The sequence below is a fragment of the Spiroplasma endosymbiont of Cantharis lateralis genome (genome assembly GCF_964030855.1).
In the GTDB taxonomy this organism is placed as follows: domain Bacteria; phylum Bacillota_I; class Bacilli_A; order Mycoplasmatales; family Mycoplasmataceae; genus Spiroplasma_A.
This window is the reverse complement of record NZ_CAXIQF010000008.1, coordinates 1-57,671: the sequence shown is the minus strand read 5'-3', so window position 1 is coordinate 57,671 and position 57,671 is coordinate 1. Positions and strand designations below refer to the sequence as shown.

Below are 57,671 nucleotides of genomic sequence, written 5' to 3'. Positions count from 1 at the left end.
CCTGTACCACCTAATAAAGTGATGGAGTGACGGAGAAGGATAGTGGATGCCGGCTGTTGGTTATGCCGGTCTAAGCACAAAGAGGTGTACGTTGGCAAATCCGCGTACTATAACCTTGAAGTGTTATGGGGAGTGAACGCTTCGGCAAGTAGCGAAGTCCATGACTCCACGCTTCCAAGAAAAGCTTCTAGCGTTAATTTATTAGGTGCCTGTACCTAGAACGAACACACGTGGTCAAGGAGAGAATCCTAAGGCAAGCGAGATAACTATAGCTAAGGAACTCTGCAAAATCACCCCGTAAGTTAGCGAGAAGGGGTGCTCACTTTACGTGAGCCGCAGTGAAGAGGAAGGGGCAACTGTTTAGCAAAAACACAGCTCTCTGCAAAGTCGTAAGACGAAGTATAGGGGGTGACGCCTGCCCAGTGCCGGAAGGTTAAGAGGAGATGTTAGCTTCGGTGAAGCATCGAATTGAAGCCCCGGTGAACGGCGGCCGTAACTATAACGGTCCTAAGGTAGCGAAATTCCTTGTCAGGTAAGTTCTGACCCGCACGAAAGGCGTAATGATCCCTTCGCTGTCTCGGCTATAGACTCGGTGAAATTTTAGTACCAGTGAAGATGCTGGTTACCCGCAACTAGACGGAAAGACCCCGTGGAGCTTTACTATAACTTAATATTGAATTTTGGTGTAACATGTAGAGGATAGGTGGGAGACTTTGAAGCGGTCACGCTAGTGATCGTGGAGTCATCCTTGGAATACCACCCTTGTTACATTGAGGTTCTAACCTAGACCCGTTATCCGGGCCAGGGACAGTGTTTGGTGGGTAGTTTGACTGGGGCGGTCGCCTCCTAAAATGTAACGGAGGCGCTCAAAGGTACCCTCAGTACGGTTGGAAATCGTACGAAGAGCGCAAAGGTATAAGGGTGCTTAACTGCGAGACTTACAAGTCGAACAGATGCGAAAGCAGGACTTAGTGATCCGGCGGTCCCGTGTGGAAGGGCCGTCGCTCAACGGATAAAAGTTACCCCGGGGATAACAGGCTGATCTCCCCCAAGAGTTCACATCGACGGGGAGGTTTGGCACCTCGATGTCGGCTCATCGCATCCTGGAGCTGTAGTCGGTTCCAAGGGTTGGGCTGTTCGCCCATTAAAGCGGTACGCGAGCTGGGTTCAGAACGTCGTGAGACAGTTTGGTCCCTATCTGTTGTGGGCGTAGGAAAATTGAGAAGAGCTGTTCCTAGTACGAGAGGACCGGAATGGACGCACCCCTGGTGCTCCTGTTGTCACGCCAGTGGCACAGCAGGGTAGCTATGTGCGGAAAGGATAATCGCTGAAGGCATCTAAGCGAGAAGCCTCCTTCAAGATGAGTTTTCCCATTCTTCGGAAGTAAGATCCCATGTAGACCACATGGTTGATAGGTTGGGTGTGTAAGCACGGTGACGTGTTTAGCTTACCAATACTAATAGATCGAGGACTTTCAAAGAAAAACCTAACAAAATTGCTTGTATAGATATATAAAATCATCTAGTATTCAGTTTTGAGAGTACGATTTAGTTTTTGAAAAAAAACTTTGTCTCTCAGACACAATAAAACTTAAGATCTGGTGGTCATAGCGCTGAGGTCACACCTGTTCCCATGTCGAACACAGAAGTTAAGATCAGCAACGCCGACGATAGTATAATGCAAAAATAGGAAGCTGCCAGTTTAAAGTTTAAAACCCACTCAAAAGAGTGGGTTTTTTTTGTAAAATATAGTTATAAGAGGTAATTATGATAGTTGAACAAATTTCTAAAAGATTTAAAAAGAAAATTATGCAAACAACTTTAGAAGAAATTAATTTTAAGTGAGAATTTGAGGACTTTTTTCAAATTCTAAATATTAATAACTTTCTAACAATGATGCAACATCAGCTGAAAGTTGAGTATAACTTTCAACAAGAAGAAGATATCAAGCAAAAAATAATGAGTATTAGAGAATTTCTTACAAAAATGGTTGAAGAAATTAAAGATTATAAAATAAACTTAAATCAAATAACAATATTGGACAATCTTATTCATATGATTTATATGGAAATTAAAAATATTATTAATGAAGGCTTAATTAAATATCTCTTTTATGAAAAAATTCATTGCTCTATTGAATATAATCAAAAAGTCTATGATACAGATGACTACTTTAAACTAAAATTTTTGGAGTTTATGGAAAACACTGATAATCATTTTGAAATTTTTACTATATCATTCAAAAATAGAGTAAATAGGGATAATTTTTCTTTTTAGTTATATTATTTTTGCAAATAATTATTAAAAATAGGAATATCTTAAACAAAAATTTTATCAAATAATAATTTAATTAATTTATTTAGTATAATTAAATTGCTTTAAATTTAGAAAAGGTGTATTTATGTTAAAAAAAATAGATGAAATATTAAATAGTTTTAATAAGCAATTTAATAAAATTAAAACAAAAGAAGAATTGGAAATTTTGAAGAAAGAATTTGCAGGTAAAGAATCTCCATTAACAGATATTCTTAAGAACTTGAAATCAGCTTCACCTGAAGAAAAAAAAGAAGCAGGAATGAAAGCTAACGAAATTAAGATTTTAATTTTTGACAAATTAAATAATCTAAGCGAAAAATTTGAAAATGAAAAATTAAAAAAAACATTACAGAATGAAAAAATAGATTTATCTTTATCTGGAGTTAATTTAAAAATTGGAACAAAACACCCACTTAATTTAGTTATAGATGAGGTATCTTCAATTTTTACTGAGTTAGGTTATGAAATGATTGATGGAACAGAGTTTGAAACAGATGAATATTGTTTTCAAAAACTAAATATGCCTATTGGTCATCCAGCAAGAGATATGCAAGATACATTTTATATTGATAAGCATACTGTTTTAAGAACTCATGCAACTAATATGACAGCTAGAATGCTTACACAAGCGTCTAAAACAGGAAATATTAATATGGCAGCTGTAAGTTATGGTAATGTTTATCGTCGTGATGATGATGATGCTACACATTCACATCAATTTATGCAAATGGACGTATTTGCAATTGGAGAAAAAATTAGTTTTGCTAATTTAAAATGAGTTCTAGAATATATGTGTAAACGTTTATTTTCTGAAGATACCATAATTAGAATGCGACCAAGTTTTTTTCCTTTTACCGAACCTTCTGCTGAAGTAGATGTTAGATGTATTAATTGTAGTGGTAAAGGTTGTGCAATTTGTAAATATACTGGCTTTATTGAAATTTTGGGCTCAGGTATGTTAGCACCAGAAGTATTAGAATCAAATGGATTAGATCCAGAAAAAGTTACTGGCTTAGCTTTTGGAGTAGGAATTGAAAGATTGGCAATGTTAAAATATGGTTTAAAAAACATTAGAGATTTATATGAAAATGATATTAGATTTTTAGATCAATTTAAATTTTTTGGAGATTAGAAAGTGAGATTAATATGTATTTAACAAGAAAATGATTAGAAAAGTTAATTGATTTAAAAGGTGTTAAAAATGAACAAATAACAGTTGCATTAAACTCACTTGGATTTGAAGTGGATTCATTTAAAGATTATTCAAATTTGAATGACAAACTAAAAATAGCACATTTAGGAAATGTAGCACCTATTGAAGGAACCCATTTAAATTTTTGTTTTGTAGACAAGGGTGAGGATTTAGTCTCTCCAATTGTTTGTGGTGCAAGTAACGTTAAAGAAGGTCAATATGTTATTTTAGCTGAAGCTGGTAAAAAACTGGCAAATGGAATAACATTAACAAATAAAGAAATTAAAGGCAAAATGTCTGAAGGAATGCTGTGTGCATTGCCAGAGATAGGTTTAAACCCTAAAGCTCTTTCAGATAAGGAAAAAGATTGAATTTATCCAATTGTTACAAAAGAAGACACTTATTCAATGATAGGTAGTGAAAATGCATTACATGAAATAGGTTTTTTAGATGCTGTATGAGAAGTTGATTTAACTCTTAATCGAAGTGATGCACTTGGTGCAATGCAATTAGCTAAGGAAATAGCTAATTATTTTGATAAGAAATTAGAAGATATATCAAAAGAATATAAATTAAAAATAAATAGTTTAAAAGCACCTGTATCAATAAAAATTCATAAAGAAGTAGATAAATTTGTGAGAAGTGCTGTAGTACAAACAGTAAAAGTAAAAGATGTTATTAGTATTGGTGATAAAGAATATAAAATTTATTCTAATCAAGACTTATGACTTAAATTTAATGATTCAAAAACAACTCATAATTTTTGATTAGATTTAGCAAATGCCATCGCTATTGAAACAGGTCAACCAGTGATGTTCTTGGATCCAAAAAAATTGAATTCACAATTAGAAATTAAAAATAATAAGAATAGCGAACATGAAGTTAATTTACAGTTATTATGTGATAAAAAAGTTATTTCAACTCTTGGAGTAGAAACTAATTTAGATTTTTTACCAACTGTTGATTCAAAAGAAATCTTAGTAGTGTATTTATCTTTAGACCCAATTTTTATGAGAAAACAACAAAAGGAATTTAATACTTCAACTGTTGATTTACAAAGATATATGAAACCTGTAAGTTCTAAGTTATATACTTTGGCTCAAAATAGAGTAATGTATTGATTAGACCAATATAATATTTATGAATCAAATAGTCAATTTGAAATTATAAAAGAATCAAATGAAAAACAAACTCAAGTTAGTGTTAAATTGGAATATATTCATAAGTTAATGGGTATTAAATTATCTATAAAAGAAATCAAAGCCTTATTTAAGGTTTTAGATTTTGAAGTAATTGATAATAAAGATGAAATATTATTTATAATTGATCAGTTTAGAACAGATATTGTCCACAAAGCAGATATAGTTGAAGAAATTACAAGAATTTATGGTTACAATAATGTAACTTCAATTGCTCCTAAAATTCTTTCAGATAATAAATCTAAAAAATTGGATCTACGTTTACAAAAGCAAAGTGAAAACTATTTATTAGGTTTAGGATTTACAAATATTAAGACTTATTCATTATTATCTAATGAAGAAGTAAAAAAATGAAATTTATTTAATATCGAAAATCCAATAAACCTAATGAGTCCTTTAAGTAAGCTAAGAGAGACATTTAGATTAAGTTTATCAAGATCAATTATAGAAACTGCAGCATTTAACTATTCAAAAGGTAATAAAAATGTCAAATTATATGAATTTAGTGATATTTACAATATGAATAATTTAAGACAAAGACACTTATCTGTTCTTATTAGTGGAGATATTTTAAATCAAAAATGTTATGACATTTCAATAAAAGCAAGTTATGCATATATTAAAGGTATTTGTGACTCAATTATAGAAGCATATAACATTGATTTAAATGATGTATCATTTGACTTAAATGAAGATATTATTAATGAGATTCATCCTTACATTAATGCCAAAATTAGTTTAAAAGGCAAAACATTAGGTTTTATTTATAAACTAAACCCTAGATTTGAACAATCTCAAAAACTAGATGCAACTTTCATTTTAGAATTGAATCTTAGTGAAATACAAAATACTAAAAACTCTATAATTAGAGCTCAAGAAATATCAAAGTTTCAAAAAACTACAAGAGATGTTTCAATTATATTAAAGGCATCAGATAAATACTCAGAAGTTATTAATAAAATTATTAAAAAAGTCAATTATTTAGTAAAAATTGAACTGATTGATATTTATCAAGACAATAAAATGAAAGAAAATAACTCTAAATCAGTTTCAATTTCGTTTGAATTTAATAGTGCCTCAAATCAATTAACAGATCAAGAAGTTCAAAATGAATGGAATAAAGTGCTAAATAATCTCTCAAAACTTAAAATAGAGGTAAGATAATGCTTAAAAAAGACATTGAACTAAAGGGAATTGTAAATTTAGATAAGGAATTTGAAATTAACAATGAATTAAAGTTAAGTCATGACTTAATAAAATCAATTGATAAAGTTCATATTAAGGGTATTTTAAACTATCAAGATGCAATGAAATCTGTAATAGTTTATGCCAAAATCACAGCATCATTGACAGCAATCGATGCAAGGGATGGAACAATAATTAAGCTGGAAGATCAAATTTATGATTGAAGTGAAGAATATTACTTTGAAGACATAAATGATGACCAACATAACATTGTTTTTGGTGATAAATTTAATATATTGGAATATGCAATAGAGCAAATTGTTTTAAATATTCCTATGAATTTAAGTAATAATTATGATAAAATTTCATTTGTCGGTAAAGATTACATACTTATGTCTGAAGATGAATACCAACAAGAACAAGAAAATCAAGTAGATTCAAGATGAGATAAACTAAAAGAATTTAACTTTGAAAAATAAAACAACGGAGGTGTCAACATGGCTGTACCATTTAGAAAGACCAGTAAAGCTGCTAAAAACAAAAGAAGAAGTCACTTGGCTTTAGTTAGCTCAGCAATTATTTCATGTACAAACTGTGGAAGTATGATTAAACCACATAGAGTTTGTCGTGAATGTGGTTTTTACAAAAATAAAGAAGTTAAAAGAGTTGATTAATAAATAGGTGCTTTATAAGCACTTTTTTTTTGTATTTTTTTTGTATTTTTGTAAAAAAAATAAAAAAAGTATCGATTAATGTATGTATGGAGGAACTTTTATGTTAAATAATATTAATGAAATTTCAAAGAATATAATACCTTTATCGGCTTTAAATTCCTTAAATGAAAATGGTTATCACTTTTTTATCAATGAAGTCGATGAAAAGACTTTTTATGAAATTGTAGAAAAATCAGACCCTTTAACTTCAGTGAATTTATTAAGAAGCTTTTATATGTATTATAGAATATACTTAAATAAATACTTTATAAGACCTTTAAAACTAAGCAATAGTCCGTCTTTAAATGAAGTTTTAACAAACGAAATAAACTTAAAACAAAAACTTGATCGAATTATTAAGTCTTTGGAAAGAAAAATAACTCATTAAAGGTGCTTTTATAGGCATTTTTTTGTTATAAAAAAGTGGATAAAAAAACTTAAAAAATAGTTGATTATGTAGGAAAGTGGTATATAATTGTTTATGTGTGGGAGAAAGTGGGTGACTTTGTGTTATTTGGGACATTTGAACATAATTTGGATGATAAATTTAGATTAACAATCCCTTCAAAATTACGTAACAAATTGGGCGAATTAGTTTATGTAACAAGAAGTATTGATGGTTTATGTTTAGAAATAAGAACTCCAGAGAACTTTAAAGAATGATATAACGAGTTAAAGTCACAAAGTGCACTTTCCTCATCTACACGTACTGTTGTTAGAACCATTTTTTCAAATACAGATGAAATTTCAATTGATGGATCAGGAAGAATTAAACTACCTTCAAATTTATTAGAAGAAGTAGGAATTTCTAAAACTGTGCAAATCACCGGGGCTGGTGAATGAGTTGAAATTTGAGATAAAAATAAACATCAAGTATATGATAAAGATGCAAAAAATAAGCTTGTAGAAGCTGCAGAAAAATTGGGCGGAGTAAATTAAAATGGCACATGAACATACATCTGTTTTGCTTAATGAATCAATAGATTTATTAAATATAAAAGGCAACGGAATATATGTTGACTGTACTCTTGGGCGAGCAGGTCATAGTGTTGAAATTTTAAAAAAAATTGATAACGGACATTTATATGCAATTGACCAAGATCAAGAAGCAATTGCTATAAGTAGAAAAAAACTTGAAGATATTTCAAGTAATTTTACTATTTTAGAAGGTAATTTTGCAAATATAAAAGTTCTACTTTCATTAAATAATATTAAAAAAGTGGATGGCATCTTATATGATTTAGGAGTTTCAAGTCCACAATTTGATAAAGCAGATAGGGGATTTAGTTATCGTTTTGATTCTGAATTAGATATGAGAATGGATCAAAAAAATAATAAAATCACTGCAAAAGAAGTTATAAATACATTTAATGAAAAACAATTGGCAGATATTTTTTATCAATATGGAGATGAAAAATTTTCATGAGAAATTGCTAAAAAAATAATTGCAAAAAGACAAATAAAAAGTATTTCTACGACTTTTGAGTTAGTAGATATTATCAAAGAATGTTTACCACAAAAAATTTTAAAGCAAAAAAAACACCCAGCAAAGAAAGTATTTCAGGCTTTAAGAATATATGTAAACAATGAACTTGAAGTTTTAAAAAGGTCTTTAAGTAACTCACTTGACCTATTAAATATTGGGGGAGTTATTGTAGTTATATCTTTTCATTCATTAGAAGAAAGGATAATTAAAGATATTTTTAAATCTAAAACTACATCAAAAGAAGATAAATTTTTAAGTAAATTACCTATTTTAGTTGAAAATAAAAAAGATTATGAATTGGTAGTTAAAAGACCTGTAGTAGCAGGTGAAGAAGAACTTGAAAAAAATAGAAGAGCTCATAGTGCAAAACTATGAGCTATTAGAAAGGTTGGTGGTTAAATGCAAAATGAAACATATGCAGTTATTGAAATAACTAAAAAGTATATAAAATTTGCTGTTGGAAAATATAAGAAAAGTATTGGTTTAAAAGTTGTCTTTAAAGAAAGAGAAAAATCTAAAAGTAACTGATTAACTGATAAGAATGATATTGTTGATACAAATATTGTTGCTCATCGATTAATAAAAATGATTAATCGATACGAATCAATTTTTAAAGAAAAAATTAGAAGAGCATCAATTGTCTATCCAACAGCAACACTTCAAATAAAAGATGCTAATCCAAGTATTTTTATTGACAGTTCTGACAAAATTGTTAGAGAAGAACATATAAAAAATTTATATAAAGATGCAAAAAGAGTTGTTTATGAAGATAACTTAATTGTTACAAATATAAAACCGTATGCTTTTAAATTAAACGGTATTCAAAGTTTTGCAAAACCACCAATAAACTCTAAGGCAAATATGGTAGCAATGAGTGCTAAGGTATATACTGCTGAAAAACATGTTGTCGATTCTTTTGAAGGTGTATTAAAAATACTAAAAATTGAGAGATTATCAGCAACAAGTCAATTATTCTCATTGGCAAAACAATGCAGTGAAGGATTGAATTTTAGAGAAACATTTGCTCTAATTAACTGAGATTGAGAAAGTATTGATATCGGTTACTTTTCACGTGAGACACTTGTAAAAAAAGATGTAATTAAATTTGGTTTAAAAGATATTATTGAAAATTTAGCTAAAAAAATGAGTGCTAAATTTGATATAGCTAATAAATATATATTTAAACTATTAGATTTTTCATCTAATACATTAGATAACACTGTGATGTATAGAAAATATATTGCATCTGAAAAAAGATCTTATCAGCTAAAAGCAATTGATATTAAATATATGTTACTGGAAGAAATAAATGGTGTAATTGATAAGGCAGATCTTTTAATTTCAAGAGAAATGGGAAGTATAAAAAACTTTAAAATTTATCACACCGGAAAAAGTACTGAGATTGCAGGTTTTGAAAAACTATTGCTAAGAAGTACTTATAAAAATATTTCAGAAATATATTATTCATTAATTACTGGAGCAAGTGAAATTTGAACTAATTCATTATGCGGAATGATGAGACAGTCTCATCTAACAAATAAAAATTTAAGAGAAGTAAAAACAAGTACAGAAACTTATGAAAATCCAAATATGTTGGCTTTAGCTCAAATGCAACATGCACAACAAGTTTTGGGTCAAAAAGCATTCGACCAGCATTTACGTGCTCAACAAGCTCAAATGCAAGCACAACAAGCACAACAAGCTCAGTTGGCACTTACTCAACAGTTACGTGCTCAACAGTTACGAACAGAGCAATTGCGTTCACAACATGGAGATTTCATTCCACCTTTGATGAATACGCAATTAGTTCAACAAAATAATCAAATTCCACAAAATTTTGTGGGACAACAAAATTATCAAAATAATGAAAACTATTTAAAAAATGGTATTATAAATACGCAAAGAAATAAATATTAAAAGTGAGGGAAATAATATGTCTACAAAATTAGATTTAAATCAAAATGCCAAAATTAAGGTAATTGGAGTTGGTGGAGGTGGCTGTAACGCTGTAAACAGGATGGTTGACGATAATGTTCAAGGAGTTGAATTTATTGTTGCAAATACTGATGCACAAGTTTTAGCTGCAAGTTCTGCTACAACAAAAATTGTTTTAGGGCAAGAAGTATCAAAAGGGCTGGGAGCTGGAGCAAATCCAGAAATAGGTAAACAAGCAGCCATAGAATCAGAAGAAGAAATTAGAAAATCATTAAAAGGATCAGATTTAATTTTTGTTGCTGCTGGAATGGGTGGAGGAACAGGAACAGGAGCTGCTCCAGAAATAGCTAGAATTGCTATGGAAACTGGAGCATTGGTAATTGCAATTGTTACTAAACCATTCAGATTTGAAGGAAGATTAAGAAATTCTTATGCTGTTCAAGGATTAAATGAATTAAGAAAATTTGTTGATTCAATTATTATAATTTCAAATGATAGATTGTTAGAAATTATTGGTGGAATTCCAGTAAAAGATTCATTTAGAGAAGCTGACAACATTCTAAAACAAGGAGTACAAACAATTACTGATTTAATTGCAGTTCCAGCAGTAATTAACCTAGATTTTGCTGATGTTAGAACTGTAATGAAAGGTAAAGGTAATGCTTTATTTGGAATTGGAATTGGTTCTGGAGAAGATAAAGCAATTGAAGCTGCAAATAAAGCTATAACTTCTTCATTATTAGAAACTTCAATTCGTGGTGCAAAGGATGCAATTATTAACGTTACTGGTGGAAAAACTGTTTCTTTAAATGACGCATATGATGCTGTTGATATTGTTCAACAAGCAAGTGGAGAAGATGTAAATATTATTTTTGGTATAGCAATTAATGAACATTTAGATGATGATCTAATAGTTACAGTTATTGCTACTGGATTTGATGACGATTATAAAGCTCCAAATATATCTCATAAGAAACCTTCATTATCAAATGAACAATATTCTTCTATGCAACAAGAATTATATTCAAATTATGAACCAGAACCTCAGCCTGTAGAAACTGCTTATGATCAAAGAACTTCATTTATGACAAATCATGATAAAAGACCTGATTTTGTAAAACAAACTGAAGAAGAAAGAAGAATAGCACAAGAAAGAGCTGGGCAATGAAGTCAAAATAATAATTACGAAAATCGTGATGAAAGAGTTGCTCAAAAAATTGAAGAAACTGGGGATGAAGAAGATGGAGATTTCCCAACATTTTTAAGAAAAAAATGATAATTTAATTAAAATTTTCTAATAAATAAATTTAAAATTAATTAATTTTAATAAACTCACTTTTAAATTATTTTTTTAAAAAATTTAAATATAATTAAAATCTAAATAATTAATTACTAATAGATATTTAAATATCTATTTTTTTTAATTTAATAGCCCATACAGTTGCATTTTTAAAGACACTTTGCTACTATGTAAATAGGCGATGAAGGAGATCAAAAAATGCATCAATTATTGACTTATAAAAAATTCAATAAACCAACTGCCTTTTTTGCGTTTTCTACATTGTCATTTAAAAATATGTTTTTTAAAGACAATGCGAATCTAATTATTAAAATGGCTATGTATAATATTACAAAACAAAACATGGCAGAGTGATCGTAAAGGTTTATAGAATTAAACAGATTTTAAATGATATTGTTAGATAAAAATTCAATTTTATTAAGAGCATTTAATATTTAAAAGAGTGATTTTATTTTATAAACAGTTAGGATGAAGATTAAATCTAAACTATTTATTTAATAAAACACTCTTTTTTTTATGGAATATAAAAAAAATTACACTCAAAGTGTAATAGCCAATATTATTGAAGTTATAGACAATACCAAGCAGATTAAAAGGAATATTTTAGAAAGTCTTCTTAAAAATCCTTCATCTTCTGATAAAGTAGTTTGATATCTTCTTGTAATATCATTATAGTATCTTGCAACTTTTCTATTTTTTATTCAATTAGTAATTAAAAAAGCTAAAAGACTAATTAAAGCAAAAGCGGTTATTACTCATTCTGATTTCTCTGTACTTTTTAGTGCAAAAATACCAAGAATGAAACTTAATCCGATTAAAGCAGAACTTATAATTAATACTATAAGGTAGTCATATCATTTAAGTTTCTTAGAATCAATGTATCTGGTTTGAGTACCAATTGGTTCTATAGAAATTTGACTAATTTTATCTTGTACTTGTTGTTTGTGAGCGATTTTTTCTTGCTCACGTAAATCTTTTAGTTTTTTAAAATTACTTGTTTTATTTTTATCTCTCATATTTAACACCTTTATAAACATTATATAGGTTTTAAATAGTAAAAATTTAGAAAGGATAATATAAATTTATGGAAAAAAAAGCAAATGGCTCTGAAAAAGTTAACTCCTCAATTCTTGAACTACTTGATGAAATTAGTTTAACTGAGGAAGTAAAGTTAACAAAAACAAGCCATAAAGAGAAAATTATAAATGGATTTAGACGTTCAAATTCTACATTTAGTGAATTCATGCAAAGAAATCCATTATTCACATATTCTCTTAAAAGAATTTTATATGCCTTCATTACATTGTATGTAGCAGTAGCTGTTGTATTTGTAATGTTAAGACTTGTTACAACTGATGGTGTTTATTTATCAGATGTAAACCTTGATAAACTGGGACCAGATTTTCAATATGGAACACCAGGTTATGAAAAATTATTAAATAATAGAATGAAACTATTTGGAGTTGCTGGACCAATGTTAAATCAAATGTTTATTTATTTGAGAAACATAACTCCGTTTATTCCAAAAACAATCATAATTAATCCAATTGTTCAAGATAATGGAGATATTGCAGGAACTCCAACAGTAATGTGATTTTATTTAGGTGTATTTATGAATAAAGCTAGTGGGGGACAAGTTTTATCACTAGTTCAAGATGCATTTAAAAGATCAATTCCAACTTCTTTTAAAATAGGAAGTATAGCAGTTACATTATCTTACTTAATTGGAGTACCTTTGGGTATTCTTGCTGCTAAAAATAAAGAAAAAGCAGCAGATAATGCAATTAATGGTTCGAGTTTATTAATTAGTGCTATTCCAGCATTAGTAGTAATTTCGCTTTTATATAAAATGTCGATTTATGTCTTTGGAGCAAATGGAACTTATGAAGGCTCATCGTTTGGAACAAAAATATGGCCAATAATTGGAATAATGTTACTGATTATGCCAATGATTATTGTAAACACAAGGCGATTCGTTTTAGATGAAATGACAGCAGATTATGCAAAATTTGCACTTTCAAAAGGATTAAGTGAAAAATATGTATTTTATGTTCACATCTTTAGAAATGCAGGAATTAGATTAATCAAAACATTACCAGAAGTATTTGTATTAACATTGTTTGGTTCAAGTATTTTGGTTGAAAGACACTGGTCAATTGATGGTATGAGTAAATTTATTTTAAATGGTGTAGCTAATAAAGATACATTCGTTGTTTTAGGATATATTTTCGTATCAGCATCAGCTGGAGTATTTTCGAGTTTAATTGGAGATTTATTACTTGCGACATTAGATCCAAGAATTAAATTAACAAAATAGAGAGGAATTTTTTATGGAACAAAAACAATATACTATTGAAGAAATGAAATCTATAGATAATTCTCTCTTCAAAGTAATCGGTGCTAAGCACGAAGAATCAGAAAGAATCACAAATAAACCTTACAGTTACTGAAAATCAGTATTTGCAAGAGTTTTTAAATCAAAAACTTTTATCATATCATTATTTTTATTAGTAGCAATTATTTTACTGGCTTTTTCAATTGGAATAGGAAAAGACCCAGTTCCAACTGAAAGACCAGGAATTGATATTGAAGCGCCAAGCTGACAGCATGTATTTGGATTAGGAAAATTTGGTGAAGATTTATGAACTAAAATGTGAATTGGTACACGTACAACATTAATATTTACATTCTTTGTTGCATCAATTCAAATCTTATTAGGAATTTTATTAGGATCAATTTGAGGATTCTTTTCAAAATTAGATTTAGTATTTATTGAAGTCACTAGATTTTTAACACTAATACCATCATTAATTTTATGACTAATTGTTATCTTCTTATTTGGAGGAACTACAACAATTCCAGTTTTAATATTTGGTATTTCAATAACTAGTTGAATTGCTTTGGCTTCAGTTATTAGAGTACAAATTATGCTTGTAAGAAATGCTGAATATAATATAGCTTCAAGAGTTTTAGGAACACCTAGTTCAAAAATTATTAGAAAAAATGTAATGCCAAAAATTTTACCAATAGTTATTCAAACATCAACATTTGCAATTCCATCAGCAATTGCCATTGATTCATTGTTGGCATATTATAACTTTGGATTTGTAACAAATACATTAGATCAAGCATCTTTAGGGTCAATTCTAAATGAATTATTATCTGGTTCAGATTGGGAAGTGTTTCCTCACTTATTAATTATTCCAGTAGCTTTTGTTGGGGGAATATCATTATTATTCTTCTTAGCTGGAAAAGTATTTGCCGATTCATTAGATCCTAAAACACATAGATAGGAAAAAAATTATGAATAAAGAAAATAGAATTATATCTGTTCGTGACATGGAAGTTAAATTTCAAGTTAGAGGTAATTTTTTAACTGCTATCAGAACTGTTGATTTAGATGTTTATGACCAAGAAATTTTGGCAATTGTTGGTGAATCTGGAAGTGGTAAATCAGTTATTACAAAAACTTTTACAGGAATGTTAGAAGCTAATGGATGAGTAAGTAATGGTTCAATTGTTTATCGACCAACTCAAGGATCAATTGATGATCAAGGAGCATATTTTAAAGAGCCAATTGATATTGTTAACTTACAAAGTCCTTTAATATCAAAAGATGTAATTAAAAATGTTACAAAAATAAATAATGAAAAAATAAAAGAATTGTTTAAAGAAATTAAACATTTATACAAATTAAATCCTAAATATAGAGAAAATTTAGAAAAACAAGAATTAAAAAAACTAAGATTAGAAAATAAAATTGAATCAGAACAAAATGAATTAGTCTTATTAAGAACTAAACAAGAATTACAAGAATTAACAGAGGATTTAAATTCTCGCTTGTTAGAAGATAATGAAATTTTACTAATCAAGCAAAATAATATCACTAAACAAAATGAACTGTTAAAAACTTTAAAAACTCAGTTAAATGTAGTTCAAGAAAATATTGGTTTTAGTGGAAATAATAGAACAGCTAATAAAATAATAAAATTAGAATTAAAAATTAAAGCTGCAGAAGAAACATTAAAAATTATTAATGATAATTTAGTAAGAGATGAGTTAATAAATTCAAAACTTGAATCTATTTTAAAATTAGAAATTGATATTAATAAGGTAAAACCACTTAATATGAAAAGTAGACATCAAGTCTCAAAAATAGCTTCAATGATAGAAAGTTTTATTGAAAATAATACTGAATGAGATGAAGTAGAAAAACAATTTATTTTAAACTACTTCCACTCAAAAGATCATTTAAAAAGATTTGAAAATGAATTAAGAGATATTTGTTTATCAATTATTGAAACAAAAACTTTGGATAAAGATCATTTTCATAATATTTTAGTTGACTGAAAAAGAATTAAAAATTCTGATTTAGTTAATAAAGTAAAAGCATTGAAAGAGATTAGACAATTAAGAGGAAAAACAATTTCTACAATTTTTCAAGATCCAATGACTTCATTAAACCCATTATTACCAGTAGGTTTTCAAATTACTGAGGTTTTAAGAAAACAAGTTGGTTTAAGTAGAAGGGATGCAAAAGCTGAGGCTATAGAACTTTTACGAAAAGTAGGAATTCCAAATCCAGAAAAACGTTTTAAAGATATTCCAGGTAGATATTCTGGTGGAATGCGTCAAAGAGTTGTTATAGCAATTGCTCTTGCATCAAGACCAAAAATATTAATTTGTGATGAACCAACAACTGCACTTGATGTAACAATTCAAGCTCAGATATTAGATTTAATTAAAGAATTACAACAAGAATATAAATTCTCAGTTGTATTCATTACTCATGACTTAGGAGTAGTTGCTAAAATTGCCGATAGAGTTGCTGTTATGTATGCTGGACAAATTGTGGAAGTTGGAACAACAAAAGAAATTTTTGAAGATTCAAAACATCCATATACTTGAGCATTATTATCTTCATTACCTCAATTAGGTAAAAAGGGAGATGATTTATTCTCAATTGAAGGAACTCCACCATCATTATTCAATGAAATAGTTGGAGATGCATTTGCTCCAAGGAATAAATTTGCATTAGAACTTGATTATATTAAGCAACCTCCAATGTTTAAAGTTAGTGAAACTCACTTTGCAAAAACTTGATTATTAGATCCACGTTCTCCAAAAGTTAAAAAACCAAATGTCTTAAACAACTTACGCAAAACAATAAAAGAATCAGAAAAGGTAGGCTAAAACTATGTCAACAAATAAAGAAGTACTTTTAAATATTAGGGATTTAGTAATTGAATTCCGTGTTAAAGGTAAAAAATTTAGAGCTGTTAAAGAAACTAGTTTTGATATCTATAAAGGTGAAATATTTGGTTTAGTAGGAGAATCAGGAAGTGGTAAAACCACAATTGGTAGAGCTATTGTTGGAGTGCAACCATTAAAAGATGGTGCAATCTATATGGAAGATAATATTGTTGCTGGTAGCCCAACAAGGTTATATAAATTAAATAAAGAAATTTTTAAAAAACTTGAAAATATGTCATATAAAATGGATATTACAACAAGAGAAATTCAAGCTAGAATTGATGGATTGAAAGGATTGTATGAAAACTATACTAATAATCCAAGAGTGCTAACTCAAGAAGATCTTGAATTACAAACTAAAACCTCTAAGTTAGCTTATTTAAAAGCAATTATTTTAGAGAATTTAAAATATATAAATTCAATTATTAAAAATGAAGATAGAATGATTAAGTTTGTTGATAATTTACACTCTTATATTCCAGAAATTTCAAAGGAACTTGAAAGATCTGTTTTATCAAAGTTAAAAGAAACTAAAGAAGCTATTATATCAATTAAAGAAAATGCTGATGAAATTTATTTAAAGGTTCAAGAAATTTCTGATTATAGAGATGAAATTGATAACGTTCCACCAGAAAAATTGGAATTAGTATTTAAAAAATTAATAAGTTTATGAAAGGTTATTACTGATAATCATAAAGAATTTTTATCAAAACTTTCATGAGCTAAATCATTACAATTTCAATTACATGCACTCTCATCTCCAATGAGAAAAAGAGAAGAGTTTATTAATTATTATAATAAATTGATTTATGTGAATAGAAATGAATTCTTTGAAGAGTGTAAAAAACAATTTGAAATTATGAAGGCAAATGGTGTACCTTCAAATGATAAGGAATATAAGAAATTAGAATACTTTATTACAGATTTTTGATCTCGTAAAAACTTAAATGTAGCTGCATGTAAAGAGATTTTAAATTCACTTTCAGAACAGAAAGTAATAACACCTAAAATAAATTCATTAGTTTCAAAATTAAAAAATACTGATTTTGAAAATGAATTAAAAAATTTAGCTACAGATGAATCAAAAATAACTGATGTTAAATTAAAAGAACTGAAAAAAGAATTTAGTTATATTACAAAAATAATTGAAAAAAATATAATTAAGGATAGAGAACTTATCGAAAACTTTTATGCTTGAAAAGGAATTGAAAATACTTACACACCAGAAGAAATTGAATCATTTGTTGAATTAACAGATTTTCTAGATTTACCTTCAATTGATGAAATTATTAAAGATTCTTATTTCTTTGAAAGTCAATCAAAAAAACAAAGAAGAATTAATAGAAAAAACATTCAAATGATTTTTCAAGATCCAAGTTCTTCATTAAATGATAGAATGGCTATTGAAGAAATTATTGCTGAAGGAATGGAAAACTTTCCCGAACTTTACAAAGGTGAAGAGGCAAAGGAATTATATGTAACAGAATATAATCAAGAAAATCCAAATGAAAAAATTACTTTAGATCAAGCAACTCCAGCTTTAGTTAAAAAACATATTATCTTAAAACTTGTTAATTCAGTAGGATTATTACCTGAACATTTATCAAGATATCCTCATGAATTTTCAGGAGGGCAAAGACAACGTGTTGGAATTGCAAGAAGTTTAGCAATGCAACCAAAAATTATTGTTGCAGATGAGCCAATTTCAGCTCTTGACGTTTCAATAAGAGCTCAAGTATTAAATTTATTTAAAAAATTCCAAGAAGAATTGGGAATAACATATGTATTTGTGGCTCATGACTTATCTGTTGTTCGCCATATTGCTGATAGAATTGCTGTTATTTATCATGGGCAAATAATTGAAATTGCACCAGCAGAGGAATTATTTAAAAATCCTCTTCATCCTTATACAAGGGCTTTACTTTCTGCAATTCCAATACCAGAACCTGAACTTGCAAAAAGTACTAAACTGGTTGTTTATGATCCAGAAAAAGAACACAGTGACTACATATTTGACTTACCATATTTTAAAGAGATTACAAAAGACCATTTTGTATGAGCAAATAAAAGAGAAATTAAAGAAATTAAAAAATTAGTAAAAAAATAGAACAACGAAAGGAAGAATAAAATGTCAATATTATTTAAAAAAACATTAGGGCTTTTAGGTTTAGGCTTAACAACAACATTGGTTTCATCTTCTGTTGTTTCTTGTGCAACTTCTTTAAATTATTTAATGGACAGAGCTGTAAGCACAGATGTATTCAAATCAATTTATACATCAAATGTAACAAGTTGAAATACTGCATATTCAATGCAAGCAGAAGATTCAAGAATTTGAGCTAACTCATTTGATACATTTTTATCAACAGATCAATATGGTAGAATCTATGGTTCACTTGTTGAAAGTGAATATGGAGAAGAGCAAAATCAATCAGATACACATTATTCTTATGTAGGTGATATGAAAAAGGAAGGTCAACAATGGACTTATAAAACAAGACCTATGACTTGAGTTAATTATCAAGGAAAAATAGTTGATGAAAATGGTAAAGTATCTTCTGATCAAACTAAAACTGGAGAGGGAAAAGCTTCAGTTATTGAAGGAGTTAGACAAGCAGCTTGATTTGCTTTAAATCCAAAAAATGGTTCAGATGTTGCTTCATTGTGAACATCATTTATTAAAGGCGCTGCTGAAATTCAAAAGGGGATTACAAATGCTCAAAGAGAATATGATAATAGTAAAAAAACTCCTGAAGATACTGCAAAATTAAATGCAGCCATAAAAGTTGAAAGAGATAAAATATGAAGTAATGATCCTGAAAAATTTGGAATTACTGTAAGCATTGACAATGAAGAATTGCTTACTTTTGACTTAACTAAAAAGGCACCATATTTTGAAAGTTTATTAACATATTCAGTGTTCTCACCAATTTTTACAGCAGAAAAGGGAGATGTTAAAGATTTTAAAGAAGCAATGTATAATGCTTCTTACTATCCAACTCAAGCTAATCCAAATGGAAAAATTATTTTACAAAAAAATGAACACTATGTATTAAAAGAAAGTACTAATATTAAAACTTTAGAATATAACTATGTTGATGATGCATCTGCTACTAAAGAAAGAATTTTATTTGAATCAGGTTCAACAACAGGATTTGAATTAAAATCAGATGATTTAAAAGGTTGAAATAATTATATTGGTCAAGGTAAAGAGTCATATGAAAATCCTAAATTTGAAGGTGCATATCCAGTCTCTTCTCCAGATGCTTCTGGTTCATTTCTATTAGTATACAACTACTATAATTCAGAAATTGATGATAATTCATTAAAACCTGAGGAAAGAGAAAAAGCACTAGATGCTTCAAAATTGCTTCAATCAATTGATGCAAGAACATTTATATCAACAGCTTTAGACAGAACTGACTTTGTTAGGTTTTTTTCAAAAACAATTGATGAAGTTGGAGAACCATCACAAATGTTAAGAAATACATATACAGGTTATGGTGTTGCAAGTAATGGTGCAAAAGATTATACACAATATGTATCTGATAGTTATGATGAACTAATTAGTGAAAATGGTGCAACTGTAACTTCTACTGATGCTGATTGAAGTTTAAAAGATGGTAAAGATTCTTACTTCAATAAATCAGAAGAGTTAGCAGGAAAAACTAATGAAGAATTAATTAAAAATATAAATGAATATATTACTTTGAACAATATTAAAAAAAGAAAAGTAAAAGGAAAATCAGAGGACAAAGTTATTTTAAAACTTATATTAAGTCCATCAAATAACAACTCATTAAATCCATATTTAAATATGATGTTTAAAAAATTTAATGAAATTAAAAATAATCCAATCTTTGTACAAACTAAAGTTCTTTCATCAACAGATGAATATAGAACAAATGGTTCAAGAGGGGCAACTGATTTATTTATAAGTGGTTGATCACCTGACTATAAAGACCCATCAAGCTTTTTAGAAACAATGACACTATGAGGACCTTATGGTGCTTATACTGGAACTTCAAGATTATTTAAATCAAAAGCAGCAGCAAGTGAAGATAATGCAAATGATGATTCAGAATATAATATAACAACTGAAAAACTTTATGCAAGATCTTTAGAAAAGCCAAATGAAGAAAATAGTGCTACAAAGGCATTATTAAAATCATATGAAACATATTCAAATAGTTTTGAATCTACAGATTTAAATGTTGCTGAAACTGAACAAAGATTTAAAGAATTTGCTGAAACAGAAACACAATTATTATATAAAGATTTTTTAACATTAACTTTATATACAAAGGGAATGCCAACTGTTTGAACAGTTAATCATCTAGCACCCTATACAAAATCATATGAAGCATTTGGTACAGGTCAATTTAAGTATTATAATGCTAAAATTAACTCAAAACTTTTATCAAAAGAAGATTGACAAGCTGCTTATCAACAATATTTAAATGATAAAATAGCTATTGCAGACAATTGAACTTTAAAAAGACAAGGTGCTCATTGAAAAGAGCAAAGTAAATAATTAATAAAAGTTTTAAAAAATCTACAAATTTGTAGATTTTTTTTATACTATTTAGTAAGTGAGGAAAAATTATGAATAATATACTAATTGAAAAAGTTATAAGTTTAATAAATAATCGTAATCGTCAAAATCATGATTTATATAAAAATAACGGTTATTTAAACTTATTGAGTTTATATCAACAGGCCATTTTTGAACAAACACATGATCAGGAAATTTTAAATCTTGATATTAAGGAATTTAAAAAAGTCGAGTTCAAATCTTTTGACTCAAAAAATATTGTTGGGATATATCATTTAAATAAGAAAAAAACTAAAAAATGAATTATTGCTTGTCATGGTTTTTCGTCTTCAAAAGAATCATCTGCAATTGCAAGTTACTATTTTAATAAGTTTGGCTATAATATTTTTGCATTTGATTTTAGAAATCATGGTGAATCTGATGATGCACTTATTACAATGGGTATTAATGAGGAAAAAGATTTATTAAGTGCTTTAAATTTTGTTAAAAAAAATTTTTCAACAAAAGAAATATCTTTAATTGGTTTTTCAATGGGAGCTCATACAGTTAATAGAATTGCAATTTCAAACAATATTAAAAAATATAATATTAAATTTGCTGTTGCTGACTCTCCATATTTTGAAGCAGCAAAAGTTTTGGAAAGAGTGATAAATACAATTGGTGGAGCACTTATTGGTAATTTTTTAGATAAAATTTTACAAGGGGTTTATAAAGTATATAATGATAAATATAAAATAAATATTGAAGCAGACACCATATCATATAAAATTCCATTGTGTAAAACTTCTTTTCCAATACTCTATTTACATTCTAAAAAAGATAAGGTAACAGATTATCAAGACAGTGAAAAATTTTATAATCTAAGAAAAGTTTTAAAAATAAAAGATGCTTTACATATTTTTTTAACAGGAGAACATATAAGAACTCAAGTTTTACATACTGAAATGTATTGGAAGCTTGTTGAAAATTTTGTAAATAAAAAATAGAAGGGATAAAAAGATGAAAAATAGTGAAGTAACTGTTTCTTTGGAAAATGTTTCAAAAATATTTAATAAAAAAAATTGAGTTATTAAAAAAATTAATTTGAAAATCAATAAAGGTGAAGGATTAGCAATCATTGGACCCAATCAATCTGGAAAAAGTGTTTTGGGTAGATTAATAGCTAGTCAAATAAAACAATCTGGGGGAATTATTCAATATAATTTTAATAATGAAAATGTTATGGCAAATATTGGATTTCAGTTTAGACAAACAACTTGACCTGAAGGTTTTCTTGTAAAAGAAGTTTTTAATTTATATAAGCATATTAATGATATACAAGATAAAGAATGAATAGATAATCTTGTAGAAGTATTTGGTATTGATTTGAGATGAGAAAAAACATTGACATCATGTAATACCTCTTGATTACAATTATTTTCGATTGCTTTAGCTATTATTAATAGACCAAGATTAGTTGTTCTAGATGAAGTTTCATCTTCAATTGGTCTAGATTTTAAAATTAAGATTTTAAAATTCTTAAAAGAATATAAGGAAAAATATGAAGCCTCATTTGTTGTTATTTCACCAGATGATTCAACTTTTGAATTGCTTTGTGAAAGGGTAATCGTTTTAGATAATGGTTTCATAATTTCTGATGATCATATTACAGATTGAAAGAAAAATTTAACTTTCGAAAAGTACTCACTAAATATAATGGATGCTATTAGTCAACAAGAAATTAAGGTTAAACCAGATCCGTTATTTAAACCTATTTTAAAAAAATTTGAAGAAAATAGAAAATTATTTAAAGAACAATATGATTATTTTTTAGAGAAAAATATAGGCAATGAGCATGAATCAAATATAGTTTATATCAGAAATATTAACTATCATTTAAACGAGTTGGAAAGTGTTTTAGTTAGTTTATTATCAACAGCTATTAATAGAAGAAATATTGAAGAAGTTTTATTACATACAAAAATGGCTATTAAGATATTTAAAAGAACTAGAAAAAAAGTTACTAAGTTAGATATCAAAGTAAAGTATAAAAAATCTGCATTAGCTTTTTTTAAGAAAACAGAAAAATTCTTTAATTTTCTAGAAGAAGATCTTTATAATAGTTTTAAATCAAATAAGTATATTGTTTACGCAACTGAACTTACAGCTCAATTATCAAAAAAAGAATTGGAACAACTTTCTTCATTAAAGAAAAAATATATTCAAGAAGAAATTAAATCAATGAAATTAGAGAGTAAATGAGTAAAAAAACAACAAAGACTAGAAAAGAAACAAAAAATAAAGAGGGGGTAAAATATGAATAAGAGTAATTGAAGTGCTTTTAAAATAATTTTTGCAATGCAATTATCAAATTATAAAAAGGACTTATTTGTAGTTTTTTCAGGTTGAATAATTACAACAATTACTCTTGTTGTATGATTGGCTTTTAAAAATGCAGGAACAGGAACAGGCAATAAGGATTTAGTAGTTGATAATTTCATTGTTGCAAGTGCTATTGGTATTAGTGTTATTAGAAACTGTTTATTTAATCTTGTAAAAACTATTTATGATTTTAAATCCTCTATGTTTCTTGAACGTCTCTTTTCTACTAAAGTTTCAAAGACATTTGTATTCTCCATTATTATTTTATTTAGTCAAATAGTTAATATCTTAGTGGCAATATTTATGTTTGCAATTAGCATGTTATTTCCAGACCAAAGACGAGAAATAGTTAATGTTAATTGACCAGTTCTATTTTTAGGTTTCTTTCTTCTAGCAATTTCGTCAAATCTAATTGCTTTAATAATAGTTTTTCATGCAAAAAGTTATGAATGAGCATCTGTAATAGCTAATCTTTTCTACTTTTTACCAATGTTTTTACTAGGATTAGGAATACCTTGAACTTTATTAGAGCAAAATAAACCGATTATAATAATAGGTTTCTTTCTTCCTCAAAGATATTTTTTAAATATTATGGCCTCTGGTTGAGCAGATGATATTGGTATGAAAACAAATCAGTTTGGTTACAATGGTAACTTTTGAATTCCTTATCTAGTCTCATTGATTATATTAATATTATTGACAATTTGATTGGTCTTATTATTGAAAAAGACATTCGGATATAAAAAGAAATTACTTAAAAAGTATCCAACTAATTTAAAACATATCTCAATTATTTATAGTATTAAAAAAGCTAATTCAATTGAAGAATTAAATCAAATTATTGAAGTTAAAAATTTAATAATAGAAGCGAAAAAAAGAGAAAATAAAGTAAAGGAAAAAAATAGGAATGATGACTCAAAAAAAATATAAAAAAGTAAATAATAATTTTAAGAGTTTTAAAGACCTTTATATTTTATCTTTAAAGACTTTTGTTTATTCTCCATTAAATATGTTTCTTGGAGTTTTTCTTGTTATTTTTACTTTATTTATATGATTACTTTTTAAAGGTAATAACCCATTCTTGTTCTCCTCAGCTATTGGAGCATTAATTGTAAGAAATGGCATACATACTTTTCATAGAGCACTTTCAAATAACAAGAATACAGGGTTTGACCAAAGAATTAATAATACAGGATTAAATGGTTTTATAAAACCAGGAGCAAATATATTAGCAAATTTTACAATTAACTTCTGTATTATAGTTTTATTAATGGGTTTAACATTAATATTTTTTAAAGATCAAAGAACGTTATTCTCTTCAGTTAATTGAGCTATGTTTATTACAGGAACCATTAGTTTATGATTGCTTTGTGTTTTAATTAGTTACGCAATATTTATGTTTGTAAAATCAACAGTAGTTGGCTCAATTTATGTTTCTTTAATTTATATATTCTCTTATAATTTGTTAGGATGTGCTTTTCCTTATGAAGTTGTTGCAAAAATAACTTGGCTAAATTTTATTTTATATTTTTTACCTCAAAGATATATGCTTAATGTTATGCAAGCAGGGTGAGTAAATGCAAAGGATTTAGTATATGAAGGTTTAGGAGAAGAACAACTATATAAAGTAGATTTTAGGTTGGGAGGAAATTTAGCTATTCCTTTTATTATTACTTATAGTTTAATTTTAATCTTATCTTTTTGTTTAATAACATTTATAATATTAAAAGTGAAGCAAAAAAAAGTTGATGTTTATGGAACAAGTGTTGTTTTAAAATTATCAACTGATTATATTAAAGAAATTAAAAAATGCTCTAGTATAATACAATTAAACCAGTTAAGAGATCAACATATTAAAGAATTAAAAAATAATTCTATTCATGTTAAAAAATTCTCTCTAACAAAAATAAAAAAAAGAGGTAATTAAGGGATGAAAATAATTGATTCAAAAGACAAAAAGCTAAACTCAACAGAAAGCTCAATATTAAATTTGGTTAATAATGATCCAGAATTTTTTTGTAGTAACTCAATACAAGAGGTTTCAAGAAAGAGTAACGTAAGTCCATCAACTATGACAAGAGTATGTCAGAAACTAGGATTTAAATCATTTAAAGCAATACAGATGTTTGTTTATGAAAAGTCAAGAATGCAAGGAGGTTATTATAAATTAGGAGAAGACAATACAATTGAAGAAATTATTCATAATGTAAGAGGTGCAGCAATTTATACAATTAATGAAACTTTAAACAGTATTGATAATGAAGAAATTGATTTGGTCTCTAAAAAAATTTACTCTTCAAAAAGAGTAATGATTTTTGGAATAGAACAACAACAAATAAGTGCAAGTTCTTTTGTATTAAATTTATCAAGAATTAATATAATGGCACAAGCTGTTTCAAATATTCACAATTATGTTCAAAGAGCAATCTTTTTTGATGAAAATGATTTTGTAATTTTTATTACAAGAACAGGATGAACAAAAGAAATTATTGAATCAATCAAGTGAACATGTAATAAAAATATTCCAATTTTAGTTTTAACTTCTGATAAAGAAATAACATTTAAACAATTGGAAAAAGATATAGATGTTAATAAAATCCACATAATAGAAACACAAACAATTAGCAATGATAAAATAAAATATCCTTCAATTTCATCTGTTCCAGGAGAGATGATTATTTTTGACTTAATTATTAATATAATTGTTAGCAAAAATGAAGAATATCGTGAGAAATTCAAAAAAACAGCAGAGATATCATTAAATTGAAATTTTGAGGGAAAATTATAATGGAAAATTCAGAATTATTGTTAAAAATCAAGTTACTAGAAAAAGAACTAGAAAGCTATAAAAACAAGGAAGAATATACAAAAATTGGATTGCAAAGAACCAAAAATGTTTATGAAATTGCAAGAAAAAATTCAGAGATAATAATATCTAAATCAATTAATTTAGCATATGAGTTTAAAAAAGAAATAGAGTTAACATTGCAAAAGATTAATAAAAATCCATTGGAATTTAGTCAATATTTACAAGACTTTTTAGCTAAACATGAATATTTTATTAATAATAAAGATCAAAAAATTGATCAGTATTTAGAAGAAATTATTAATAAACTAAATAAAAAATAGTAAGTAATAGAAAAAAGAGTTTACTAATTTTTATTGTATAATCATAAAAAGGAGAGTTCTTTATGAAAAAGTTATTAGCTTTATTGGCTTCTGGTTCATTTCTTGTTTCAACTACATCAACAACTGTTGTAGCTTGTTCTTTTAGTTTGAAAGATATAGAATCTTTCCAATATAATTTTAATCTGGGTGAAATGTCAGAAGTAAATCAAAGGGAAGTTATTAAAAGAATTGCTAAAATTAATAATATAACTGTTAATAGCAAAAAAGATATTGAAAGAATTGCAAATTTTCAATTTGATGTTAATTCAATTAGAGAAGAATCATATACAATTATAAACTCTAATTTTAACTTAAAATCTGAAAATGAAAACGAAGAAGAACTGAAAAACTATGTTGCAACTATTAGAGTATCAGAATACTCTTGAATTGCAAAAGGAACAGCAACAATTCATTTTCAAGCAACAGATAAAACTGTCAAAAAAGCTCAAAATCCTATAGAACAATCAGAATCTTCATTAATGGGTTATTGATGAAATTGAGGAAATGATATTGAAGGAGTAGGTAGTTTATCTTGAAGGCAACCAAAATTAGCATCAGTAATTGAGTCTGAAAATAATCCTTATGATATTATAAATATCTCTTCATTATATACAAAAGAAAAAGAAGGCGATATTAATAGTTTAAATATTAATGATTTTATTACCGAGCCTGAAGGTGCTGATTCTGGAGTTTATGATGTTGATAATTCTAAGTATTTAATAGATAGAAAACAAAAACAGATTGATGGTAGTTGAGAAGATGACACTAAAATTATTACAAATTGAGGTGGAGCTACTGCAGATAGGATGATTTGAAAGTGGAAACAAAAAGATAAGCTTAGAGATAGAATGTATTTTTTACTAGATAGTTATGGTTTAGATGGAATCAGTTTGGCTATTGCAGGAAAGACTCTTTACAATAGAGAAAGTCAAGCAACTATTTCTCAAGTAATAAAAGAAATAATGATTATTTATTGATTAAATGATAAAGATTTTTATTTATCATTGTCAACTAAAATTCAATGATTATTTAAAGATGGAGTTTCTACAAACAAACCAACTTCAATTCCCTTCATTGAAGATTTAGCTGGTTGATATGAATGTATTGATTTACTAATGTATAATGTATATAGAGATGTTAATTTTGTAACTGCAAAAGAAGATATTTCAATTAGTTACAAAGATAATACAACAGTAATTAAAAAAGGGGAAAAAATAAAATCCACATATGGAAATGGAAAAGAAGAAGATCCTGCTTATTTCTATGGAACACTTAAAAATTTAATTGATAAGAAATGAAATGAGCAAGCAGAAGTTTATTATTTAGGTGATAAACCTGTAAAAATTGGAGTTGCAAGTACATATTCTTCATCTGCAAGTGGGTTTAGTATGAAAAATGATGATGAACCAGAAAATGGAGAAAGTAATTTAGCTGCTGCATTAACTAAATTACATGAAGATAAAAATGAATGAGGGAATTCAATAACAAATAATTTATTAGGGCTTGGATTCTTTGGGGTAAATATTGATCAAATTTTGTCTAATCCAATTCCAAAGCTACCTATAAAAGAAGAATTATTTGAAAATCAAGGTGAAAGTACCAGTAAAGGACCTACAAATCCAAAAAACTGAAATAATGGATTAAACTTAAAAAAATTTATAGAATATAGTGAAAAATATAAAAATAGTAAGACAAGATTTTAATAAGTTCTTTTGACAGAGAGTTAACATTTGCTGAGAGTTAATATAGAATTATTAAAATTATCACTTATGAAGATTAGAAGAGGAAAAGTATTTTACTTAGTAGAACTTCTCGCAAGAAAAGCGTTAACATTTCAATTGAGATAAATAAATATCTATTTTTAGTATTTATTTAAATTAGGATGGTACCGCGTTAAAACGCTCCTATTATAGGAGCGTTTTTATTTTGAAAGGAAAAAAATATGGAAAAAAATTATAAAGATACATTACTTATTAATCAAACAAGTTTTGATATGAAAGCAGATTTAAAAGTTAAAGAACCAAATATTCAAGAAAAATGGGATAGTCAAAAAATTTATAAGAAAAAAATTGAAGCTAATAAACAAAAGCCTAGTTTTGTTTTACATGATGGTCCTCCATATGCTAATGGAAATATTCACGTTGGACATGCTTTAAATAAAATATTAAAAGATATTATAGTAAGATGAAAAAATCAATCTGGCTATTGTTCACCTTATATTATGGGTTGAGATACACATGGTCTTCCAATTGAAACTGCAGTTACAAAAACTGGAGTTGATAGAAAAAGTTTAAAACCTGTAGAATTTAGAAATCTTTGTAAGCAATACGCTTTAACTCAAGTAAAAAACCAATCTGAACAGTTTAGTAGATTAGGAATTTTTACAGACTATGAAAAAAAATATATTACATTAACTGATGATTTTGAGTTAAGTGAACTAAGATTATTTGCAAAAATGGTTGAAAAGAAATTAATATATAGAGATTTAAAACCAATCTATTGATCTCCTTCGAGTGAGTCTGCATTAGCAGAGGCTGAAATTGAATATGCTGAAGTAAAATCACCAACAATATTTGTAGCTTGCAAAATAATAGATAATGAAAAATTTAAAGATACAAATTTTATTATATGAACAACTACTCCTTGAACAATTCCTTCAAATCAATTAATTGCAGTTGGAGAAGAGTTGGAGTATGTATTAGTTAAACCAGAAAATGATCAAAGAAAATTTATTATAGCGAAAGATTTAATTAATTCAGTATCAGAACAAATTGGATGAGAGAATGTAAAAGTTTTAGATACTTTTATGGGTTCACAATTAATTAAAATTAATTATCAACATCCATGATATGAAAATAAAACAGGATTCATAGTTTTAGGTCATCATGTTACAAGCGAAGCTGGAACAGGATTGGTTCATATTGCTGGAGGTTTTGGAGAAGATGACTTTGAAATTGTTAGCAAAAATAATATTAAAGCTTTTGCTCCAATTGATAATCAAGGTAAATTTGATGTAACAATAAATGATTCAAGATTGGAAGGAATTTTTTATGAGGATGCAAATAAAATAATTGGTACAACTTTACAAGAAAAAAATCTATTATTAAAACTTAAGTTTGTAAAACACTCATATCCTCATGATTGAAGAACTAAAAAACCAGTAATTTATCGTGCAACACATCAATGATTTGTAAGTTTAGAAAGTGTAAAAAAAGATATTGATAAAGTTATTGTTAAAGATGTACAAACAAATCCAGAGTGGTCAAAAGAAAGATTAAGAAACATTATTAAAGATAGAAATGACTGAACAATTTCTCGTCAAAGACTTTGAGGAGTACCAATAATTGCATTTTTTGATAAAAATAAACAACCTCAATTAAATAAAGAAATTGTTGATTATGCAATAAATGTTATTGCCCAAAAGGGTACTAATGCTTGATTTGATTTACCAGCAGATACTTTTTTACCTGAAAAATTTAAAGGTTTAGGTTGAGAAAAAGAAACTGATATTTTAGACGTTTGATTTGATTCAGGAAGTTCTAATTTAGCAATGGAACAAAATTTTGGTTTAAAAAGACCTTTTGATATTTATTTAGAGGGAAATGATCAATATCGAGGTTGATTTAACTCTTCTATGATTAACTCTGTTATTTATGATGGTAAACCTGCTTATAAACAATTAATTACTCATGGGATGACAAATGATGAAAAAGGTAAAAAAATGTCAAAATCAATTGGTAATACAATTGACCCCTTAGAAATAGCCAATGATTTAGGAGCAGATATCTTAAGGCTTTGAGTATTCTCAACAGATTTTACAGATGACCAAAGAATTGGAAAAGACATTTTAAAACAAGTATCTGAATCATATAGAAAAATTAGAAACACAATTAGATTTATTTTATCCAATTTAGTTGATTTTGACCCTAAAAAGGATTATCAAAAAGAATTGGAAGAAGTTGATAAATTTGCTTTAAATAATTTAACTGTTACAAAAAACAAGTTCTTTAATGCAATGGAAAATTACGCTTTTAATAGTGGTTTCAAATTAATTAATAACTATGTTACTAATGATTTATCTTCTTTTTACTTGGATTTTATTAAAGATATTATTTATGTAGAAGCTGTTAACTCAAAAAGAAGAAGGCAAGTTCAAACTGTAATTTATGAGCAACTTTGAGCATTACTTGATATGTTGAAACCAGTCTTAATTCATACAGGTGAAGAGGCATATCAAAGTATTGAAAAAATTAAAAAGGAAGAATCAATTCATTTATTAGATTTAAAAGAACAAAAATTCTTACAAGAAAAAGATTTTGTTTCTAAATGAAATAAAGTTTTAGAATTACGTGATGTTGTTAATGAAGCATTAGAAAAAGCAAGAAGTGAAAAAATAATAAAAAAAGGTTTTGAAGCAGTTATTAATTTAGAAATTACTAAGGAATTTAGTTTCTTTAAAGAAATAAAGGATTTAAACCAAATTTTAATAGTTAATTCAATAAATTTTTTACAGTTAAAAGACAAAATTAACTCTAAGCTAGCAAATGTTAGTGTAGAATTAAAACAAGGGTTAAAATGTCAAAGATGCTGAGCAATTTTTGATGAATTAAAAGAAGATATTTGTCAAAGATGTTTTAACGTAATAAATTAAGGTGAGATGAAATGAAGGATTTTCTATTTAATATTAAGTCAGGGCTAAAAAATCATAATTATATTTTTAAATTCAAATTAATTTGATGTATGCCTTTAATGGTAATTTTAATAGGTTTTGATTGAATTAGTAAAGCTATTGTTGTGGATACAATGAAATATGAATATAGTAAAGCAGACTTTATTCCAGGTTTTATTAGGTTTAATTATATAATAAATCCTGGTGCAGCATACGGAATGAATGCTGATAATAAGGGATTGGCTATTACAATTGCAACACTTGTCACATTACTTTTAATTACTGTCTTTATTTTTTTAAAAAACAAATATTGACTAATACCAATTAATTTAATGGTAGCTGGAAGTGTGGCTAATTTATTAGGTAGAGCTTGAGCTCCACTTTCAACAGATGGAATAAGTGGTGGAGTTGTTGACTTTTTAGAATTTGAATTTTGAGACTCAAATTTTATATTTAATTTGGCTGATGCTTGAGTATCAATTGCAGTAGCTATAATCTTTATAATTTTTATTGTGTATATAGCTATAGAAATTAGTGAATTTAATATGAAGAAAAAAATTCCTGAAAAGTATGAATTTTATTGTGATATTAAACATAGAAAAATGCTTTTATTTGAAAGTTATTGATCTAAAATAATTACTAAAAATCAAGAAAAATTCTCATATAAAGATTACTTATCAAAAAATAAACAATTACAAAAAGAATGAAAAGAATATAAAAATAAGGAGTAGATTATGAATCAATTGGAAATTAAAATAGAACACGATGCAGGAAGATTAGATAAGTTCTTAACTGAATATTTAAAAGAAGAATACGATTTTTCAAGAAGTTACGTTCAAAAATTAATTGAATCAAAAGATGTTCTTGTAAATGACCAAGAGGTAAGTGTTAAACATAATCTATTAGCAGCTGATATTATTAAAATGAATATTAAAGAACCAACAGAAATGGAAGCAAAACCAGAAGATATTGATTTTGAAATAGTTTATCAAGATAAGGATTTATTAATAGTAAATAAGCCTAATGGTCTTGTTGTTCATCCAGCTGCAGGTAATCCAACTGGGACACTAGTAAATGCCTTATTATATAAAATAAAGGATTTGTCTTCAATTGGTGGAGTATTAAGACCTGGAATTGTACATCGATTAGATAAAATGACAACTGGTTTGCTAATTATTGCCAAGAATGATAAAACACATAGAAGTCTTACAAAAATGTTAGCAAATAATGAAATTCACAAAGAATATATTGCTTTAGTTCATGGTGTAGTTGAACCTAATGCAGGTAAAATAAATGCTCCAATTGGTCGTCATAAGGGTGATCGCAAAAAAATGACTACAACAGATATTAACTCAAAACATGCAGTTACTAATTTTACTGTTTTAGAACGTTATAAAAATGCTTCAAAAATAAGTTGTGTAATTGAAACTGGAAGAACACATCAAATTAGGGTTCATTTAGCATATATTAAGCATCCCGTAGTTGGAGATCCTTTATATGCTTTCAAAGAAGATATGAAAGAAGAATTTGGTCAATATTTACATGCCTATAGATTGGCATTTAATCACCCAATAACTAATGAAAAAATAGATTTAATAAGTGATTTACCAAAAGAATTTAATGATAAAATCAATATGTTTAAAGAATAGGTGAGTATTATATGATAAATTTTAATGAATTGAAATTGAATTTAGTTCACTATTTTGTTAAAGTTGAAAAATATAGAGCTTTGGAAAAGTACAGTAATGATTATGTATCTTATTTAATTAACCCTAAGGCTAAATTTAAAGTAATTAGAGTAACCTTAGGTTCTCCAGTTACAATTGATAAAAACTTAAATGAAATAAAAGCGACTTTAAAATCACAAAAAAGAGAAAAGTTAGAAGTTTTAAATATTGCTTTAAGTGATTCTGACATAGATATTGAATTAGAAGGAACAACTTTTAGTGTTTCTAATTTAGAAAATACTAAAATAAAATTAAAACCTTATTTTTCTAAAATAGATTCAATTAAAGAGGAAGAGAAGGAAGCAAAAGAGGATTACATTTCAGATGAAGAAATGGTAGAAATCTTAAAAGATCCAACAAAATCTTCTAATATTAAGTTTAAAAAAGCAATTCAAAGAATGAATAGGAATAGTCCTATTTCAATACTTCTAATTGTTGTATTTATGATTATGCCTTCAATTACAGCTGTATTTAGTATGTTATGATTTCCTCAAATAAATGGTCTTACAATTGACTTATTTTTTGGAGCGACAAATAGAAACTTAACTATTGTAGGTCAACAATGATGAAGAATTTTCACATATGGATTTACCTCAAATTCAAATGGACTTTTAATGGCAATCATTCAAATATTTTTAGCTGGAACAACTATTAAATTAGCAAGATATACAGAGGGATTGGTAGGTTCAATAAAGTTTGCAATTGCAATATTTATTACTTATCCACTTGTAGGTTTTTTTGTTAGTGCAACTGTTCCAACTCAACAAGCTGTGTTTTCAGGTGGTTTAGGATTTATGGCAAGTGTATTAGGTGTTTTAGCAGTTACTACATGAGATAAAAAAAGAGAACCGATTCAATTATTTTCAAAAAATAGAATGGTATTTCCAATTCTATGCTTAGTTATTTATCCATTATTTTTAGCTCAATCTCACTTATATATAATGATTATTGCATCAGCTGCAATTTCTTCAAGTATTTATTTATTATTAACTTATAAAAAAGATACTTTAGATAAATTAATTATATTGCCAATTACTATTCTAACTATTTCATTTTTACTACCACTTACATTTTCTTTAATTAGTTATTATTCACCAGCTCATGATCCATATAGTGTAATGACTTTACAACTATATGTTATTAAAGGCTGAATGCCATATACTAAAGGAAATTCAATTATTCTAAGAAATGGTTGAGATTGATATCTTGACTCTAGTGGAAATATTTCAAAATGAGGTTAAAAATATGAAAAAAAGAAAAGACTATATTGATTGAGATACTTATTTTTTAGCAATGGTGCAATTAAATGCAATGAGAAGTAAGGACCCAACTACACAAGTGGGATGTATTATAGTTAACGATTTAAAGCAAGTTGTTTCAACTGGCTATAATGGATTGCCAAGAGGTCTTAATGATGATAATTATCCATGAGCAAGGGATGGGAAATTAGAGGAAACTAAATATCCTTATATAGTTCATGCTGAATTAAATGCAATTTTATCTTCAAAAGAATCTGTTAGAGGATGTGAAATATATACTAGTTTATTTCCTTGTAATGAATGTACAAAAAGCATTATTCAATCAGGTATTAAAAAAATTACTTATTCTTGTGATAAATATCAAGATAAAATAGAAAATAAAATTGCTAAAAAAATGTTAAAAGAAGCCAAAGTTGAGTGTACTTATAAAAAGGAAATAAAAATATTTTTAAGTTAAAAAATGATTTGATAATTATTTTTTTTTTTTTTTTATTACCTTATAATAATAAAGTGTTAGTTTACTAGCACTCTGTATTTCGTGTATTATTTATTAATACGATAACAGTAAATGCTCATTGCGTCCATCAGTGAGTATCAAAAAAACCCATCATAATAGGGTTTTTTTACTTTTTACTGTTAAAATGCAGTTTAGTAAACTTTTCGACTTCGTCTTTCATATCAACTTTATATTTATTAACAAATTCTTTTACTGTATTGCTAGCTCCTAAAGGTAGTTTTACTTTATATTTTTCTTCTAAATTTCTTACGCTTTCTAAGAAATGATATCGAGCAATAATACTGGCACAAGCCACAGAGATGTATTTAGATTCAGCTTTTGTTTCAAAATAAATATCTTTTATTATAATTTTTTGATCAGACAAATAATTATAATAATTTTTTTCACTGGCAAATTGATCCATAATTATTGGTATTGTTTTTAAATTATCATTATTTCTAAATAATCTTTTTAATGCTTGGTTATGACAAATAGCCTTTAAAACATGAGTGTTTTTATAAATATCATAAGCCTGATTATATTTTTGATTCTCTAAAATATATACTTCTCAAATAACTTTATCTGTTATTTTCTTAAAAAGAGAATATATATTTGAATCTGTTATTTTTTTTGAATCTGTTATTTCAGCTAATAAATCAGGATATTTTTTCTTAAAATCCTTTTCTACATAGGCAGAACAAGTTACTAATGGACCAAAAAAATCTCCCACTCCCACTTCATCACAACCAATATTTGGCAATTCAATTGATTTACTTAAATTTTTAGAAGGTTGTGATTGTTTTAAGTTATACTTTAAGCTAAATTCTAAGGCATTATTTCCTTGAATTAATAGGGTATTTGTATGATAAATACTTATAACAAGACCATTAATTTTTAATAAAAACTTTATATTTAAGTTATTTGAGGGACTTAAAAAACTCTTATTTTCTGTAATAATTTTATTAATTATTTTCTCATCTACATTTTTAAAACTTAAACTTTTCATATTTTTTTCACTCTTTCTAGATAAATTATAATGTAAAATATGGGTTATTATAAAATAATAAAATTGGTATAATTAAATTTAAGTAAGAATGGAGGTAAAGTTTAATGATTAATATAGGACCTTGATGACTATTTGATATATTGGCTTTTTCCATTATTATTAGTTGTACAGTTTTTGGTATGACAAAAGGTTTTTTTATTACCTTTTATGTACTAATTTTACAATTAATAGTTGTTATTATCTTACTTTTTGTTCCAGCATTGCTAACAAATGCTTTAAACCCTTTGTTAATGCAATTGTGGGTTAAATTAAAGCTTGTAGATGTTTTCTCCTATTTTGGTGACACGATAAGTAAATTAATTAGTTCATTATTACCATTTGGAGAAAGTGGTTCAACACTACCAATTAGTGGATCAGGAACTGGTTATGAAGTTTTAAAAACACTATCAGGATTAATATTATATCTTATAATGTGTATTTGAATCTTTGTAATAATAAATTTAATTGGTCTTATTTTATACAAAGCATTTAAAAGAAAAATTAGTAAAATCAAAATTATTAGAAAAGTTGATACATTACTTGGAGCATTTAATGGTCTTGCTATTGGTATGACCTTATCACTGGGAGTAAGCCTTGTTATAAGTTTTCCCTTATTTCAAACTGAAAATCAAAAACTTGGTTTAACAGATTTTTCAAATATGACAGAAGAACAAATAAAAGATGTTTTTTTAGATGGTAATGCCTATAAAAAATACTCTCTATCACGTAAAATTGCTTCACCATTACCATCAATTCCCTTATTTACTTTTACTTATACAAATGCTTGTGTAAGTAAATATGTAATAAGTCCATTATCTGTTATGGGAATGCAATTAATTACAAATCAATCAATGCCTAAATTAAAAAACTTCTTTTTAGTATATGAAGATGTTGTGGCAGAGGGATATGCAACAAGTAATCCACTTAAGTTTCCAATCTCTGCATGTATTGAAACAATGCCTCAAGATACACGTGCATTATTTAGATTAACTTCAGAAATGATGTTGATGGGTTCAACAATATTTGTCAATGGTTTAGAAAGTCCAAAAGCAACAGTTACAAGTGTTGAATTAATTAATGCCTTTGATAATTATTATTTATCATCTGGTAAAGAGGAAAGCAAAATACATGATGGTTGATTAGATTCTAATGAATTAGAAAAATTTTATAAATGAGCTCAAGAAAAAACAAATAGCGAAGGTATTGAAGCAAATCCACTTATAAAACTTGCAGATAATTTAGATAAAATAACTAGCTCAGAGTCAACTGCAAAACAAAGATATTTATCAAAAGTATTAAGAGATGCAAAAATGACTTATAATTTCTTTAAAAATATTAATTATGTAAATGCTACTACTAGAAATAATTTAGACTCAGTACCATTTTTATCAACTATATACACAGCAACTTATTTAATTGAAGGATTTGAAATTACTCCTTCTGGAGAAATAAAATTAGGAGAATTTTATGATTCAAAAAGTCCTAAGGATGGGGTTAAAGCTTCAAATAATGATATTGAAAAAATAGAACATGATCAAGAATTTTGAAGAAATAAAGATAATAAGGGATATAGTGGAAGCTATTGAATAGAACATTACTTTGATTTTGCAAAAGGATACTGAAATTAGTTATGGCAAAAATAGGTATTGATATTGTTGAAAATGAAAGAATAAGTCTAAATGAAAGCTTTTTAAATAAATTTTTACACAAAGAAGAAATTAGATTACTTAATAATTTAGAAAGTAACGAAGCCAAATTACAATTTGCATCAGGGAGATGAGCGGCTAAAGAAGCTTTAATTAAATGTTTAGAAAAACCACTAAAAATTAGTGAAATAAATATTATTTATAATAAAAATAAACCCATTATAGAAAACCAAGAGTTTAAAAATATTGAATTATCTATTAGTCATGAGAAGAAATATTCAGTTGCAGTAGCTTTAAATTTATAAGAAAAAGCTTAAAAAATCGAGAAGTATAATTATATATAAAAAAATTATTAGCAGATTATAAAAAATTTTTTTGTTTTTTTTGTAAATAATATATGATAATGTCTCAGTGTATAACAAATAGAAATGTCCCAATATTTATATAAATATTGATATCCTTCAATTACAATTAAGTATTAGAAGTAACAAATTATGAAATTAAAAAGGAAATTAAGTTATATGGAGAATTTAAAATATAAAACAATTAAAAAAGTTATTTCTGGGGAAATAACAAAAATGAGAGCAGAGCAAATTCTTAACTGCACACGAAGAACAATTAATAGAAATATTAAAAGATTATCAAATGAAGGTATATCTGCATTTATACATAAAAACTGAGGTAAATTATCAAATAGATCTACACCCTATGAAATTGAACAAAAAATATTAAATTTGAGAACTGAAAAATATCATGACTATAATCTAGTTCATTTCAAAGAATCCTTAGAAGAATATGAAGATTTAAAAGTTAGTTACACTTACTTAAGAGATTTATTATTTAAAAATGAGATTTTTATATGCACAGATCAACTAGAAAAGAATTAATTAGACAACTAAGACAAAAGTCTTTAGAAAATAAATTATCAAATAAGGAACAAGAGTTTTTTAAAGATAAGATTATTAGTTTAGAAGAATGTAGACCCATGAAAAATAGAAAGGAATATTTTGGAGATAGAATTCAAACAGACGCATGTAGCCATAATTGAGTAACCAATGAAAAAATGATCCATGCTTTCATTGATGACTCAACAGGAAAAGTATTAGCAGGTTATTTTGATTATCAAGAAACATTATTTGGATATTATACAACTACAAAATAAATGATTCTAAATTATGGAACTCCTGAGGAAATACTTACAGATAAAAGAACAGTATTTTATTATAAGGCAAAAGAAAAAGAGTCTACTGAAACAGACTCTAATATCCAGTATGCCTTTACGTGTCAACAACTTGGAATTAAACTAACAAGTACTAGTTGCGCGCAAACCAAAGGCAAGATTGAACGTCTTTGAGGTTCTTTTCAAAAACGACTTCCCCAAGAACTAAGACAATTCAATATCAAAACTATTGAGCAGGCCAATAATTATTTAATTAATGTTTTCATACCTAATTTTAATCACAAGTTTTCTACTCAAATTGATAATAACAAAAATAAAATGAAAATTTGAAATAAAAATACGGATATTAATTTTGTTTTAGCTAGAAGAGAAGAAAGACAAGTTCATAAAGGTGGAATAATTAAATATAAAACAAAAACATATTTGACATATGATGGATACGATATAACAACTTTTGCAAGTAAAACAAAATTACTAATAGCTGAAACATATGATAATGAGTTCTATGCAAATTATACAGATAAGTTCTATAGATTAGTGGAAGTCAAAACTAAAAATACATCAGTTGGTCAGGTTAATGAAGTTCAAAAAACTGAGTCTAAAATTAAAAAACCTAATGTTCCATCTAATCACTTTAGATATACAAATTATATTTACTTTTCTAAAACATGAAAGGAACAATATAAAAATCGTAGATTTACAGTTTAATAAATCTACGATTTTGAGACATTTTCATTTGTTATTGACAAGATTATAATAAATTTTTTTGTTTTTTTGAAAATTAAGATAAATAGTTATAACTTCTATAGCTATTTTCAATATTAATGCCCTCAGAAAACTTTTAAATAGCTAAAATAAAAAGTTTGCTTTTTTTATTTATATATGTAAAATATTTTTACATCATAAAATTAATTTTAAAGGAGAAATAAAATATGAAAAAATTACTAAGTTTATTAGGAAGTGTTGGTTTAGTAGCAACATCAACAATAACAGTTGTTGCTTGTGGAGATACAAAACCACCAGTAATTGCAGAAGATATTAGTGGGGTTATCAATGATTTAAAAGTTGAAACAAATGAAATTTTTAAAAAACACTTAGAAACTAATGTTTATAAAAATTTAATTGGTTTAGAAGAAACTGAAAAAGGTAATAATTTTTTAAACCAAACTAAAATTAAGCAATATGAAGGAGCAAAAATTAAAGATATTAATAAGGTTTTAGAAATGACTGAACTAACTAAATCTTTAAATGCTTTAAAAAATGTTAATAAATATAAAATTATTTTAAATGATGTAAATAGTTTAGTTAAAGGTGTAAATTTTGATTGAAATTCTTTACTTATTCAATTATATGAAGATAAAGAAAATGAGTTATATTTAGGAAAAGTCATTCTTGACTATAATATTCAAATTCAATATAAAGGAACAAAAGATATTGAAACATTTCATATAAGTGATACTTTTAAATATACTTCAACAAATAATCAAGCTTTAAAAGATGGAAGTGACAAATTCTATGCAAATATTGCAAGATATTACTTTTCAACAACTACAGAAAGTGATAGAGAACATACTAATTTAAGATGAGAAGGAATAAAAGGTAATAAAGAACTGTCAGAGGGTTATGGATTATTTGAAGGAGAACTTATTTATAAATCATCTGATATGAGCAAATATTCATTATTTAATTCAATAAACACTGTAAGAAGTTATAATGATTCAAATTCAATTAAAGCAGATTATTCAAAAGCTCAAGGAAAAATATTAGTTGAAACTATTTTTAGAAATGATCCAAATAATGATGATACAAGACAAGCTTTATTAAATTACTATTTCAAAAGCGATAATTACAAAATATGACAAAGTACTTATAATAATTCAAAACAAGAATTTTTAAAAGAATTATCACTTAATGAAAATACTTTTATTAGTGAATCAAAAGAGTTTTTAAGCTCAGCAGCTCTAGGATATGTAAAATTAACAGGACTATCAATAAAGTCAGGAGATAATTACACTCATAAATTGCCAGATTTCAGAATTGCTGTTAATTACTTAATTAAAGATGGTCAAAGTGAAACTGCAATTTTAAATGATATGGCACAATTCTCTGTAAATAGTTTAAAAGCATGACATGATACAATGGGAATAAAACATGGTTATGACTATCCTACAGCAAATTCAGATAAAGACATCTTAATGGCTATGCAAAGTTCAAAATTAACTAATAAATTTATAGAAAATGATGAAAAAAGTAGCAGTTTTGGAAGATCTAACTCATTTAATTTCTTTATGAACTTTGGTTTAACTGATAATGGTTATAAATTTGGTTTATTAGATGAAAGAATGACTATGTTGAATCAAGCAAATCTTCCTGAAAAATTAAATTATTCAATTGGTTTCACTTATAAAGACAAAAATGCTGGACATTGAATGTGAAATTATACAGATTTTAATTGAATTACAGATAGTAATGGAGTTAATCTTAAATGAAATAGCCAAACTAATAATATAAACAATAGTATTATGCTTTTTGACTTAGGTTATATTAATTTATATATTGATTTAGCTCAAATTACTATGGGTACAAAAACATTGGGTGAAAAATACTTTATTAAGTTTGTAAAATAGGAATTTACTAAAAATATGAAAAAAATTATACCAGGGTTATGAATAATAAAATACAGTTTTAAATCAATTATAAAAGAAAGATCTTTTATAATATTTAATGGACTGTATTTACTTTTTTCATTATTTATAGCCTTTTACTCAGTAATTCAAACAAATAATAGTAATTTCTTATTAGTTTTTGATTATTATGTTTTGTTAACTATATTTATAATTCTCTTTATCTTATGTTTAAGATTAACGCAATATTTTTATATGGTTAAAAGAGATGATAAAACATTAAATATAATAGTCACCCAACAGTTATCAAGAAGTAAATTATTTACTTATCAATTTATTGCATTTATTTTGCTAATCTTAGTTAATTTATTAATAACTTATTTATTAATAAATTTTATTAATATGATTTTCTTATTGAAAGTTAATATGTTTTTAGTAAGAGTTACAACAACATACTTAATATATTCATTTCTAAGTTGCTTATTTCTAATTAATTTCTTTTTGTTAATATCATTATTTGCCAATATTCAAGTCTCAACAATTATAGCAACTTTAATATTATCAAGTTCTTTCATAAGCAATTTACCTTATACATTTTTAACTCAAGGTGAAGAAAGTAAAAGTATAACGTTTTCTTATAAAAACTCAAATACAATTATGCAAGTTAATGAGATATATGATTCATACAATCTTAAAAATCATGTCTTGAATAAAAAAATTAAGTACTCTAATTTAAGTTATGAAATCTATAATCATTTTATAGAAAATCAGTTTGAAACTGATCCTAACTCAATTGAAAATAATTTTAATAATACACAATCTATTCAAAAAAGATTAGATTTTTGAATAGATTTGGGAATTGTTGAAGAGAGCCCTCAAACTTATGAGATAGTTGAACCAACAAAAATAATGTCTGCAAATAATAGCTCAGAATTAGCAAACTGAAAAGGTGATGAAATTAACTTAAATTTTGAATTAAAATACAAATTTTTATCAGTTGAGGAATTAGAACAAAAATTAAATTCAAATTCTTTTAGTGAAAGTAATCAAAAAATTATTAAAGAGTTTATTGAATTTACAAATTATATAGTGGAATTTAACAAAAATTTTCAAGAAAACTATTCAAGTTTGTTTGACTCATTTATATTTTTAAATGATGAAACAAACATTGAAAAAAATTATATCAAGAATTTAACATCTCCTGAAAAAGAAAATTTACTATTAAATGAGAAAAATATAGTTGAAATATATCAAAGTTTTTATTCTTATTCGGATAATAAATTAAGATTAGAAAGAGATAAAGTTAGTACTTTAGTAGAAGAACAATTATATTTTCCTACAATGATAAGTATGAGAATATTAGAAAATTACTTTATACGTTATACAAATAATATGGTTATTTTTGATAATAGTACTGTAATTAAAAATGAAAATTGAGATAAATATATTAAATCTAGAAACGTATACAATGGATTCCTTCAAATTAACTTTGTTGCAAATATGTTACAAAGTTATACATATTATGGTGGGAGAAGTTATGATGATATCTGATTTGAAACTGAAAGTTCAAGCAAAATATTTTTCAATAAACAAGATAATTTATTTGTTTCTCAGCCTTCATATACATTTAAAACAGACTCAGAGAATAAACTAAACTCAGAAACTTATAATAATTTTATAGCACCATACTTTTATATAATTCTTCAAGGATTTATAAGTGTAATGAATTATTATATTGCAAAAAATAAATTTAGAAAGTTAGATTTAACAGGTTAAAAAATATGGAAGATATTATAAAATTTGAAAATTATACAAAGAAATTTAAAAAGAAAGTTATAGGGCCTTTGAACTGTACTATTAGAAAACAAAGAATTACAGCTTTACTTGGTAGTAGTGGAAGTGGCAAGACTGTTATTTTAAATTCTTTATTAGGAATAATAAAAGATTTTAAAGGCAATATTGAAATTGACAATATATCTAGAAAAGCTTGAAAGTATTACTTAGTTAATTTGAAAATTGGCTATTATACTCAAATGGATTTTTCGCTTTATACAGTAAGCGCATATAAATTTTTATTAGATATCTGTATTATGATGGGTTTAGCCAAAAAAGAATCAAAAGAAAAAATCGAACATTGAATGAAATATTTTGATATTTGAGAATCAAGAGAAAAATCAATTAGAAGTTTTTCATGAGGTATGAAAAATAGAATGAATCTAATATTGTGTTTTATTAAAGATCCAGAAATTATTATTCTAGATGAACCAGGCGCTAACTTGGATTCATATTGAAGAAATAAAATTAAAAAACTTTTGATAGATGCTAAAAAGGAGGGAAAAACAGTAGTAATTACTGTTCATAATATTGATGAAATTGCTGATATTATTGATGATTTTATAATTATTGATAATGGAGAAAATATTTTTAATGGATCTACTGAAGAACTAAATGTTTATTCAAAGTATAAAATTTTTATTAATGAGTATTTTAAAGAAGAAGACTTTAGAGCTTTCTTAACAAATCTAAATATAAAAACATTTAAGTATGACCCTGATGAAAATTCATTAGTTGTAGCAATTGAAAATTTTAAGCAGATAAATTATTTATTTCTATACTTAATAAAAAATAATCTTCCTTTAAAGAATTTGGTTAAGTTACCAATTAACATGGAATCAATATATAAAGCTTTAGAAAATAAAAATAACACTGTATAGATAATTTAGATTAAATAATTTAATCTAATTTTATAAGTTTGCAATTCTTGCAAACTTTTTATATATAAGAGATTATTTTAGTTGTGTAAATAATTTGATTTATTTCTTAAAAATAGGATTAGTATTTTTATATATCAGTCAGCTTTAACATTTTTAAACATCAGAACTCTTATTTTTTTAGATATTATTTTGTTTCAATTACAAATGAAAATGTCTCAAAAGCCTAGATTTATTAAACTTTAAATCTACAATTTTTATATTGTTTCTTTCATAATTTAGAAAAGTAAATATAATTTGTATACCTAAGGTGATTAGATGGAACACTAGGTTTTTTAGTTTTATATTGAGTTTTTTGAAATTAATTAACCTGACCAACTTGTTTCATTTTTAGTTTGACTTCCACTAATCTATAGAACTTATCAATATAATTTGCATATAGTTCATTATCAAAATTTTCCGTTATTAGTAATTTTGTTTTACTAGCAAAAGTTGTTATATCTTAGCCAACATATGTTAAATATATTTTGCTTTATATTTAATTACTCGCCTTTATGAATTTGTCTTTCTTCTTTTCTAGCTAGAACAAAATTAATATCTCTATTTTTATTTTAGATTTTCATTTTATTTTTGTTATCTATCAATTTAATTAGGCAATTTTTGATTAAAATTTGGTATAAAGACATTAATTAAGTAATAACTGGGCTCACCATAGTTTTGATATTGAATTGTCTTAGTTCTTGGGGAAGTTATTTTTGAATAGAACCTCAAACCCGTTCAATTTTGCCTTTGGTTTGCACGTAGCTGGTATTTGTTAGTTTAATTCCAAGTTGTTGACATGAAAAGGATACTGTATATTAGAGTCTGTTTCTGTAGTTTCTTTTTCTTTTGCCTTATAATAAAATACAGTTCTTTTATTTGTAAGCATTTATTCAGAAGTGCCATAATTTAAAAACATTTGTTTTGTAGCTATATAATATTCAAATAATGTTTCTTGATAATCAAAACAACGTGAGAATACTTTTCCTGTTGAGTTGAAATCATGTGACAATCATTTTTCATTGGTTACTCAATTATGGTTACATGCGTCTGTTTGAACTCTTTTTTCAAAATATTCCTTTCTATTTTGTATTTGTCTATATTCTTCTAAGATAATAATCATATCTTTAAAAATTTATTTTTTCTTATTTGACAATTTATTCTCTAAAGATTTTTGCCTTAATTGTCCAGTTTATTCTTTTCTAGTTGATTTGTGCATATAACGGAATAAACCTCCTTTTTAAATAATAAATTTCTTAAGTAAGTGTTCCTTGCTTTTAGATATTTATATTATTTTAACAATTCTGTGAAGTGAACTAGATTATAGTCATGATATTTTTCATTTCTTAACTTTAATATTTTTTGTTCAATTTTATAGGGTGTAGATATATTTAATAATCTACCTCAGTTTTTATCTATAAATGCAGATATACCTTCCTTTAATAATCTTTTAATATTTCTATTAATTGATCTTCTTGAGCAGTTATGAATTTGCTCTTCTCTCATTTTGTTTTTTTTCAGAGATAACTTTCTTAATTGTAATTGGAGGATATCAATATTTATACAAATATTAAGACATTATCATGTGTTATTTACGCATAAAATTTATTTTTCATTATATAACTGTCAATAACAAATGAAAATGTCTCAAAATCGTAGATTTATTAAACTGTAAATCTACGATTTTTATATTGTTCCTTTCATGTTTTAGAAAAGTAAATATAATTTGTATATCTAAAGTGATTAGATGGAACATTAGGTTTTTTAATTTTAGACTCAGTTTTTTGAACTTCATTAACCTGACCAACTGGTGTATTTTTAGTTTTGACTTCCACTAATCTATAGAACTTATCTGTATAATTTGCATAGAGCTCATTATCATATGTTTCAGTTATTAGTAATTTTGTTTTACTTGCAAAAGTTGTTATATCGTATCCATCATATGTTAAATATGTTTTTGTTTTATATTTAATTATTCCACCTTTATGAACTTGTCTTTCTTCTCTTCTAGCTAAAACAAAATTAATATCCGTATTTTTATTTCAAATTTTCATTTTATTTTTGTTATTATCAATTTGAGTAGAGAACTTGTGATTAAAATTAGGTATGAAAACATTAATTAAGTAATAACTGGGCTCACCATAGTTTTGATATTGAATTGTCTTAGTTCTTGGGGAAGTGTTTTTGAAAAGAACCTCAAAGACGTTCAATCTTGCCTTTGGTTTGCGCGCAACTAGTACTTGTTAGTTTAATTCCAAGTTGTTGACACGTAAAGGCATACTGGATATTAGAGTCTGTTTCAGTAGACTCTTTTTCTTTTGTCTTATAATAAAATACTGTTCTTTTATCTGTAAGTATTTCCTCAGGAGTTCCATAATTTAGAAACATTTGTTTTGTAGCTGTATAATATCCAAATAATGTTTCTTGATAATCAAAATAACCTGCTAATACTTTTCCTGTTGAGTCATCAATGAAAGCATGCAGCGATCATTTTTCATTGATTACTCAATTATGGCTACATGCGTCTGTTTGAATTCTTTCTCCAAAATATTCCCTTCTATTTTGCATGGGTCTAGATTCTTCTAAACTAATAATCTTATCTTTAAAAAACTCTTGTTCCTTATTTGATAATTTATTTTCAAAAGACTTTTGTCTTAATTGTCTAATTAATTCTTTTCTAGTTGATCTGTGCATATAAGGGGAGTAAATCTCATTTTTAAATAATAAATCTCTTAAGTAAGTGTAACTAACTTTTAAATCTTCATATTCTTCTAAGGATTCTTTGAAATGAACTAGATTATAGTCATGATATTTTTCATTTCTCAAATTTAATATTTTTTGTTCAATTTCATAGGGTGTAGATCTATTTGATAATTTACCTCAGTTTTTATGTATAAATGCAGATATACCTTCATTTGATAATCATTTAATATTTCTATTAATTGTTCTTCGTGTACAGTTAAGAATTTGCTCTGCTCTCATTTTTGTTATTTCCCCAGAAATAACTTTTTTAATTGTTTTATATTTTAAATTCTCCATATAACTTAATTTCCTTTTTAATTTCATAATTTGTTACCTCTAATACTTAATTGTAATTGGAGGATATCAATATTTATATAAATATTGGGACATTTCTATTTGTTATACATTGAGACATTATCATATGTTATTTACACAATAAAATTTATTTTTCATTATATAATTTCTTTTTAACATTTTTCATATATAGTTATTTTAAAGGAGATATAAAATATGAAAAAATTATTAAGTCTATTAGGAAGTATTGGTTTGCTTTCAACATCAATAACAACAGTTGTTTCTTGCGGAGATACAACTCCACCACCAGTTGTACCAAATGAAATATTAGCTTTGATTGAGGAATTTAAAAATGATTTAGAAAAAATTATAGATGAATATTGAATATCTATAAATAATAAATTTTTTGATGTTTCATCAAATACTAGTACAACATATAGTTTTATAAAAGAGAGTAAAATAAAAGAGTTGGTTGACAATAATCAACAAGGAGCATTAATTGGGGATAAATTAAGCGATATAGACAAAAGATTATTGACAGCTGACATTGAAAAGATTGTTCAAGACTCTAATTTTAAAGCATTTTTGTTAAAAAATATTGATTCAAAAAAATACTCTATTATTTTAGAGGGAGTAGACATTTATAATGGTTTTGAAATTGATTGAAATACTTTAGAAATAAATTACACTAATAATTCATTAGAAAGTTCACAGAGAGAAGGAGAATTTTTATCATATGTGAAAGTTAATTTGTTATTCAACTTTCAATATTTAGATTCAGAAAATCAACTAACTAGTTATAAAAGCTCAAAAAACTTTGTATTTACATTAACTTCAAATGAAACTTTAATTACTTCAATTCAAGAATTAGAAAATAATATTAAAAGTGATTATTTTTTAGAAAATCAACAATATAGTTGATTAGATGCAAAAAGTTTTGGTTATTCACAAGATCAATATGAAAAAATATTTTTACCAAAAACTAAGGATTTTAAAAATATATATGAGTCAGATTCATTCCAAGATAATATAGTTGATTTTATTAAAAAAAATTACTTTAAAAATATTCCTTCTGTGCCTTTATCATTTGAAGGAAGTATAATTTTTGATAAATTTATTAAAAAAGATTTTACATATGCAAATTCAACTACAACTTATGATTGAAAAGAAAAAAATAATGGGGAGCAAATATATAATAGTATATTTAGTGAATTTAAGACAAATGATCAAACTTTAATATATGGTTCTACTATTGCCGATGTTAATACATATTTGTATAATTATTTAAGCTCTAATTATATTGAATTTCAAAAAAAATACTTAGAAAAGTTTGATAATTTTATTAGTGAACTTCAAAAGGATTCACCTTCAACAAAATTAGAAATTGATTCTAAAGTTAAAGATAACTCTATAAGTTTTGGAGAGGTAAAACTTATGGGATTGTCAATTAAAATTAGTGAAAGTTATATTCACCCAATTAATGACCTATCTATTTTTTCATCAATTGCAGTTTCAAATGATGAAACTAAAGAACAAAGGGAAGTAGCACCAGTTTCTCTAATGTTTGGAGCGATGTATTATAATATGATTGCAGGAATAAAAGAATATCAAAATATTTTTGATATTAAACCAAGAGGAAATGAAGATTTTCCTATAGCAAGTTTTTCTGGAAGTGGAACATCAGTTTCAGGAGATTCGGATAACATTTGAAATGGAATAAAAGTTAGTGGTAATCAATATGCAAAAGATCTTAATGAAAGTTTAAGTTTAATTAATAAAAATTTAATAAAACACAGAGATATTTTATTAGAGAATTCAAATCAAAATATTTTTAGTTGAAGAATAAATAGAGAGATTATAGGTGTTCAACATAGAGTTGATGGAACAGGAATTATTAATGTTAGTTATTATGGTTCTTTTCCAGAAAATCAATTGGAATGAGTATTTAAGCAAAATTTTATTAATGTGGAGTTTCCAATTAGTGGAATATGAAAACAAAATAAAGGTAAAGTGTTCATTAAAAGAGTTGATAGTAATTAGAGAGATTTAATAATATGCAAGAAAAACAAATTTTATATAATAAAGTTCCTTTCAGAATTTTATTATTATTTAATATTAAGAATATTTTTAATGAACTAGTTTTTTTAATATTAAATTTCATGTTATTAACAAGTTCTATTATATTTGGTCTTATAACTTTGTTTATGAAAGAAAATGAAAAGATAGTTATAGCATTTAATTTCTATATATTATTTTATATATCTTGTTTCTTATTTATCTTAATTTTAAGGATGGTACAGTTTTTTTACTACAATAAAATAGAAGATAAGACGACCTTTATATCGTTGTCAAATCAAGTATCTAGAACTAACTTTTTCATTAGTCAATGAACAATAATTTATTTGACAATTTTATTAAATACGTTTATGACATTCATTTTAATTAATGTCATAAATATTTTATTTAATGGCTTTATTGTCAATCCAGTTTTATTAAGAATTACATTAGTATTTTTAATTTACAAATTAATATCAGGATTTTTAATATTAAATTTTATTATATTTCTAATATTCTTATTCTCACTGCAAACTACAACTATTATTTGTACTTTAATACTATCAATAACATTTATTGCAAATTTGCCAACAAGTTTTCAAAAAACAAATGAGAAGACTATGACAGTAAAACTAAATAATAATCAACTAGTAACTATTCCTGATTTATATGAAGCTTTTGATTTTCAAAATTATGTAAATCAAAATAAAATTAAGTATAATTATTTATCAAAATATGTAAATGATTTTTTTATTGAGAATAAATATGATTTTAATGAGTTTAATACAAATGAAAACATAATTAAACAAAGAGTTGAAGAATTATGAGCTGATTTAGGAATAATAAAACCAGAACCTTTAGTAATTGAAAGAGATAATTTATTTATAAATAATCTACCAAGCAATGACTCTAATATTCCAGCTGATTGAACAATTGATGATGAACTAAGTGTTAAGTTAACTTTAACTAATATTTTTATTTCTATTGAAGAATTAAAAGTATTAGTGGATTCAGAACAAAATGAAAAAAGGAAATTAATATTAGAAGATTTATATAATTTTTCATTATATATAAACAATGTAATAAAAGATCTACAAAAAGAAAAAGTTGACTTATTTGAAACATTTATATTCATGGAAGAATCAATTGAAGAAAATAGTTTAACTAATACAACAAAAAATAGTTCAATTATTTTTAACAAGGATTATTTATTATCAATGTATAAATATCAATTAGTAGGTACTTATAAAGAAGCATTTACTTTAAAAAATGATGAGAACACTTATTCATTAATTAGAAATGATTTAAACTTTGATTTAATGCTTTGTACTAGAATACTTGAACAATACTTTATCAAGTATACAGATAGGTACATAGAAGCAACAACTTATTCTGTAAATACAAATGCAGGAGATTGAAATAAATATTATTCAACAAGAAAAAAATTAAACCTTTTTTCATATATTAATATTTTTAATGGAATGTGATCAAATTATACTTTACATTCGGGATTCTCATATGATGACTTTTGATTTCTACCTTACTCTGATTCAAAAATAACTTTTGATAATCAAAAGAGCTCATTTTTAGGATATGTTGAATATACATTTAAACTTAATGATAAAAATATTATTGAAAAAGATTCTTATAATAATTACTCTAATCCTTTATATTTTATAGGTGTGTTAAGTCTATTTTCAATTTTTAATATTATATTTGTAGTAGTTAAGTTTAAAAAAATAGATATTAGATAATATAAGGAGAAAAGATGGATACTAATCAAAACTTTATTGAAATAAACAATTATATTAAAAAATTTAAAAAGAACTCTATAGGGGAAATATCTTTTGGCATTAATAAGGGAGAAGTTACAGCTTTACTTGGTACTAGTGGTTCAGGAAAAAGTGTTTTAATTAACTCTATAATTGGCTGTAATAAAAAATATAGTGGAGTTATAAAAATAAATGGTTCTAATATTAGTATTAAAAAAGGTTATCAAGAAAATAAAAGAATAGGTTTTTATACCCAAATTGATTTTTCTTTACAAAATATTTCATTAAATAATTATTTAAAAAATATCTGTTTAATTATGGGTTTAAAAAAAGAGTATATTAAGTCTCAAATAGAATACTGAGTTAATTTTTTTGGACTAGAAGATTCAATTGAAAAAAAGGTAAAAGATTTCTCATGAGGTATGAAAAATAGAGTAAATTTAATATTAACATTTTTAAAAGATCCTGAAATAATAATTCTTGATGAACCAGGAGCCAACTTGGATTCATATTGAAGAAATAAGATTAAAAATCTTTTAATAAAATTCAAACAAGAAGGTAAAACAATTATAATTACTGCTCATAATATTGACGAAATTAATGAGATAATTGATAATTATTTAGTTATTGATAGTGGAAAATTAATTTTCTCAGGATCAAAAGAAGAACTTAACGTTTACAATAAATACAAATTATTTCTACAAGATAGGTTTGATAATTCTGATTTTAGAGAATTTTTAAAAACTAAAGAAATTAAATCATTTAAATTTAATGAATCTGAAAACTCTATTATTTTTGCAACTAATCAGTTAAAAGAAATCAATTGAATATTTGTTTATTTTATAAGTAAATCGATATTAATACTTAATCTTGTTAAATTACCAATAAATATGGAATCAGTGCATAAGGCAATCGAAGACAAGGAAAATAAAACTGAAGAAATTAAGAAATAAAATTAAATTGAAAGACATTTTTTATTCTATTAAAAATATTTCAATAAATAAGAATAGACAACCCTAAAAAGAGCAAAAGTCTCAATATAAAGGTTGTCTTTTTTATGTCAAAAGCAATATTTTTATCCTTATAGCAATTGATATTTTTGAATAAATCATTAAGTATTATTACTAGCATTTTTATTTTAGCTAAGTTTATTTAATAAAAATAAAGCTAAATTCAATTAAATATTAGAAGCACATTTTATTAGTTTCATATATAATTTTAAGTGGTGATAACATGAAACAATATTTAGATTTAGTAAATGAAGTTTTAAAAACTGGTGAAAAGAGATTAGATCGAACAAATACTGGAACTATTTCAAAATTTGGAATCCAATCAAGATATGATTTGCGAGAGGGTTTTCCACTAGTTACAACTAAGAAGGTATTTTTTAAAGCAATAGTACATGAAATTCTTTGATTTATTAGTGGAGACACTAACATTAAATATTTAGTTGATAATAAAGTAAATATTTGAAATGAATGACCCTATGAAATTTATAAAAAATCTAAAGATTTTAAGAATGAAACTTTAGAAGAGTTTGTTGAAAAAATTAAGGAAAGTAAAAGATTTGCAGATAAATATGGAGAATTGGGCCCTGTTTATGGAAAACAATGAAGAGACTTTAATGGAGTAGATCAATTTAAAAATTTAATTACTGATATTAAACAAAATCCTTTTTCAAGAAGACATATAATCTCTGCTTGAAATCCAGCAGAAGTTAATCAAATGGCTTTGCCTCCATGTCACTCATTATTTCAATTCTATGTATCAAAAGATGGTTTTTTAGATTTACAACTTTATCAAAGAAGTGGTGATATATTTTTGGGAATTCCTTTTAACATTGCTAGTTATTCTTTATTATTAGAACTTGTTGCAAAAGAGTGTAATTTACAAGCTCGTTATTTTATTCACACAATTGGTGATGCACATATCTATTCTAATCATATTGAACAATTACATTTGCAATTAACAAGAGAACCAAAAAAATTGCCAGTACTAAAAGTTAACTCAAGCAATAAATCAATTTTTGATATTAAATTTGATGATATTAGTTTAGAAGATTATGAAAGTCATCCAGCAATAAAAGGAGTTGTGGCAGTTTAATGATTTCTTTAATATGAGCTCAAAGCAAAAATAAGGTTATTGGAAAAGATGATAAACTACCTTGAAATATTAAAGAAGAAATGCAACATTTTATTAATTACACAAAGGGCAAAACAATCTTAATGGGTAGAAATACTTGGGAGTCGCTTTCAAAAAAACCATTACCAAATAGAAAAAATATTTTAATTACTTCAAGAGAATTAGAAAAGGGTTATAATAATTTAGAAGTATCTAATAATTTAGAAGAAATTTTAAAAAAATATAAAACATGTGAGGAAGAACTTGTCATTATTGGAGGTTCTCAAATTTACAAAAGTGCATTAGAATACGCAGATAAATTAGTAGTTAGCATTATAAAAGAAGAGTATCAGGGCAATGTTTTTGCACCTCAATGAGATGAAAGTTTTTTTAAACTAATCGATAAGAAAGAATTTAGTGAATTTACAACTTATTATTATGAAAGGTAACATTTATGCAAGAATTAGATGAAAAAAAAGAAGTTAAATCAAAAAAAGAGGTTAAATCAAAAAAAGAAGTTGAATCAAATACTGAAATTGAATCAAAAAATGAAGTTGAACTAAATACTGACATTGAAGCAAAAAATGAAATTGCAACTCAAGAAGATAAAGATAAAAAGGAAATGGCTTATGTAAGTAAGTGGAGACTATTTACAAATGCATGAAGTATTTGAAGAGTAACAGCAAAAGCTAAAAAAATAACAAGAAAAATAAAACAAGATCCTAACTTATATTCTGAAGAGTGAAGATATAACTGAGTTAAAAAGAAAATTAGAAAAGTTTTAAAAATTGCTAATGTACAAATTGATGTAATTGGGATTGAAAACTGATTAGATCGAGGAATAGTTTTGGCTCCAAATCATCAATCAAATTTGGACTCAATTTTAATGTTAGCAATTAATAATTTTTCATTACAACAACCTGTTGCTTTTATAGCAAAACAAGAATTATGAAAAACTAAAATATTTAAGCATTTTATGAACTTAACAGATAATGTTCCTTTAGATCGCAATAACCCAAGAAGTGCATTGAGTGCTATGAAAGAGGCAAAAGAATTAATTTCTGATTATAAAAGATCAGTTGTAATTTTCCCAGAAGGGACTCGTAGTGCAAAACAAGAACTAGAAGAGTTTATGCCAGCAAGTATGAAGTTAGCGCAAATGGCATATGTACCAATTGTGCCAGTCTCAATAATTGACTCTTATAAATTATTTCAAAAAAGAAAACATGGTAGATTTGTTATTAAAGTGGTTTTTGGAAAACCAATGATGCCAGAAAAATTTATTTCACTTAAAACTGAAATGTTAACAAAAAATGTTCAAAAAGAAGTAGAAAAAAATATCAATTTATATAAAGATTGAGATCCTAAAAAATTAGGTCTTCAACCAAAAAAAATAGATAAAAAAAATAGAACTAATTTTTATTAATTTATATAAGTAGGAGAGATAAGAATGAATTTTGCAGAAATCATCAATAAAAAGAAAAATAAAATAGAATTAACTTCTCAAGAAATTTTTTGAGTGGTTAATTCTTTTGTTAATAACTCATTAAAAGATTATCAAATGGCAGCATTTAATATGGCAATTTGGTTCAATGGAATGAGCTCATCTGAAATTGCCAATTTTACACAAGCAATGATTAATTCAGGAATAACTTATAATTTAGATAATGTAGTGGGCTTAAAAGCCGATAAGCATTCAACTGGAGGAGTTGGTGATAAAACAAGTCTTATTTTTTCTCCACTAGTGGCTAAGTTTGGAGTCAAGGTTGCAAAATTATCAGGGCGAGGTTTGGGACAAACTGGAGGAACAATTGATAAACTTGAAAGCTGTCCAGGGTGAACTGGAGAAATTAGTGAAGAAAAGTTTAAAGAAATTTTAAATACAGTGGGAATGTCAATTATGAGTCAATCAAGTGATATTGTTCCAGCAGATAAGAAATTATATGCTTTAAGAGATGTTACTGGTACAGTAGATTCAATTCCTTTAATAGCTTCAAGTATTATGTCAAAAAAACTTGTAATCCCTGCTGATAGCATTATTTTGGATGTAAAAATGGGTAGTGGAGCTTTTATGAAAGATTTAGCTAGTGCTATTGCCTTATCTAAAACAATGATAACAATTGGAAAAGAACACAAGAGAAATGTTAGTGTTATGATTACAAATATGGATCAACCTTTAGGAAGAGCTATTGGTAATGCAATTGAAGTGAAAGAAGCTTGAGATACATTAAATGGCAAAGGACCTCAAGATTTAGTTGAATTATGTGTAACTGCAGCTGGTTTAACTTTAGTTCAAAATAAGGTTTTTAAAGACCTAAAAACAGCTAAAACTGAGTTAACTAAGGTTCTAAACGATAAGAGTGCTGCTTACTTGCTTAGAGACTTTATAGAGGCTCAAAATGGCGATTTTAGTGTTATATTAGACTATGAAAAAAATTTCTCAACAAAACACGTAATTGAAATTAAGGCAAAAAAAGAGGGTTATATTGCTTTTTCTTCAGCAGATGAACTTGGTTATCTTTCAATGCATTTAGGAGCAGGTAGAGCTACTAAAGAAGAAGATATTGATTTTGCTGCAGGAATTTATTTAAATAAAACTACAAATGAGGTTGTTAAATCGGGAGAAGTTGTAATGACACTTTATACAAATAGAGATGATATAAAAGCTTTTAAACAAAAAGCAGAAGATTTAATTTTAATAAAAGATAAGGCTCAAAATGAAAAGTTGATTTTAAAATTATTAACTAACGAAAATATCTAATATTTTAAAATTTCCATTTAATAACCATTGAAATTTAGGAAAATTTAAAATATAATAAATAAGTCTGGAATAGTTTTAAAAATCACTAGCCCATAATGTTTATTTAGCCCTATCAAATGAACATAATTATTTAGATTTATAATATTAGCTATTCTAGAAGTTTTAAATAAGTGCTCCGCCCAGAGTGCTTTTTTTTTATTTCTTTTTAAAAAAATATTGACTTTATATTCTATTTTTTTGTATAATTGAAAAGGTTCTTACTTTTACAAAAAAGAATAATTGCTGACTTAGCTCAGTTGGTAGAGCAATTGACTAGTAATCAATAGGTCGAAGGTTCAACTCCTTTAGTCAGCACCACAATTTTATATTTTATATCTATGGGGAGTTAGCGAAGTGGCTAAACGCGGGTGGCTGTAAACCATCTCCTTACGGTTCGGCGGTTCGAATCCGTCACTCCCCACCAGTAATTGGGCTATAGCCAAGCGGTAAGGCAAGGGACTTTGACTCCCTCATGCGCCGGTTCGAATCCTGCTAGCCCAGCCATTTATTTTTATTATTAACGTCTCGTTAGCTCAGTCGGTAGAGCAACTGGCTTTTAACCAGTGGGTCATAAGTTCAAGTCTTATACGGGACACCATTTATTTTTATTATTAATCCCCGGGTGGCGGAATTGGTAGACGCACTGGACTTAAAATCCAGCGACTTTAAGCGGTCGTGCCGGTTCAAGTCCGGCCCCGGGGACCATTATTACGGACTTGATTAAAAAAGCACTTTATAAGTGCTTTTTTTATTTCTTTAATTTAACTTTAATTTAAACCTTTATAATATAAATATATAAAAACAAAAGGGAACAAAGTAATGAAAAAATTTTTAGGTTTATTTGCAATTACAGGTCTAATTGCTTCTACAAGTACTATGGCAATATCATGTGAAGAAAAAAATCCAAACATAGTAAAAATATATGATTACAATGGAAAACTTGTTGATAAAGTCGATAAGACTACTATTAAGTGATGATATATTTTTGGAATACAATCTAGCAATTCAAGTTATCTTGTAATACGTTTTAAAAACGCAGAAGAGGATTCTTTTAAGGAATATGGAGAATTAGCTGGACAAGTGGACTGATGAAATACATATTTATTTAAATTAATTTGAGATATAGATATAGAGCTTTAAAATTAATAATAAATTTTGCCATAATAAAAATCTTCTTAATTAAGAAGATTTTTATTTATTTTTTAAACTATTAACTGAATAACTATTTATTAAATCATCTTGTTCAAATAAGTAGTTAAATTTATATGTATTTGCTACTTCTTCTCCTGGATTTGTTGGGTCAGTTCCTGGATCAGTTGGACCTGGTCCTTCTGGATCAGGTGTTTCTCCTCCACCAGTTGATTGTCCTTTATCAACTTTATCAATAAATACTGTTTCTTGATCGCTGTTATTCATTGCAGTAATTAATGGTTCAAATAATTCATCAATTATTTTTTCTGTTCATCCTTGCTCTGATGAACCAAAACCAACTTCTCAAGAAACTAATTTACCATTTCTAATAATAATAAACATTGGTACACCGTTATTATTATTAAAATAAGTTTTTACTTTCTTTTTAGATTCATTGTATGCAATTTTATCGTTTATTCCAGTATTTCCAAAAACCTTAGTTTTATAAATTTCAGTTACTTCTTCAATCATTCAATCTAAGATATTTTTACTTCATTTTTCATTGAATTTATTTTGAACTTCTTCTGTTTTAAATTCTCTGAAATCAACTTTATTATTTAATTTTTCACCATAAGCTGTCATTGAATCTGGATAATTTGCTCCTTGATTAACAACTTTTTGTTCATAACTTGTATTTA

Annotated in this window: 46 protein-coding genes, 5 tRNA genes, 2 rRNA genes and 2 pseudogenes (1 of these 55 running past the window's edge); 49 read left to right on the top strand and 6 right to left on the bottom strand. The window is 26.1% G+C overall.

Translation table 4 applies throughout. The features are described 5' to 3' along the window. The 13 genes from AAHM99_RS02530 to AAHM99_RS02470 all read left to right on the top strand — a co-directional run. A 23S ribosomal RNA gene (locus tag AAHM99_RS02530) occupies positions 1 to 1,481 on the top strand (it extends 1,431 nt beyond the left edge of the window). A 115-nt stretch (positions 1,482 to 1,596) separates the two neighbouring features. Next, positions 1,597 to 1,702 (top strand): 5S ribosomal RNA (gene rrf, locus AAHM99_RS02525). Between the two features lie 64 nt (positions 1,703 to 1,766). Continuing rightward, positions 1,767 to 2,276, top strand: a complete 510-nt coding sequence (locus tag AAHM99_RS02520) for a hypothetical protein (protein WP_342275197.1) — start codon at positions 1,767 to 1,769, stop codon at positions 2,274 to 2,276. A 124-nt stretch (positions 2,277 to 2,400) separates the two neighbouring features. Beyond that, a complete protein-coding gene (gene pheS, locus AAHM99_RS02515; RefSeq protein ID WP_342275196.1) occupies positions 2,401 to 3,447 on the top strand; it encodes a phenylalanine--tRNA ligase subunit alpha in 1,047 nt (348 codons plus the stop codon). Positions 3,448 to 3,461: 14 nt separating this feature from the next. Continuing rightward, positions 3,462 to 5,870: a phenylalanine--tRNA ligase subunit beta gene (gene pheT / locus AAHM99_RS02510; protein WP_342275195.1), complete on the top strand. Its 2,409-nt coding sequence runs from the start codon at positions 3,462 to 3,464 to the stop codon at positions 5,868 to 5,870. Continuing rightward, entirely contained in the window at positions 5,870 to 6,370 is a 501-nt protein-coding gene (locus AAHM99_RS02505; RefSeq protein WP_342275194.1) for a YceD family protein, read from the top strand. The genes pheT and AAHM99_RS02505 overlap by 1 nt, the downstream gene beginning before the upstream one ends. An 18-nt stretch (positions 6,371 to 6,388) precedes the next feature. Further along, complete coding sequence (rpmF, locus tag AAHM99_RS02500; RefSeq protein ID WP_342275193.1) at positions 6,389 to 6,565, top strand: 50S ribosomal protein L32; 177 nt, start codon at positions 6,389 to 6,391, stop codon at positions 6,563 to 6,565. Between the two features lie 100 nt (positions 6,566 to 6,665). Then, positions 6,666 to 6,992 carry a hypothetical protein gene (locus tag AAHM99_RS02495; protein ID WP_342275192.1) on the top strand — a complete coding sequence of 109 codons (327 nt, stop codon included), beginning with the start codon at positions 6,666 to 6,668 and terminating at the stop codon, positions 6,990 to 6,992. Positions 6,993 to 7,111: 119 nt separating this feature from the next. Next, complete coding sequence (gene mraZ, locus AAHM99_RS02490; protein WP_342275191.1) at positions 7,112 to 7,543, top strand: division/cell wall cluster transcriptional repressor MraZ; 432 nt, start codon at positions 7,112 to 7,114, stop codon at positions 7,541 to 7,543. A gap of 1 nt (position 7,544) precedes the next feature. Next, entirely contained in the window at positions 7,545 to 8,489 is a 945-nt protein-coding gene (gene rsmH, locus AAHM99_RS02485) for a 16S rRNA (cytosine(1402)-N(4))-methyltransferase RsmH (RefSeq protein WP_342275190.1), read from the top strand. Beyond that, positions 8,490 to 10,007 (top strand): hypothetical protein, encoded by a 1,518-nt coding sequence (locus AAHM99_RS02480; protein ID WP_342275189.1) that lies wholly within the window; start codon positions 8,490 to 8,492, stop codon positions 10,005 to 10,007. It abuts the gene before it with no gap. Positions 10,008 to 10,023: 16 nt separating this feature from the next. Next, positions 10,024 to 11,304, top strand: a complete 1,281-nt coding sequence (gene ftsZ / locus AAHM99_RS02475) for a cell division protein FtsZ (RefSeq protein WP_342275188.1) — start codon at positions 10,024 to 10,026, stop codon at positions 11,302 to 11,304. Positions 11,305 to 11,523: 219 nt separating this feature from the next. After that, a complete protein-coding gene (locus AAHM99_RS02470; RefSeq protein WP_339030392.1) occupies positions 11,524 to 11,685 on the top strand; it encodes a hypothetical protein in 162 nt (53 codons plus the stop codon). A 173-nt stretch (positions 11,686 to 11,858) separates the two neighbouring features. Here the strand turns inward: AAHM99_RS02470 and AAHM99_RS02465 are convergent, their stop codons facing one another. Further along, positions 11,859 to 12,341, bottom strand: a complete 483-nt coding sequence (locus AAHM99_RS02465; protein WP_342275187.1) for a hypothetical protein — start codon at positions 12,339 to 12,341, stop codon at positions 11,859 to 11,861. 68 nt (positions 12,342 to 12,409) lie between these two features. Between AAHM99_RS02465 and oppB the strand changes: the two genes are divergently transcribed. The 17 genes from oppB (at position 12,410) to AAHM99_RS02380 (ending at position 34,774) form a co-directional block, all read left to right on the top strand. Continuing rightward, entirely contained in the window at positions 12,410 to 13,642 is a 1,233-nt protein-coding gene (gene oppB, locus AAHM99_RS02460) for an oligopeptide ABC transporter permease OppB (RefSeq protein ID WP_342275186.1), read from the top strand. Between the two features lie 13 nt (positions 13,643 to 13,655). After that, a complete protein-coding gene (oppC, locus tag AAHM99_RS02455) occupies positions 13,656 to 14,618 on the top strand; it encodes an oligopeptide ABC transporter permease OppC (RefSeq protein ID WP_339030398.1) in 963 nt (320 codons plus the stop codon). Positions 14,619 to 14,628: 10 nt separating this feature from the next. Further along, a complete protein-coding gene (gene oppD / locus AAHM99_RS02450) occupies positions 14,629 to 16,518 on the top strand; it encodes an oligopeptide ABC transporter ATP-binding protein OppD (RefSeq protein ID WP_342275185.1) in 1,890 nt (629 codons plus the stop codon). 4 nt (positions 16,519 to 16,522) lie between these two features. Further along, entirely contained in the window at positions 16,523 to 18,685 is a 2,163-nt protein-coding gene (oppF, locus tag AAHM99_RS02445) for an oligopeptide ABC transporter ATP-binding protein OppF (RefSeq protein ID WP_342275184.1), read from the top strand. Between the two features lie 21 nt (positions 18,686 to 18,706). Next, the gene (locus AAHM99_RS02440; protein WP_342275183.1) at positions 18,707 to 21,112 is read left to right on the top strand and encodes an ABC transporter substrate-binding protein; all 2,406 of its coding nucleotides are present in this window, start codon (positions 18,707 to 18,709) and stop codon (positions 21,110 to 21,112) included. A 71-nt stretch (positions 21,113 to 21,183) separates the two neighbouring features. Next, complete coding sequence (locus tag AAHM99_RS02435) at positions 21,184 to 22,119, top strand: alpha/beta hydrolase (RefSeq protein WP_342275182.1); 936 nt, start codon at positions 21,184 to 21,186, stop codon at positions 22,117 to 22,119. A gap of 13 nt (positions 22,120 to 22,132) precedes the next feature. Next, positions 22,133 to 23,425, top strand: coding sequence for an ATP-binding cassette domain-containing protein (locus tag AAHM99_RS02430; RefSeq protein ID WP_342275181.1), 1,293 nt, complete (start codon positions 22,133 to 22,135; stop codon positions 23,423 to 23,425). A 3-nt stretch (positions 23,426 to 23,428) separates the two neighbouring features. Next, positions 23,429 to 24,424 (top strand): ABC transporter permease, encoded by a 996-nt coding sequence (locus AAHM99_RS02425; protein ID WP_342275180.1) that lies wholly within the window; start codon positions 23,429 to 23,431, stop codon positions 24,422 to 24,424. Between the two features lie 151 nt (positions 24,425 to 24,575). Next, positions 24,576 to 25,421 (top strand): hypothetical protein, encoded by an 846-nt coding sequence (locus tag AAHM99_RS02420; RefSeq protein ID WP_342275179.1) that lies wholly within the window; start codon positions 24,576 to 24,578, stop codon positions 25,419 to 25,421. Between the two features lie 3 nt (positions 25,422 to 25,424). Continuing rightward, complete coding sequence (locus AAHM99_RS02415) at positions 25,425 to 26,282, top strand: MurR/RpiR family transcriptional regulator (RefSeq protein WP_342275178.1); 858 nt, start codon at positions 25,425 to 25,427, stop codon at positions 26,280 to 26,282. Next, positions 26,282 to 26,623, top strand: a complete 342-nt coding sequence (locus AAHM99_RS02410) for a hypothetical protein (RefSeq protein ID WP_339030415.1) — start codon at positions 26,282 to 26,284, stop codon at positions 26,621 to 26,623. Before AAHM99_RS02415 ends, AAHM99_RS02410 begins: the two co-directional genes overlap by 1 nt. A 62-nt stretch (positions 26,624 to 26,685) precedes the next feature. Then, a complete protein-coding gene (locus AAHM99_RS02405; protein ID WP_342275177.1) occupies positions 26,686 to 28,365 on the top strand; it encodes a glycoside hydrolase family 18 protein in 1,680 nt (559 codons plus the stop codon). Positions 28,366 to 28,604: 239 nt separating this feature from the next. Beyond that, complete coding sequence (ileS, locus tag AAHM99_RS02400) at positions 28,605 to 31,313, top strand: isoleucine--tRNA ligase (RefSeq protein WP_342275176.1); 2,709 nt, start codon at positions 28,605 to 28,607, stop codon at positions 31,311 to 31,313. 11 nt (positions 31,314 to 31,324) lie between these two features. Continuing rightward, complete coding sequence (gene lspA / locus AAHM99_RS02395) at positions 31,325 to 32,062, top strand: signal peptidase II (protein ID WP_342275175.1); 738 nt, start codon at positions 31,325 to 31,327, stop codon at positions 32,060 to 32,062. A gap of 3 nt (positions 32,063 to 32,065) precedes the next feature. Further along, positions 32,066 to 32,980, top strand: coding sequence for an RluA family pseudouridine synthase (locus tag AAHM99_RS02390; RefSeq protein ID WP_342275174.1), 915 nt, complete (start codon positions 32,066 to 32,068; stop codon positions 32,978 to 32,980). 11 nt (positions 32,981 to 32,991) lie between these two features. Beyond that, positions 32,992 to 34,299, top strand: coding sequence for a hypothetical protein (locus AAHM99_RS02385; RefSeq protein WP_342275173.1), 1,308 nt, complete (start codon positions 32,992 to 32,994; stop codon positions 34,297 to 34,299). A 4-nt stretch (positions 34,300 to 34,303) separates the two neighbouring features. After that, positions 34,304 to 34,774, top strand: a complete 471-nt coding sequence (locus AAHM99_RS02380; RefSeq protein ID WP_342275172.1) for a deoxycytidylate deaminase — start codon at positions 34,304 to 34,306, stop codon at positions 34,772 to 34,774. 166 nt (positions 34,775 to 34,940) lie between these two features. Here AAHM99_RS02380 and rnhC read toward each other — a convergent pair whose 3' ends face one another. Then, complete coding sequence (rnhC, locus tag AAHM99_RS02375; protein WP_342275171.1) at positions 34,941 to 35,819, bottom strand: ribonuclease HIII; 879 nt, start codon at positions 35,817 to 35,819, stop codon at positions 34,941 to 34,943. A 104-nt stretch (positions 35,820 to 35,923) separates the two neighbouring features. Between rnhC and AAHM99_RS02370 the strand changes: the two genes are divergently transcribed. From AAHM99_RS02370 to AAHM99_RS02335, 6 genes and pseudogenes are all read left to right on the top strand, one after another. Continuing rightward, positions 35,924 to 37,486: a hypothetical protein gene (locus AAHM99_RS02370; RefSeq protein ID WP_342275170.1), complete on the top strand. Its 1,563-nt coding sequence runs from the start codon at positions 35,924 to 35,926 to the stop codon at positions 37,484 to 37,486. 2 nt (positions 37,487 to 37,488) lie between these two features. Then, the gene (locus tag AAHM99_RS02365; RefSeq protein WP_342275169.1) at positions 37,489 to 37,809 is read left to right on the top strand and encodes a holo-ACP synthase; all 321 of its coding nucleotides are present in this window, start codon (positions 37,489 to 37,491) and stop codon (positions 37,807 to 37,809) included. A 189-nt stretch (positions 37,810 to 37,998) separates the two neighbouring features. Beyond that, positions 37,999 to 39,392 (top strand): annotated as a pseudogene (locus AAHM99_RS05645) (ISNCY family transposase). Positions 39,393 to 39,616: 224 nt separating this feature from the next. Further along, positions 39,617 to 41,311, top strand: coding sequence for a lipoprotein (locus AAHM99_RS02345; protein ID WP_342275165.1), 1,695 nt, complete (start codon positions 39,617 to 39,619; stop codon positions 41,309 to 41,311). Positions 41,312 to 41,563: 252 nt separating this feature from the next. Further along, a complete protein-coding gene (locus AAHM99_RS02340) occupies positions 41,564 to 43,084 on the top strand; it encodes a hypothetical protein (RefSeq protein WP_342275164.1) in 1,521 nt (506 codons plus the stop codon). A 5-nt stretch (positions 43,085 to 43,089) separates the two neighbouring features. Then, positions 43,090 to 44,022 (top strand): ATP-binding cassette domain-containing protein, encoded by a 933-nt coding sequence (locus tag AAHM99_RS02335; protein WP_342275163.1) that lies wholly within the window; start codon positions 43,090 to 43,092, stop codon positions 44,020 to 44,022. 925 nt (positions 44,023 to 44,947) lie between these two features. Here AAHM99_RS02335 and AAHM99_RS02330 read toward each other — a convergent pair. The 3 genes and pseudogenes from AAHM99_RS02330 to AAHM99_RS05640 all read right to left on the bottom strand — a co-directional run bounded on the left by AAHM99_RS02330 (position 44,948) and on the right by AAHM99_RS05640 (position 47,124). Next, the gene (locus tag AAHM99_RS02330) at positions 44,948 to 45,181 is read right to left on the bottom strand and encodes a hypothetical protein (protein ID WP_342275162.1); all 234 of its coding nucleotides are present in this window, start codon (positions 45,179 to 45,181) and stop codon (positions 44,948 to 44,950) included. A 167-nt stretch (positions 45,182 to 45,348) separates the two neighbouring features. Then, positions 45,349 to 45,564, bottom strand: coding sequence for a hypothetical protein (locus AAHM99_RS02325; RefSeq protein WP_342275161.1), 216 nt, complete (start codon positions 45,562 to 45,564; stop codon positions 45,349 to 45,351). A gap of 158 nt (positions 45,565 to 45,722) precedes the next feature. After that, positions 45,723 to 47,124 (bottom strand): annotated as a pseudogene (locus tag AAHM99_RS05640) (ISNCY family transposase). Between the two features lie 186 nt (positions 47,125 to 47,310). Here AAHM99_RS05640 and AAHM99_RS02310 point away from each other — a divergent pair. The 13 genes from AAHM99_RS02310 (at position 47,311) to AAHM99_RS02250 (ending at position 56,982) form a co-directional block, all read left to right on the top strand. Next, positions 47,311 to 49,134 carry a lipoprotein gene (locus AAHM99_RS02310; RefSeq protein WP_342275158.1) on the top strand — a complete coding sequence of 608 codons (1,824 nt, stop codon included), beginning with the start codon at positions 47,311 to 47,313 and terminating at the stop codon, positions 49,132 to 49,134. Between the two features lie 305 nt (positions 49,135 to 49,439). Beyond that, the gene (locus AAHM99_RS02305) at positions 49,440 to 50,903 is read left to right on the top strand and encodes a hypothetical protein (protein WP_342275157.1); all 1,464 of its coding nucleotides are present in this window, start codon (positions 49,440 to 49,442) and stop codon (positions 50,901 to 50,903) included. Positions 50,904 to 50,917: 14 nt separating this feature from the next. Next, a complete protein-coding gene (locus AAHM99_RS02300; protein WP_342275156.1) occupies positions 50,918 to 51,874 on the top strand; it encodes an ABC transporter ATP-binding protein in 957 nt (318 codons plus the stop codon). A 280-nt stretch (positions 51,875 to 52,154) separates the two neighbouring features. Next, on the top strand, positions 52,155 to 53,024 hold the full coding sequence (locus AAHM99_RS02295; protein WP_342275155.1) for a thymidylate synthase: 870 nt from the start codon (positions 52,155 to 52,157) through the stop codon (positions 53,022 to 53,024). Beyond that, a complete protein-coding gene (locus tag AAHM99_RS02290; protein WP_342275154.1) occupies positions 53,024 to 53,491 on the top strand; it encodes a dihydrofolate reductase in 468 nt (155 codons plus the stop codon). Before AAHM99_RS02295 ends, AAHM99_RS02290 begins: the two co-directional genes overlap by 1 nt. A gap of 5 nt (positions 53,492 to 53,496) precedes the next feature. After that, complete coding sequence (locus tag AAHM99_RS02285; RefSeq protein ID WP_342275153.1) at positions 53,497 to 54,468, top strand: lysophospholipid acyltransferase family protein; 972 nt, start codon at positions 53,497 to 53,499, stop codon at positions 54,466 to 54,468. A gap of 24 nt (positions 54,469 to 54,492) precedes the next feature. Beyond that, positions 54,493 to 55,803, top strand: coding sequence for a thymidine phosphorylase (locus tag AAHM99_RS02280; protein WP_342275152.1), 1,311 nt, complete (start codon positions 54,493 to 54,495; stop codon positions 55,801 to 55,803). A gap of 281 nt (positions 55,804 to 56,084) precedes the next feature. Beyond that, positions 56,085 to 56,160, top strand: a tRNA-Thr gene (locus AAHM99_RS02275). Between the two features lie 22 nt (positions 56,161 to 56,182). Continuing rightward, positions 56,183 to 56,266 (top strand) — tRNA-Tyr (locus AAHM99_RS02270). 5 nt (positions 56,267 to 56,271) lie between these two features. After that, positions 56,272 to 56,346: transfer RNA gene (locus tag AAHM99_RS02265), tRNA-Gln, on the top strand. Between the two features lie 18 nt (positions 56,347 to 56,364). Further along, a tRNA-Lys gene (locus tag AAHM99_RS02260) sits at positions 56,365 to 56,440 on the top strand. Between the two features lie 18 nt (positions 56,441 to 56,458). Further along, a tRNA-Leu gene (locus AAHM99_RS02255) sits at positions 56,459 to 56,547 on the top strand. A 114-nt stretch (positions 56,548 to 56,661) separates the two neighbouring features. Then, on the top strand, positions 56,662 to 56,982 hold the full coding sequence (locus tag AAHM99_RS02250; protein WP_342275151.1) for a hypothetical protein: 321 nt from the start codon (positions 56,662 to 56,664) through the stop codon (positions 56,980 to 56,982). A 51-nt stretch (positions 56,983 to 57,033) separates the two neighbouring features. Here the strand turns inward: AAHM99_RS02250 and AAHM99_RS02245 are convergent. Then, positions 57,034 to 57,671 (bottom strand): hypothetical protein (locus tag AAHM99_RS02245; RefSeq protein WP_342275150.1); only part of this gene is annotated, 638 nt, incomplete at its 5' end.